Source organism: Kitasatospora sp. NPDC004614, assembly GCF_042873675.1.
In the GTDB taxonomy this organism is placed as follows: domain Bacteria; phylum Actinomycetota; class Actinomycetes; order Streptomycetales; family Streptomycetaceae; genus Kitasatospora.
In genome coordinates, this window is record NZ_JBIALR010000003.1 from 357,802 (window position 1) to 414,274 (window position 56,473).

General features: G+C 72.2%; 49 protein-coding genes, 4 tRNA genes and 1 pseudogene (2 of these 54 running past the window's edge). 29 read left to right on the forward strand and 25 right to left on the reverse strand.

All coding sequences use genetic code 11. The features are described from left to right. A protein-coding gene (locus ACFYST_RS11080; protein ID WP_387861424.1) for a response regulator crosses the window boundary here: on the forward strand, positions 1–509 show its 3' portion. The gene continues 142 nt to the left of window position 1, outside the view; 509 of the gene's 651 nt are visible here — the last part of the coding sequence; its start codon lies beyond the left edge, outside the window; it ends in the stop codon at positions 507–509. A gap of 138 nt (positions 510–647) precedes the next feature. Here ACFYST_RS11080 and ACFYST_RS11085 read toward each other — a convergent pair. Continuing rightward, a tRNA-Val gene (locus ACFYST_RS11085) sits at positions 648–719 on the reverse strand. 178 nt (positions 720–897) lie between these two features. Here ACFYST_RS11085 and ACFYST_RS11090 point away from each other — a divergent pair. Both ACFYST_RS11090 and ACFYST_RS11095 read left to right on the forward strand, forming a co-directional pair. Continuing rightward, on the forward strand, positions 898–2,157 hold the full coding sequence (locus ACFYST_RS11090) for a hypothetical protein (protein ID WP_387861425.1): 1,260 nt from the start codon (positions 898–900) through the stop codon (positions 2,155–2,157). A 96-nt stretch (positions 2,158–2,253) separates the two neighbouring features. After that, the gene (locus tag ACFYST_RS11095) at positions 2,254–2,472 is read left to right on the forward strand and encodes a zinc ribbon domain-containing protein (protein ID WP_387643234.1); all 219 of its coding nucleotides are present in this window, start codon (positions 2,254–2,256) and stop codon (positions 2,470–2,472) included. Between the two features lie 70 nt (positions 2,473–2,542). On the opposite strand, the gene ACFYST_RS11100 is transcribed toward ACFYST_RS11095, so the two are convergent. The 3 genes and pseudogenes from ACFYST_RS11100 to ACFYST_RS11110 all read right to left on the reverse strand — a co-directional run bounded on the left by ACFYST_RS11100 (position 2,543) and on the right by ACFYST_RS11110 (position 7,417). Further along, positions 2,543–3,385 (reverse strand): HAD family hydrolase, encoded by an 843-nt coding sequence (locus ACFYST_RS11100; RefSeq protein WP_387861427.1) that lies wholly within the window; start codon positions 3,383–3,385, stop codon positions 2,543–2,545. A gap of 30 nt (positions 3,386–3,415) precedes the next feature. Further along, positions 3,416–5,950, reverse strand: a pseudogene (locus ACFYST_RS11105) (phosphoribosyltransferase). Positions 5,951–6,244: 294 nt separating this feature from the next. Continuing rightward, on the reverse strand, positions 6,245–7,417 hold the full coding sequence (locus ACFYST_RS11110; RefSeq protein ID WP_387861429.1) for an HpcH/HpaI aldolase/citrate lyase family protein: 1,173 nt from the start codon (positions 7,415–7,417) through the stop codon (positions 6,245–6,247). 277 nt (positions 7,418–7,694) lie between these two features. On the opposite strand from ACFYST_RS11110, the gene ACFYST_RS11115 reads away from it, so the two are divergent. Further along, on the forward strand, positions 7,695–8,816 hold the full coding sequence (locus ACFYST_RS11115; protein ID WP_387861430.1) for a TerD family protein: 1,122 nt from the start codon (positions 7,695–7,697) through the stop codon (positions 8,814–8,816). Between the two features lie 139 nt (positions 8,817–8,955). Here the strand turns inward: ACFYST_RS11115 and ACFYST_RS11120 are convergent, their stop codons facing one another. Continuing rightward, on the reverse strand, positions 8,956–9,696 hold the full coding sequence (locus tag ACFYST_RS11120; RefSeq protein WP_387861432.1) for a Tellurium resistance: 741 nt from the start codon (positions 9,694–9,696) through the stop codon (positions 8,956–8,958). A 233-nt stretch (positions 9,697–9,929) separates the two neighbouring features. On the opposite strand from ACFYST_RS11120, the gene ACFYST_RS11125 reads away from it, so the two are divergent. After that, the gene (locus tag ACFYST_RS11125; protein WP_387861433.1) at positions 9,930–11,036 is read left to right on the forward strand and encodes a DUF2637 domain-containing protein; all 1,107 of its coding nucleotides are present in this window, start codon (positions 9,930–9,932) and stop codon (positions 11,034–11,036) included. Positions 11,037–11,145: 109 nt separating this feature from the next. On the opposite strand, the gene ACFYST_RS11130 is transcribed toward ACFYST_RS11125, so the two are convergent. Next, a complete protein-coding gene (locus ACFYST_RS11130; RefSeq protein ID WP_387643224.1) occupies positions 11,146–12,234 on the reverse strand; it encodes a DUF475 domain-containing protein in 1,089 nt (362 codons plus the stop codon). A gap of 48 nt (positions 12,235–12,282) precedes the next feature. Then, positions 12,283–12,858, reverse strand: coding sequence for a TerD family protein (locus ACFYST_RS11135; protein ID WP_387643222.1), 576 nt, complete (start codon positions 12,856–12,858; stop codon positions 12,283–12,285). 606 nt (positions 12,859–13,464) lie between these two features. Between ACFYST_RS11135 and ACFYST_RS11140 the strand changes: the two genes are divergently transcribed. Further along, the gene (locus ACFYST_RS11140; RefSeq protein ID WP_387861577.1) at positions 13,465–13,785 is read left to right on the forward strand and encodes a PQQ-binding-like beta-propeller repeat protein; all 321 of its coding nucleotides are present in this window, start codon (positions 13,465–13,467) and stop codon (positions 13,783–13,785) included. A 58-nt stretch (positions 13,786–13,843) separates the two neighbouring features. On the opposite strand, the gene ACFYST_RS11145 is transcribed toward ACFYST_RS11140, so the two are convergent. The 3 genes from ACFYST_RS11145 to ACFYST_RS11155 all read right to left on the reverse strand — a co-directional run bounded on the left by ACFYST_RS11145 (position 13,844) and on the right by ACFYST_RS11155 (position 15,649). Beyond that, positions 13,844–14,419 (reverse strand): TerD family protein, encoded by a 576-nt coding sequence (locus tag ACFYST_RS11145; protein WP_387643847.1) that lies wholly within the window; start codon positions 14,417–14,419, stop codon positions 13,844–13,846. Between the two features lie 129 nt (positions 14,420–14,548). Next, positions 14,549–15,007, reverse strand: a complete 459-nt coding sequence (locus ACFYST_RS11150) for a peroxiredoxin (RefSeq protein WP_387643218.1) — start codon at positions 15,005–15,007, stop codon at positions 14,549–14,551. 204 nt (positions 15,008–15,211) lie between these two features. Then, positions 15,212–15,649 carry a DUF3052 domain-containing protein gene (locus tag ACFYST_RS11155; RefSeq protein ID WP_387643217.1) on the reverse strand — a complete coding sequence of 146 codons (438 nt, stop codon included), beginning with the start codon at positions 15,647–15,649 and terminating at the stop codon, positions 15,212–15,214. Between the two features lie 458 nt (positions 15,650–16,107). Here ACFYST_RS11155 and aceE point away from each other — a divergent pair, with 458 nt between their 5' ends. Beyond that, positions 16,108–18,858, forward strand: coding sequence for a pyruvate dehydrogenase (acetyl-transferring), homodimeric type (gene aceE / locus ACFYST_RS11160; protein ID WP_387643215.1), 2,751 nt, complete (start codon positions 16,108–16,110; stop codon positions 18,856–18,858). Between the two features lie 118 nt (positions 18,859–18,976). Here aceE and ACFYST_RS11165 read toward each other — a convergent pair whose 3' ends face one another. Together ACFYST_RS11165 and ACFYST_RS11170 are read right to left on the reverse strand one after the other, a co-directional pair. Further along, positions 18,977–20,497: a hypothetical protein gene (locus tag ACFYST_RS11165; protein ID WP_387861435.1), complete on the reverse strand. Its 1,521-nt coding sequence runs from the start codon at positions 20,495–20,497 to the stop codon at positions 18,977–18,979. Positions 20,498–20,647: 150 nt separating this feature from the next. Next, the gene (locus tag ACFYST_RS11170; protein ID WP_387861437.1) at positions 20,648–22,237 is read right to left on the reverse strand and encodes an MFS transporter; all 1,590 of its coding nucleotides are present in this window, start codon (positions 22,235–22,237) and stop codon (positions 20,648–20,650) included. Between the two features lie 127 nt (positions 22,238–22,364). Between ACFYST_RS11170 and ACFYST_RS11175 the strand changes: the two genes are divergently transcribed. The 7 genes from ACFYST_RS11175 (at position 22,365) to ACFYST_RS11205 (ending at position 29,253) form a co-directional block, all read left to right on the forward strand. Then, positions 22,365–23,030 (forward strand): TetR/AcrR family transcriptional regulator, encoded by a 666-nt coding sequence (locus ACFYST_RS11175; RefSeq protein ID WP_387861439.1) that lies wholly within the window; start codon positions 22,365–22,367, stop codon positions 23,028–23,030. An 85-nt stretch (positions 23,031–23,115) separates the two neighbouring features. Beyond that, complete coding sequence (locus ACFYST_RS11180; protein WP_387861441.1) at positions 23,116–24,402, forward strand: histidine kinase; 1,287 nt, start codon at positions 23,116–23,118, stop codon at positions 24,400–24,402. Beyond that, positions 24,399–25,073, forward strand: coding sequence for a response regulator (locus ACFYST_RS11185; RefSeq protein WP_387643209.1), 675 nt, complete (start codon positions 24,399–24,401; stop codon positions 25,071–25,073). Before ACFYST_RS11180 ends, ACFYST_RS11185 begins: the two co-directional genes overlap by 4 nt. Before the next feature lie 132 nt (positions 25,074–25,205). After that, positions 25,206–26,300, forward strand: a complete 1,095-nt coding sequence (locus tag ACFYST_RS11190; protein ID WP_387861443.1) for an alpha/beta hydrolase — start codon at positions 25,206–25,208, stop codon at positions 26,298–26,300. Positions 26,301–26,322: 22 nt separating this feature from the next. Then, positions 26,323–27,531: an acyltransferase gene (locus ACFYST_RS11195; protein WP_387861444.1), complete on the forward strand. Its 1,209-nt coding sequence runs from the start codon at positions 26,323–26,325 to the stop codon at positions 27,529–27,531. Between the two features lie 51 nt (positions 27,532–27,582). Further along, positions 27,583–27,918 (forward strand): MmcQ/YjbR family DNA-binding protein, encoded by a 336-nt coding sequence (locus ACFYST_RS11200; RefSeq protein ID WP_387643206.1) that lies wholly within the window; start codon positions 27,583–27,585, stop codon positions 27,916–27,918. A gap of 144 nt (positions 27,919–28,062) precedes the next feature. Then, positions 28,063–29,253 (forward strand): alpha/beta hydrolase, encoded by a 1,191-nt coding sequence (locus ACFYST_RS11205; protein ID WP_387643205.1) that lies wholly within the window; start codon positions 28,063–28,065, stop codon positions 29,251–29,253. 7 nt (positions 29,254–29,260) lie between these two features. Here the strand turns inward: ACFYST_RS11205 and ACFYST_RS11210 are convergent, their stop codons facing one another. Further along, the gene (locus ACFYST_RS11210) at positions 29,261–30,271 is read right to left on the reverse strand and encodes an aldo/keto reductase (protein ID WP_387643204.1); all 1,011 of its coding nucleotides are present in this window, start codon (positions 30,269–30,271) and stop codon (positions 29,261–29,263) included. After that, positions 30,268–30,777 carry a MerR family transcriptional regulator gene (locus ACFYST_RS11215; protein WP_387861446.1) on the reverse strand — a complete coding sequence of 170 codons (510 nt, stop codon included), beginning with the start codon at positions 30,775–30,777 and terminating at the stop codon, positions 30,268–30,270. Before ACFYST_RS11215 ends, ACFYST_RS11210 begins: the two co-directional genes overlap by 4 nt. Before the next feature lie 109 nt (positions 30,778–30,886). On the opposite strand from ACFYST_RS11215, the gene ACFYST_RS11220 reads away from it, so the two are divergent. Continuing rightward, entirely contained in the window at positions 30,887–31,717 is an 831-nt protein-coding gene (locus ACFYST_RS11220) for a serine hydrolase domain-containing protein (RefSeq protein ID WP_387861448.1), read from the forward strand. Between the two features lie 140 nt (positions 31,718–31,857). On the opposite strand, the gene ACFYST_RS11225 is transcribed toward ACFYST_RS11220, so the two are convergent. Then, positions 31,858–32,682 carry a pirin family protein gene (locus ACFYST_RS11225; protein WP_387861450.1) on the reverse strand — a complete coding sequence of 275 codons (825 nt, stop codon included), beginning with the start codon at positions 32,680–32,682 and terminating at the stop codon, positions 31,858–31,860. Between the two features lie 247 nt (positions 32,683–32,929). On the opposite strand from ACFYST_RS11225, the gene ACFYST_RS11230 reads away from it, so the two are divergent. The 5 genes from ACFYST_RS11230 to fabF all read left to right on the forward strand — a co-directional run bounded on the left by ACFYST_RS11230 (position 32,930) and on the right by fabF (position 37,876). Further along, entirely contained in the window at positions 32,930–34,126 is a 1,197-nt protein-coding gene (locus ACFYST_RS11230; protein WP_387643200.1) for a PucR family transcriptional regulator, read from the forward strand. 90 nt (positions 34,127–34,216) lie between these two features. Then, on the forward strand, positions 34,217–35,155 hold the full coding sequence (locus tag ACFYST_RS11235; RefSeq protein ID WP_387643199.1) for an ACP S-malonyltransferase: 939 nt from the start codon (positions 34,217–34,219) through the stop codon (positions 35,153–35,155). Then, on the forward strand, positions 35,152–36,180 hold the full coding sequence (locus tag ACFYST_RS11240) for a beta-ketoacyl-ACP synthase III (protein WP_387643198.1): 1,029 nt from the start codon (positions 35,152–35,154) through the stop codon (positions 36,178–36,180). The genes ACFYST_RS11235 and ACFYST_RS11240 overlap by 4 nt, the downstream gene beginning before the upstream one ends. Positions 36,181–36,259: 79 nt before the next feature. Next, positions 36,260–36,502, forward strand: a complete 243-nt coding sequence (locus tag ACFYST_RS11245; protein ID WP_073812203.1) for an acyl carrier protein — start codon at positions 36,260–36,262, stop codon at positions 36,500–36,502. A gap of 105 nt (positions 36,503–36,607) precedes the next feature. Further along, complete coding sequence (gene fabF, locus ACFYST_RS11250) at positions 36,608–37,876, forward strand: beta-ketoacyl-ACP synthase II (protein ID WP_387643197.1); 1,269 nt, start codon at positions 36,608–36,610, stop codon at positions 37,874–37,876. A 96-nt stretch (positions 37,877–37,972) separates the two neighbouring features. Here the strand turns inward: fabF and ACFYST_RS11255 are convergent, their stop codons facing one another. After that, entirely contained in the window at positions 37,973–38,467 is a 495-nt protein-coding gene (locus ACFYST_RS11255; RefSeq protein WP_387643196.1) for a DUF3145 domain-containing protein, read from the reverse strand. Positions 38,468–38,758: 291 nt separating this feature from the next. Then, the gene (locus tag ACFYST_RS11260) at positions 38,759–39,778 is read right to left on the reverse strand and encodes an NADP-dependent oxidoreductase (RefSeq protein WP_387643195.1); all 1,020 of its coding nucleotides are present in this window, start codon (positions 39,776–39,778) and stop codon (positions 38,759–38,761) included. A gap of 94 nt (positions 39,779–39,872) precedes the next feature. Here ACFYST_RS11260 and ACFYST_RS11265 point away from each other — a divergent pair, with 94 nt between their 5' ends. Then, positions 39,873–40,337 carry a MarR family winged helix-turn-helix transcriptional regulator gene (locus ACFYST_RS11265; protein WP_387643194.1) on the forward strand — a complete coding sequence of 155 codons (465 nt, stop codon included), beginning with the start codon at positions 39,873–39,875 and terminating at the stop codon, positions 40,335–40,337. Between the two features lie 221 nt (positions 40,338–40,558). Next, positions 40,559–42,112 (forward strand): LCP family protein, encoded by a 1,554-nt coding sequence (locus ACFYST_RS11270; RefSeq protein ID WP_387861452.1) that lies wholly within the window; start codon positions 40,559–40,561, stop codon positions 42,110–42,112. Between the two features lie 34 nt (positions 42,113–42,146). Here the strand turns inward: ACFYST_RS11270 and ACFYST_RS11275 are convergent, their stop codons facing one another. Together ACFYST_RS11275 and ACFYST_RS11280 are read right to left on the reverse strand one after the other, a co-directional pair. Continuing rightward, positions 42,147–43,058 (reverse strand): 1-aminocyclopropane-1-carboxylate deaminase/D-cysteine desulfhydrase, encoded by a 912-nt coding sequence (locus ACFYST_RS11275; protein ID WP_387861453.1) that lies wholly within the window; start codon positions 43,056–43,058, stop codon positions 42,147–42,149. An 87-nt stretch (positions 43,059–43,145) separates the two neighbouring features. Next, a complete protein-coding gene (locus ACFYST_RS11280; protein ID WP_387861455.1) occupies positions 43,146–43,598 on the reverse strand; it encodes a carboxymuconolactone decarboxylase family protein in 453 nt (150 codons plus the stop codon). Between the two features lie 46 nt (positions 43,599–43,644). Between ACFYST_RS11280 and ACFYST_RS11285 the strand changes: the two genes are divergently transcribed. Beyond that, positions 43,645–45,114, forward strand: a complete 1,470-nt coding sequence (locus tag ACFYST_RS11285; RefSeq protein WP_387861456.1) for a PLP-dependent aminotransferase family protein — start codon at positions 43,645–43,647, stop codon at positions 45,112–45,114. Positions 45,115–45,155: 41 nt separating this feature from the next. On the opposite strand, the gene ACFYST_RS11290 is transcribed toward ACFYST_RS11285, so the two are convergent. Next, positions 45,156–45,782: an ankyrin repeat domain-containing protein gene (locus ACFYST_RS11290; protein WP_387861458.1), complete on the reverse strand. Its 627-nt coding sequence runs from the start codon at positions 45,780–45,782 to the stop codon at positions 45,156–45,158. Between the two features lie 467 nt (positions 45,783–46,249). Between ACFYST_RS11290 and ACFYST_RS11295 the strand changes: the two genes are divergently transcribed. Further along, complete coding sequence (locus tag ACFYST_RS11295; protein ID WP_387643188.1) at positions 46,250–48,526, forward strand: collagenase; 2,277 nt, start codon at positions 46,250–46,252, stop codon at positions 48,524–48,526. Positions 48,527–48,986: 460 nt separating this feature from the next. Here the strand turns inward: ACFYST_RS11295 and ACFYST_RS11300 are convergent. Beyond that, positions 48,987–49,060, reverse strand: a tRNA-Ile gene (locus ACFYST_RS11300). Between the two features lie 242 nt (positions 49,061–49,302). Here ACFYST_RS11300 and ACFYST_RS11305 point away from each other — a divergent pair. Both ACFYST_RS11305 and ACFYST_RS11310 read left to right on the forward strand, forming a co-directional pair. Further along, a complete protein-coding gene (locus ACFYST_RS11305; RefSeq protein ID WP_387861459.1) occupies positions 49,303–50,217 on the forward strand; it encodes a trypsin-like serine peptidase in 915 nt (304 codons plus the stop codon). 120 nt (positions 50,218–50,337) lie between these two features. Continuing rightward, complete coding sequence (locus ACFYST_RS11310; protein WP_387643186.1) at positions 50,338–51,096, forward strand: trypsin-like serine peptidase; 759 nt, start codon at positions 50,338–50,340, stop codon at positions 51,094–51,096. 124 nt (positions 51,097–51,220) lie between these two features. Here ACFYST_RS11310 and ACFYST_RS11315 read toward each other — a convergent pair. Then, positions 51,221–51,293 (reverse strand) — tRNA-Asn (locus ACFYST_RS11315). 5 nt (positions 51,294–51,298) lie between these two features. After that, positions 51,299–51,371: transfer RNA gene (locus ACFYST_RS11320), tRNA-Asn, on the reverse strand. Positions 51,372–51,670: 299 nt separating this feature from the next. Here ACFYST_RS11320 and ACFYST_RS11325 point away from each other — a divergent pair. The 3 genes from ACFYST_RS11325 (at position 51,671) to ACFYST_RS11335 (ending at position 55,055) form a co-directional block, all read left to right on the forward strand. Next, positions 51,671–51,964 carry a hypothetical protein gene (locus tag ACFYST_RS11325; RefSeq protein WP_387643185.1) on the forward strand — a complete coding sequence of 98 codons (294 nt, stop codon included), beginning with the start codon at positions 51,671–51,673 and terminating at the stop codon, positions 51,962–51,964. A 141-nt stretch (positions 51,965–52,105) separates the two neighbouring features. Further along, the gene (locus tag ACFYST_RS11330; RefSeq protein ID WP_387861461.1) at positions 52,106–53,545 is read left to right on the forward strand and encodes an FGGY family carbohydrate kinase; all 1,440 of its coding nucleotides are present in this window, start codon (positions 52,106–52,108) and stop codon (positions 53,543–53,545) included. A 100-nt stretch (positions 53,546–53,645) separates the two neighbouring features. After that, the gene (locus ACFYST_RS11335) at positions 53,646–55,055 is read left to right on the forward strand and encodes a glutamate decarboxylase (protein WP_387861463.1); all 1,410 of its coding nucleotides are present in this window, start codon (positions 53,646–53,648) and stop codon (positions 55,053–55,055) included. Between the two features lie 19 nt (positions 55,056–55,074). Here ACFYST_RS11335 and ACFYST_RS11340 read toward each other — a convergent pair whose 3' ends face one another. Next, positions 55,075–56,232 (reverse strand): sigma-70 family RNA polymerase sigma factor, encoded by a 1,158-nt coding sequence (locus ACFYST_RS11340; protein ID WP_387861464.1) that lies wholly within the window; start codon positions 56,230–56,232, stop codon positions 55,075–55,077. Positions 56,233–56,410: 178 nt separating this feature from the next. Next, a protein-coding gene (gene dnaG / locus ACFYST_RS11345; protein WP_387643181.1) for a DNA primase crosses the window boundary here: on the reverse strand, positions 56,411–56,473 show its 3' end. It continues 1,848 nt past the right edge of the window; only the last 63 of its 1,911 coding nucleotides appear in the window; the start codon falls outside the window, past its right edge; it ends in the stop codon at positions 56,411–56,413.

Genomic DNA, 56,473 nt, shown 5'->3' on the forward strand with positions numbered 1-56,473 from the left:
TCGCCCTGATCGACGTCCGGATGCCGCCGGACTTCACCGACGAGGGGGTGCGAGCGGCGATGGAGATCCGCCGGCGCTGGCCGGGGACGGCGGTGGTGCTGCTTTCGCAGTACGTGGAGGAGCGGTACGCGGCTGACCTGCTGTCTGCGAACACCAGCGGTGTGGGCTACCTGCTCAAGCAGCGGGTAGCCGATGTCGCCGACTTCGTGGCGGCGGTCCGGCGAGTGGCGGACGGGGGCACGGCCCTGGACCCGCAGGTCGTCGCCCAGTTGCTGCTGCGGCGCGACAGCAACCCGCTCGCACGGCTGACCCCCCGCGAACGGGAGGTGCTCGGTCTGATGGCCGAGGGGCGCTCCAATGCCGGCATCGCGCAGGCGCTGGTGGTCAGCGAGAGCGCCGTGGCGAAGCACATCAACAACATCCTCGCCAAGCTCGACCTGCCCGTGGTCGACGCGGACCACCGCCGCGTCCTGGCCGTGCTGCGGTTCCTCGGAGCGTCCCGGGCCTGACCTTCCCGTCCGTGATCACGATCTACGGCTGGAGCACTGGGGGATCTTCGGGTCAACGATGTGTGCCGAATGTGTGCGGCAACGTCGGAGGCCCTCCCGCCGGGTGGGCGGAAGGGCCTCTGACCTGCAACTTCTGAGTGGGCGCAGACGGTTTCGAACCGCCGACATCCGCCTTGTAAGGGCGGCGCTCTACCGCTGAGCTATGCGCCCGCGCCGAAGTGGACCGGTGGGCCGGTCGCACGACGAATGGACAGACTACCTGGTCCCGGGAGTGGTCCGCCGCCCCCCCCTGGGGAGAGGGGGTGTCGTCGGGGGGTGCCGTGCGGGGTGGGTGATCGGGAAGAATGGCGAGTGGAGTGGTGGGACGGGACGGAGCAGGGAGCACGTGGTGAGGGTGGCCGGCGGCGGTGGCGGGGGGCGGGGCGGCTGGTGGGGCGGCGGCCGGCGGGACGGCGCGCGCGCGGATGCCAGGGCGGCCCGGGAGGCGGCGCAGGAGTCGTTCTACGAGCTGGATTCGGCGCAGCGGGACGCGCTGCTCGCGGTGGAGACGGTGAAGTCGGCGGGTGAGCCGTCGACCGCGCGCCGGGTGGAGCGGGAGTACGCGGAGCTGGTGGCCCGGATCGACCAGGTGACGGTGGCGTATCTGGGGGCGCTGGACGCGGTCGATCTGGAGGCGGCCGAGCTGGACCCGTCGGCGGCGTTCCGGGCCAAGCAGCAGTTGGAGCAGGCCAAGCGCGAGCTGGACTCCAAGCGTGCGGAACTGGGTACTTTCGTCAGCCGGTTGCAGCCGCTGGTGGAGCATGCCGAGGCGCAGCTGATCCGGGTGACGCCGGCGGTGGAGCGGGCCAGGCAGGCGTTGCTGGCGGCGAGTGTCGCGTTGGATCAGGCGCGGGGCGCGGGGTTGCGGGCGGACGACCTGGCGGCGCGGCTGGCCGAGCTCGCGCCGGAGCTGACCAGGCTGAACCAGGGCGTCTCGCAGCACGGTGTGCCGGCCACGCTGCAGCGCGCGGAGGACGTGGTGCGGCGGGCGGAGGAGGTCCGGGCGGAGGCGGCGAAGCTGCCTGAGCGGGCCGTCGAGATCGACCGCCGGGTGGGCACCCTGCGGACCAGGATCGACGCGCTGGAGAACCGGGCCGGCACGGTGGAACCCGCGCTGAGCGAGTTGCGGCGGCGGTTCTCGGCGGCCTGCTGGCAGGACCTGCAGCACGTGTCGGCGCAGACCGCGGACGCGGTGCGGACGGCCAGGTCGCGGCTGACGGACGCGGTGCGGGCCCGGGGCGAGCAGCGGTGGGCGGACGCCACGACGGCGATCGGCACCGTGCGGGCGCTGCTGGACACCGCCGAGGGGTCGGTGACGGCCGTCAACGAGCGGCTGCGGCAGCTGAACGAGGTGCAGCACGATCCGCAGCGCGAGATCGAGCGGGCCCGGTTCGCGCTGCGCGACGCCCAGCGGTTGGCGATGGCCGGCCGGCAGGCGCCGGACCCGCGGCACGCCGGCCCGCTGGACGCGGCGGTGGGCCGCCTGGACCGTGCGGTCGCCTCGCTGGAGCAGGCCGGCCGGCACCCCGACTACTGGCAGTTCCTGACCGAACTGGCGGCGGTGCGGGAGACGGCGGCCGAGGTGGTCTCGATGATCCGCGGCCACTGAACGGCCGACACCGGCTGGGCGCCCCGCCGTCCCCGACCGGCCACTGAGCGGACCGACCGGGCACCGGCCCGATCACCCCTCGGTACCCTGCTGACCATGCCTCGCTACGACTTCCGCTGCCGCTCCTGCGGCGCCACGTTCGAACTCAGCCGCCCGATGGCCCAGGCCAACGACCCGGCAGTCTGCCCGGAGGGCCACCCCGACACCGTGAAGCTGCTGTCGACCGTCGCCGTGACCGGCGGCGCGTCCGGCGCTGCCGCCCCGGCCCCAAGCGGCGGGGGCGGCGGCTGCTGCGGGGGCGGCTGCTGCGGCTGACCGGCGCCCACCGGCCACGGGTCACGGGCCACGGGCCACGGGTCACGCGTCACAGCCCACCGGCCACGGGTCAGCTCACGACCGCAACCTCCCCCGCGCGGACCCGGGCCAGCATCTGCCGGATGATCTCCTCGCCCGCCGCGACGCCGATCTCGGTGAGCGCGGTGACGCCCTCGGCGTTCCACCCGGTCTCGGCGAGTTCGCCGTGGCCGGGTCGCCAGCCGTGGTCGGCGGTGAGCAGCAGGTCCGCGTCGAGCAGTGAGTCTCCGGCGGCGAGGACGGTCCGCGCGCCGGTGCGGCGGCGGACCTCGGCCAGTGCGGCGCTCTTGGAGAGCGGTGCGGGCACCGCGTAGACCTTGCGGCCCTGGAGGGAGACCGTCCAGCCGCGGTCGGCACACCAGGCGGTGAGTTCGTCGATCCAGCCGGCGGGGAGTTCGGCGCGTTCGACCACCAGGTAGGCGAACAGGTCGTCGGCGACCCGCCGCTTGTGCGTCCACTCGGGGTCGGCGGCGATGGCGAGGTGTTCGACGACCTCGGGCAGCGGGGCGCTGGCGGCGTCCAGCCGGGTGCGGATCTCGTGCTGCCAGTCGGGGTCGGGCACGCCGTCGACCAGTAGGTGGCCGCCGTTGGCACAGACCGCGTACGGGGGTATCCAGCCGGGGGTGGGGCCGGGGAGGTTGATCCGCTCGTACTGGGTGCGGGTGCGGGTGGTGATCGGGACGACGGGGGTCTGCTCGGCGAGTTCGGCGAGCAGTTCGGCGGCCGTCTCGGTCATGAAGGAGAGCGCCTTGCCGTCGTGCACCTCCACCGAGAGCAGTCGCGGGGCGAGCCGGTCGGGCACGTCCAGAGCGAGCGCGCGGTTGGAGTAGACGAGGGTGCGGTCGAGGTCGCTGGCGACCAGGAACTGCGGCACGGGCGGGGTCTCCTTCGGTCGGGGGCAGGGTCAGGTGTGGACGGCGGTGCCGTCCGCGCCGGTGGCGCCACGGGTGTAGCGCGGGTGGATGAGACCGACGCAGCTGTACGGCAGGTGGTCGATCTCCTCGACGGGGACGCCGCGTTGGGCGGCGAGCAGCCGGACGTGGTCGAGGTCGGCGCCGGTGCCGCGGCGGGCGAGGATCCGCCAGGGGACGCGGCGCAGCAGCACCCGGGTGGTCTCGCCGACGCCGGGCTTGACCAGATTGACGCTGTCGATGCCGTACTCGGCGCTTATTCGTTCGACGGCGGCCCAGCCCTCCCAGGTGGGGGTGCGGTCGGCGGTGGCGAGCAGGGCGGTTTCGGCGGCGACGGCGGCGGCGACGGCCGGGAACTCGGCGGCGACGGTGTCGACGAACCGGGCGGAGACGTCGGCCTCGGCCAGGTGCCGGTAGTACTTGGCGCCGTGGAACTCGCCGGGACCGGTCAGGTCGGCGCGCAGCACGGTGCGGGAGACCAGGCCGGAGACGGTGGAGTTGAGGCAGGCGGAGGGGATCAGGAAGTCGTCGCGGGTGCCGTAGGTACGCACGCAGCTGCCGGGGTCGGCGAGGACGGCGAGGCCGGGGTCGAAGCCGGTGCCGGCCAGTGCCTGCTCGAGTTCGCGGGTGATGGCGCCCTTGCCCGTCCAGCCGTCGACGAAGACCACGTCGGCGGCGCGGTGGTGGGCGGCGAGGTGCTTCAGCGCGACCTGGTCGATGCCGCGGCCGCGGACGATGGAGACGGTGTAGTGCGGCACGTCGAGGCCGTGGGCGTGGGCGAGCCAGCGGCGGATCAGGATGCCGACGGGGGTGCCGGCCCGGGCCAGCGAGGCGAGCACCAGGTGCGGTCCGCGTTCGCGCAGCAGGGTTTCGGCGACGGCGCCGACGGCGGTGGCCAGCCGGGTCGCGGAGGCGGCCAGCGCGGTGTGGAACAGCTGCTGGTACTCGGGGCTGGGCTGGTACTCGACCGGCAGCGACTCGGCGTAGTGGGCGCCGCCGGACTGCACGGCCTCCTCGCGTTCCTCGACGGGTGCTTCGAGGTGGACGTCGGAGAGGTCCTTGAGCAGCCAGGTGACGTCGGTGGCCGGGTAGCTGGAGAAGGCCGGTCCGTGCAGTGGGCGGGCGGCGGGCGGGGAGGGGGCGGTGTGTGCGGTCATGCCGGGCCTTCGGTGGGGTGCGCAGGGGTGATGCTCTGGCAGCGGGTGGTCGGCGGGGCGTCAGGCGGGTGGCGCTGGGCGGTACGACGGGAGAACGGCGAGCACCACGTGGTCGGTGGCGGTGCGCAGGCGGGGCAGCAGGGCGTCGGGGCCGTGGTGCAGGGCGGGGGTGTCGGCGGGGTCGTCGACGACCAGGACGACGGTGTCGAAGCGACGGGCCGGGTCGCTGCCCGGGGCGACGTTGTAGGCGTAGCGCTCGGTGGCGTCGTCGCCGGCCGGGTCGTCGTGGGCGGTGAAGGCGAGCCGGGTGCGGATCGCGTAGCCGGGGTGGTCGTGGGCGAACACCGGGGAGCGGGTGGTGGTGGAGAACCGCACCTCGGCGTCCGGGAGTTGGCGTTGCAGGGCGTCGGCGAGCCGCAGCGGGGCGTACATCAGCTCTTCGCAGCCGAGCACCAGGATGCGGCGGGGCCGGGGGCCGACGGCGGCGGCGAGGGCGGCGCCGAGCGCGGGGAGCGCATCTTCCAGCCGGCGGCGGTGGGCGGGGGTGAAGCCGTGCCGGCCGCCGTCCGGCAGGCCGTCCGGCCATGGCAGCCAGAGATGCGCCAACTCGCCTGCGGGCTCGACGGGTTGTGGCTGCTCGGGGGTGGCGTCGATGAGTTCCCGGGCGCGGTCCAGGACGCCCTCCGGCAGCTGGACGCCGCCGCCGGCGGTGGCCACCAGGTCGAGCCGGGCGCCGAGTTCGGCGGCGGCGACCTCCAGGCGGGCGCGGTCGGCGGGGGTGCGCAGGTCGACCAGGGCGACCACCACGTACCGCTCGCGGGGGTGCGCGGCGTGCAGGGCGCGGATGGTGTTGAGCACCGTGGTGCCGGTGGAGAACTCGTCGTCGACCAGCACCAGCGGCCCGTCCCCGGCGAGCAGCCCCGGATCCTCGGGCAGCAGCAGGTGGCTGGTGGCGTGCGAGTGCTCCTCCTCGAAGCCGCCGAGCGGGACGAGGCCGGGCACCGGGCGGCGGGTGGAGTGCAGGTAGGGCGCGTCGAGGCCGTCGGCAACGCTGTGGCCGAGGGCGGTGGCGGTCTCCGCGTAGCCGAGCACCACGGCCCGCGCCGCCTCCGCGGGGCCGAGCAACGCGGCCACCCGGCGGCCGAGTTCGAGCCCGGCGCCGTGCACCACCTCGGGCCGCTGCGGGACGTGCTTGCCCAGCACCTGGGAGACCAGCAGGTGCGCGCGCTTGGGGTTGCGGCGCAGCGCGAGGCCGATCAGCGCGGTGAGTTCCGGCCCGCCGGTCAGGCGCAGGCCCAGCCGGTCGGTGACCCACTGGCCGGTCCAGGGGTCGGCCCCGACCGGCCCGGGGGCGGTGGTGTCTACGGTCATCGGGGGCTCCTCTCATCACGACGACGGGTGGTGCTGCTGGTGCCAGGAAGGACGCACGGCTGCACGTCCGGGTTCGAGCGTACGGGGAGCGCAACCGCCCGCGGATCGGCCGACCGGCCAACCTCCGCGCACCGATCGGCGCGAATCGGATGACCGTCCGGTGGACACCGGCATCGTCCGATCGGCTGACACCGGATCAGAAACCGGTCCAGAAACGGGCGCAGGAAGCAGGACGAAGGAGGCAGGGCGCAGGAAGCAGGGCCCGGGACGCGCAGGACTCAGGACACACAGGACTCAGGACACACAGGCCGAGAGCAGTTCGGCGAACGACACGTCGGCCCGCGCGACGCCGAACACCCCGGCGCGCAGCAGCACCCGCTCGGCCCAGGCCCGGTGCGGCTTGGCCTCGTTCATCTTGTTGGTGTACGCGGAGCGGCTCACCCCGCCGCCGCCCCGGTGCTGCTGCAGGATGTCGCTGGCGTCGCACAGTTCCTCGTGGGTGACCACGGACAGCGCGTGCACGGCGGCGACATGGCTGGGGTGGATGCAGGTCTTGCCCAACAGGCCGTTGGCCCGGTCGAGTTCGATCTCCCGGATCAGCCCGTCCAGGTCGTGCTCGATCAGCCGCTGCCGGACCTGGTCGGCGGGCGGGGTGACCTCGGCGAACGGGGTGCGGCGCAGCTGCGGCTTGAACATCCGTTCCTGGAGCGGGAAGTACTCCCAGACCGGACCGGTGACGGTGAACCCGGTGCCGTCGGCGCGGCCGAGCACGTTGACCACGTCGCCGATCACCTGGGCGACCAGCGCCACGTCGTAGGCGGTCAGGTCGGGCGAGCGGCGCAGCCCGTACGCGGAGCACAGGTCGGTGACGCCGAGCCGGACCGCGAGGACCCGGTCGCGGTGCTTGTCGAGCAGCCGGGCGATGCCGAACAGCTGCTCGCGGCGGCTCTCCAGGTGGGCGAGTTCGGGCGACTCCAGCACCGGCATCACGAACAGCCGCTGTCCGCCGGTCTCTTCGGCGCGGGCCAGCGCCTCCAGGAAGGGCCGCCCGCTGTCCTCGGTGAACTTGGGCACCACGAAGCCGCTGAGCAGCCGCAGCGCGGGCCCGAGCCGCCGGGCCAGGTCGGTGATCTGCTCGGGAGCGCGGACCCGGACGAACAGCAGCGGCAGCTGCGAGGCGGCGTCATCAAGGGCGAGCTCGGTGAGTTGGGCGACCAGGTTGTGCTCGGCATCGTCCACCTCGTGGTCGGCTATCGCGTCCTCCAGGCACAGCACCATGGAGATCACGCCGCGGGCGGCCTGCCGCCGGATGTCGCGGGCCAGGGTGGGACGGGTGGCGGGGCTGTAGAGCGTGGCGCCGAGCGCGGTGGCCAGGACGTCCGCCCCGCTGTCCCGGTCGAAGGCGACGGGCTGCTCGTGAAAGAGCCGGTTGCGGACGTCGTCCGCGAGATGCCCGAAGTGGCGCAAAGTGCTCTCCCGCTCTGATCTGTGGGGCCCGCTCGGGGCCGCGTACGGCTGACGCCTCGACACATGGACGGTTGGCGTGGCCGGATAGTTCACCGCGGCGGCGGTCGCCGCGGTGGGGTCGGGAGCACCGGGCCGCCGGCCGCCCATCGTACGACCGGGCAACACCGGGGAAGCAGTTCGGAACCCCGAGTCCCACCGGCCGGCCGCCACCGCCCGGACTCGCCGATGCCGCGGCCGCGTTGTCCCGGGCCCCGGGCAGGCGGCAGGATGGTGCGTTATGACGCACGTGATGGCGAAGGGCGCCAACATCCCGCTGACGGCCAACGCCGTCCGTGCCGTCCTGCGTTGGACGGACACCCCGGGCATCCCGGACGTGGACGCCTCGGCCCTGCTGCTGGCCGAGGACGGCAGGGTCCGCGACGACCTGGACTTCGTGTTCTACAACCAGCCCCGGCACCCGTCCGGTCTGGTCCGCCACCTGCCCAAGCAGGCCGCGGACGGCTGGATCTGGGACGCGGTGGAGATCGACCTCGCGAAGCTGCCCGCCGGGGTGGACCGGGTGGTGCTGGCCGGTTCCGCCGAGGGCGGGGCGTTCCCCGCCGTGCCGGGCCTGCGGGTGCTGCTGTTCGACGCCGGCCTGCCCGAAGGGACGCCCGCGCTGGCCGAGTTCGCCGTCGACGAGTACGAGCAGGTGACGGCGCTGGTCGCCGCCGAGCTGTACCGCCGCTCCGGCAGCTGGAAGTTCCGCGCCGTCGGCCAGGGGTACGTGAACGGGCTGATCGCGCTGGCCACCGACTTCGGCATCACCGTCGAGGACTCCACGGGCGACGGCGGCACCCCGCTGTCCGCCGACCCCCGCCTGCCCGACCCGGCCACCGCACCCGCGGCCGCCACCGAGCCGCCGGTGTCCGCGCCCGCCCCGCTCCCGGTGGACGAGGACGACTGGACGATCGCCCCGGCCCTGCCCACCCAGGCCCAGGCCCCCGCCCCGGCGCCGGTCGCCGCGCAGCCCGCCCCGATCGTCGCCCCGCCGCCGCCGGCGCTGCCGCCGACCGTCCACCACGCCGCGCAGCCCCCCGTCCCGCAGGCCGCCGGGTACGGCTACCCACAGCCGCAGCAGCAGGGCTACGGCTACCCGCCGGCTCAGCCCCAGCCCCAGCCGCAGGCGGGCGGCTACGGCTACCCCCACCCGGCCGCCCCCGGCTACGGCCACCCGCAACCGCAGGCGGGCGGCTACGGCTACCCGCAGCAGCCGCCCGCGCCGCCCACCCACCAGCAGCCGGTGCAGCAGCAGCCCGCACCCGTACCGCAGCAGCCCGCCCAGCAGCCCCCGGCACCCCCGCAGCCGGGCGCGCCGTTCGCACTGCCGCCGCAGGGCCCGCAGTTCCAGCCGCGCTGACCGCACCGGCGCACCAAAGCGCCAGAGCACCGCGACGCCAAGCACCAAGGCGCCAAAGCACCGCAACGCCAAGCGCCAAAGCGCCAAAGCGCCAAAGCGCCAAAGCACCGCAACGCCGCAACGTCACGGCGCCGAAGCGTCAACTCCCGGGCCGGTCGGGGGTCTTGTACCCCCGCTCCCACTGCATGCCGAAGCCGTACAGCCGGTCCAGGTCCGACTGGAAGCCGTGCACGTACTTCACCTCGCGGCGGATCGTCAGCTTGCCATCGCCGTCGTTCTCGATCAGCACCACCGCGCACGAGCGGGCCGCCGCGGCCCGCTCGTCCAGCTTGATCTCGATCCGCGGGCCGCTCTGCGGAACGATGGTGACCACCGCCTGGGTGCGGTCGAACGCGGGGGTGTCGTCGTAGATGTAGACGAACACCAGCAGCCGCTTGAACTGGTCCTTCTTCTCCAGGTTGATGTGCATGGTCTCGCCGGACGAGGCGCCTGACACGTCGTCACCGGAGAGTTTGATGTACGGCGGCCGGTTCAGGTCGCCGAAGAGCCGGCCGAGCGGCTGCACCACGCCCCGGGTGCCGTCGGCGAGTTCGTACAGGCAGGCCAGGTCGAGGTCGACGTTCAGCGGGGCGGTCCCGCCGGCGGTGGGCGCCAGCGGGCGCAGGATCCGCGGGTCGAAGAACCGGCGCAACGCGTTGCCCGCGGTGGGCCGGTCAGCGCTGCGGGTCGACCAGTGCAGGTTGATGTACAGGTAACCGGTGGTGGCCGCCGAGCCCGTGATCGCGTGTTGTGGCTGCGACTTGGTCAGTGTGACCTTGAACTGCCCTCCGGTGTCGAAGCTGTTGCGGTCCCCTTTCAGGAACTCCCACACCGAGACCATCGTGTCCTCCCCCAGCGCCGGTTCTGTCCTAGCTCTCCAATACCCACCCACGGGGTCCTGAGTCAACGTCAACCCGCTGGTACGGACCGCTGGCAGAGGGTTCGTCACTCCCGTACGATGCCCGCCCCCAGGACGCGATATCGTCTGTCCGCACAGGTGTCCCGTGCGTTGTCCCGTGCGCCACGTCACCTCCAACTTCCCCTGCCCTGCGGAAAGCCGAGGCCCTCCCCGCGATGAACCTCTCCTCCATACAGCTGGTCTGGGCCGTGGTCGGCGGCGCAGCTCTGCTGTTCACCGCCATCCTGGTGGCCTTCCTGCGTTTCAAGAACAACAAGGCCGAGGAGTCCGGCGACTCCTGGGAGCGCAGCGAGGAGCGCCGCCGCCGCAAGGAGGCCATCTACGGCGGTGCGTCGTACGTCCTGCTGTTCTGCTGCGCTGGCGTCGCGGCCGCGCTGTCGTTCCACGGCCTGGTCGGTTTCGGCCAGCAGAACCTGAACCTGTCCGGCGGCTGGGAGTACCTGGTCCCGTTCGGCCTGGACGGCGCGGCCATGTTCTGCTCGGTGCTCGCGGTGCGCGAGGCCAGCCACGGTGACGCGGCGCTCGGCTCCCGCATGCTGGTGTGGCTGTTCGCCATCGCCTCGGCCTGGTTCAACTGGGTGCACGCCCCGCGCGGCGGTTCGCACGACGGCGCCCCGCAGTTCTTCGCCGGCATGTCGATCTCGGCGGCCGTGCTGTTCGACCGGGCGCTGAAGCAGACCCGCGTGGCGGCGCTGCGCGAGCAGGGCCTGGTCCCGCGTCCGCTGCCGCAGATCCGCGTGGTCCGCTGGCTGCGCGCCCCGCGCGAGACCTACGCCGCCTGGTCGCTGATGCTGCTAGAGAACGTCCGCAGCCTGGACGAGGCCGTCGAGGAGGTCCGCGAGGAGCGCCAGGCCAAGATGGACGCGAAGATCCGCGCCCGCAGCGCCGACCGCCGCGAGCGGGCCGAGCTGAAGGCGATCTCCCGCCAGAACGGCGTGCTGGGCCGGAGCCGGGGCGGCCGTCAGGTGCCCGCCCTGGCCGCCGCGGGCGACTCCCCGTCGTCCGCTACGGAGCCTGCCCTAGCCGCCGAGGAATCCGCTCTCGACCGGGTCGGCGCCTCCGCCCTGGAGCCCGCCGCCCTGAACGCCGGCCGTCGCCCCCGCGCCGCCGTCGAGTCGCCCACCACCGGCAGCGGCTCGTACTCGTCCAGCAGCTCGTACTCGTCGAGCATCGACCTGACGATGGACGAGGACACCCTGTCGATGCCGAAGCTGGACTCGCTGGAGCGCAAGCTCCGGGCGATCGAGCAGCAGCTCGGCTGAGGCCCGGCAGCTCGGTCTGAACCCCGCAGCGCGACCGGAACCCGCCACAAACGAGAGCCGCCCACCGGGAAGTTTCCCGGTGGGCGGCTCTCTGCGTGCGGTGCGCCGGCTAGCTCTCGGCCGGCGAGGCGCCCTCCAGCGCCTGTTCCCGCTTGTTGCGGACCATCGAGCTGGCCAGTGCCGCGCCGATGAAGGCGACGCCGACCAGGCCGGTGACGAGCTCCGGGATGTGGTACTTGATCGAGGCGAGCAGGATCAGCGCCAGCGCGCCGATCGCGTAGTGCGCGCCGTGCTCCAGGTACACGTAGTCGTCCAGGGTGCCCTTGCGGACCAGGTAGACGGTCAGCGAACGGATGTACATCGCGCCGATGCCGAGGCCCAGGGTGATCTGGAAGATGTCCTGCGAGATGGCGAACGCGCCGACCACGCCGTCGAAGGAGAAGGACGCGTCCAGCACCTCCAGGTAGAGGAAGAGGAAGAACGCGGCCTTGCCGCCGACCTGGACGATCGACTTGCCCTTGCGCTCGGCCTCGTGCTCGGCCTCCTCCTGCTCCTCCAGGCCGGCCTCGAAGACCCCGGAGAGGCCGTTGACGGCGAGGTAGGTGGCCAGACCGCAGACACCGGCCAGCAGGACCGTTTCGGCGCGGTCACCGGCGAACAGCCGGGCCGACACGGCGAGCAGCACCAGCGCGATGACCGAGGAGAGGGCTTCCAGCTTGCCGATCTTCTCCAGCGGCTTCTCGATCCAGCGCAGCCAGTTGAACTCCTTCTCCTCCAGGATGAAGTCGAGGAAGATCATCAGCAGGAAGATGCCACCGAACGCGGCGATCGCCGGGTTGGCCATCTCCAGGTACTGCGCGTAGGTGTGCCCGTCGTGGGTCTTGCTGGAGTCGAGCGCCAGCTGCACCACGGTCGCCGGGTTGAGGTGCGCGGTCAGGGCCACCACCAGCAGCGGGAAGACCAGCCGCATGCCGAAGACCGCGATCAGCACACCGACCGTCAGGAAGATCTTCTGCCAGAAGGCGTTCATCCGCTTGAGAACGGTGGCGTTGACGACGGCGTTGTCGAAGGACAGGGAGATCTCGAGGATCGAGAGGATCAGGACGACGCCGAATCCTTCGGCCCCCCAGATCAGGCCGGCGGCAATCAGGCCGGCGATCGTGATGGCGAAGGACCATCCGAACGTACGGAGGAACACGGGGTCAGTTACCTTTCTGGCTACCGGAATTGACCGATTCCGGGCTGCTTACTGAACGTTGACGCCAAAATCGAGCGCGATGCCGCGCAGGCCGGAGGCGTAGCCCTGGCCGACGGCACGGAACTTCCACTCGCCCTGGTAGCGGTACAGCTCGCCGAAGATCATCGCGGTCTCGCCGGACGCGTCCTCGGTGAGGTCGTAGCGGGCGATCTCGTTGCCGTCGCTCACGTTGGCCACACGGATGTAGGCGTTGGAGACCTGGCCGAAGCTCTGCAGCCGGGCGTCGGCGTCGTAGATGGACACCGCGAAGACGACCTTGTCGATCTGCACCGGCACCAGGTCGAGGTGGACGTCGACCACCTCGTCGTCGCCGTCACCGTCGCCGGTGAGGTTGTCGCCCTGGTGCTCGACCGAGCCCTCGGGGCTGCGCAGGTTGTTGTAGAAGACGAAGTACTCGTCGCCGAGGACCCGGCCGCCGGAGCACAGCAGTGCACTGGCGTCCAGGTCGAACGGCGCGCCGGTGGTGGACCGGGCGTCCCAGCCGAGGCCGATCCGAACCTGCGTCAGGTTCGGCGCGGCCTTGGTCAGCGAGACGTTTCCGCCCTTGGCAAGGGTGACGGTCATCGGACTTTCCTCCCAGCTCCCGTCTCCGGGGCTCCCGGGGTGTACAGCGGCGGTCTGCCGTCGAAGCCGCCCGGGAGGGCCGGTCCGACGGGGCGCGCCCGAAGGACGCACCCCAAGAGATCTACGCCCCTCGACGGCCGTACAGTGCTGCACACCCGACTGAACTTCCTGAACTCCGCTCTCTCCGCCCGGCCCGGCCGCCGCGCCCCGCGGGCCCGAAATCGCCCCGCGCGCACCCCGGCCGGGGGCGGATCGCGGCCGAATCTATCAAGCCCCCGCCCCGGTTCCGCTCCGACCGGGACCGGCCGGAACCCGCCCAGTACGCTGCCGGGACCGCCGGACGAACCGTCGCGCGGGCACGGACGCACCAGGACGGACAGCGGGAGCATCGCAACGATGCCGTTCGAACCGCTCGACCGCACCGACCCCGAATCCGTAGGCCCCTACCGGCTGTTGGCGCGCCTCGGCGTCGGCGATGGGTCCCTCCTGCCCGGCGGCGGGCAAGGAGGGAGGGGCGGGTCTACCCGGCCCGTCCGGCCGGCAAGCACGTCGTCTACTCGATACTCGGCGGCCTGACCATGACCTGCCAGGGCACCACCGACACCCCTGCCGCCCCGAGCCGGGTGGTGGGCCTTCAACGCGGCAGACGGCACCGAACTGTGGCACCTGGAGCTGCCGTCCGAGGTGCTGATGGACAAGGTGCTGACGGACAAGGTGCTGACGGACAGCAGCCCGGTGCTGGTCCGGAACACCCTGTTCGTGCCCACCGCGGACCGCGGCATCTACGCGGTGGACGTGGTCAACCACAAGCTCCGCTGGACCTTCCAGACCTGCGCCTCGATCGACCTGCCCTGGCACCTGGCCGGCAACGACGACCTGCTGATCGCCGTCCAGGGCGACCGCGTGATGGCGCTCCCCGCGGAGTAGCGACGGCGACGGGCCGGGCCCGCGAACGGACCCGGCCCGCACTGCGCCCGGCGCAGCCTCAGACGTTGACGCCGAAGTCCTGCGCGATGCCGCGCAGGCCGGAGGCGTAGCCCTGGCCGATGGCGCGGAACTTCCACTCGGCGCCGTTGCGGTACAGCTCGCCGAAGACCATCGCGGTCTCGGTCGAGGCGTCCTCCGACAGGTCGTAGCGGGCGATCTCGGCGCCGCCGGCCTGGTTCAGCACCCGGATGAAGGCATTGCGGACCTGGCCGAAGCTCTGCTGCCGGTTCTCCGCGTCGTAGATCGACACCGGAAAGACGATCTTGGCCACGTCGGCCGGGACGCCGGCCAGGTCGACCTTGATCTGCTCGTCGTCGCCCTCGCCCTCGCCGGTGAGGTTGTCGCCGGTGTGCTCGACCGAGCCGTCGGCGCTCTTCAGGTTGTTGAAGAAGATGAAGTCGGCGTCGGAGCGGACCCGGCCCTGCTCGGTGCAGAGCAGCGCGCTGGCGTCCAGGTCGAAGTCCGTGCCGGTGGTGGTGCGTACGTCCCACCCGAGGCCGACAACCACGGCGGTCAGGCCGGGCGCCTCCTTGGTGAGCGAGACATTGCCGCCCTTGCTCAGGCTGACACCCACGTGGTCCTCCAAGAAGTCGGGTTCCCGATCCGTCAACGGCCCGATCGTAGTGCGGGGTTCCCGGCCGGGGGTGGCGACTCGGCCCGGCGCCGCGCCGAAAATCGGCCCGGCGCCCGGCCGAGGGTGGTGTCAGAGCGCGCCGAGGGCGGCCAGGTACTCCTGGGTGTCACGGGCGTCCGGGAGGCCGTTGACGACGCTCCAGCGGACCACGCCCTCCTTGTCGATGACGAAGGTGCCGCGGACGGCGCAGCCCTTCTCCTCGTTGAAGACGCCGTAGGCGCGGGAGGCCTCGCCGTGCGGCCAGAAGTCCGACAGCAGCGGGTACTCAAGGCCCTGCTGGTCGGCGAAGACCCGCAGCGAGAACGGCGAGTCGACGGAGACGGCGAGCACCTGCACCTCGTCGTTCTGCAGGCGCGGCAGCTCCTTCTGGATCTCGCAGACCTCGCCGGTGCAGACACCGGTGAAGGCGAACGGGTAGAAGACCAGGACGACGTTCTGCTCGCCGCGGAAGTCGGACAGCTTCACCGACTCGCCGTGCTGGTTCTTCAGCTCGAAGTCGGGGGCCTGGGCGCCGATCTCGATGGCCATGAGGGGACCTTCCTGCCGGATCTTGGTGGTGCGGGCAGGGAAATCTTCCCACTCGCACATCCCCAGTTCGGCCGTTCGGGTGAGGCGGTGGGGCCGCTCGAGGCGTCGTTCAGCCCTGAGCGAACAAGGTGGCGGTGGCAACGGACCGCGGGCCCCGGCGGAGTCTTCTCCGCCGGGGCCCGCGTTTCGGTCGCGGTCCGAAGCTCAGCGCTTGCCGGTCTTCGAGGCCTTCGGGGTGGCCAGGCGGGTACCCGCCCAGTCCTTGGCGATCGCCACCGAGCTGGTCTGCGACAGGCCGGCAGTCTTGGCGGCATCGGCGATCTCGTGCGCCTCGACGTGCCCGTCACGGCCGGTCTTCGGCGTCAGCAGCCAGATCAGGCCGCCCTCCGCCAGGTACTCCAGGGCGTCGACCAGGGCGTCGGTGAGATCCCCGTCCTCGTCGCGGTGCCACAGCAGGACGCCGTCTGCGACGTCGTCGTAGTCCTCGTCGACGAGTTCGGAGCCAGTGATGTCCTCGATCCCCTCGCGGAGGTCCTGGTCACTGTCTTCGTCGTACCCGATCTCCTGAATGATCTGGCCCTGTTCGAAGCCGAGACGAAGAGCCGGGTTGGACTTGTCCGCGGGGTCCGCGGTCGCGCTCACGGGAATAACCTCCAGTATTCGGCTCGGCATCCATGCCGAGGCTGTGGCCGTAGTCCACACGGGAGCGGCGGTTCGCGCAAGTACCCGACCCCCGATCCCACCCAAAGGTTGACGCGTCGGGGGCCGACACGCCGCCCTCCGTGTGGCCAATTGCTCCGAAATGTCCGTATCCGTACCGGACCGGGACGCTTCGTCGCCCACCCACACGCAGACCGTACGCCTGCCCGAGATACGAACGGCATTCGGGCCAGCCGTGTGTGCGGGCGTAAAGTCTTCTGTTGGCCCTCATCCCGGCCGGCCGCCATCGTCCGGCCGGGGTCCCAGGTCGGACCACCTCCTGACCGTACCGCCCAACCGGCGGAACGGTTACCGATCGGTAGAGATGACGGATCTCCGAACGCGGTAGCACGATGGAGGCGGCGCGACAACTCAGTTTCGACCGACAGTGAAGGAACAGCGTGGCTTCCGGATCCGATCGCAACCCGATCATCATTGGCGGCCTCCCGAGCCAGGTCCCGGACTTCGATCCCGAGGAGACCGCGGAATGGCTGGAGTCGCTTGACGCTGCCATCGACGAGCGCGGGCGCGAGCGTGCCCGCTACCTGATGCTGCGGCTGATCGAGCGCGCCCGTGAAAAGCGTGTCGCCGTGCCCGAGATGCGCAGCACGGACTACGTCAACACCATCGCCACCAAGGACGAGCCGTTCTTCCCCGGCAACGAGGAGATCGAGCGCAAGATCCTCAACGCGACGCGGTGGAACGCGGCCGTCATGGTCTCCCGCGCCCAGCGTCCCGGCATCGGCGTCGGCGGCCACATCGCCACCTTCGCCTCGTCCGCGTCGCTGTACGACGTGGGCTTCAACTACTTCTTCCGCGGCAAGGACGCCGACGGCGAGTCCGGCGACCAGGTGTTCTTCCAGGGCCACGCGTCGCCGGGCATCTACGCCCGCGCCTTCCTGCTGGACCGCCTGACCGAGCAGCAGCTCGACGCGTTCCGCCAGGAGAAGTCCAAGGCGCCGTACGGCCTGTCCAGCTACCCGCACCCGCGGCTGATGCCGGACTTCTGGGAGTTCCCGACCGTCTCGATGGGCCTCGGCCCGCTCGGCGCGATCTACCAGGCCCGGATGAACCGCTACCTGGAGCACCGCGGCATCAAGGACACCTCCGACTCGCAGGTGTACGCCTTCCTCGGCGACGGCGAGATGGACGAGCCCGAGTCGCTCGGCCAGCTGTCCCTGGCCGCCCGCGAGGGCCTGGACAACCTGACCTTCGTGGTCAACTGCAACCTGCAGCGCCTGGACGGCCCGGTCCGCGGCAACGGCAAGATCATCCAGGAGCTGGAGTCGCAGTTCCGCGGCGCCGGCTGGAACGTCATCAAGCTGGTCTGGGACCGCACCTGGGACCCGCTGCTGGCCCAGGACCGCGACGGCGTCCTGGTCAACAAGCTGAACACCACCCCGGACGGCCAGTTCCAGACCTACGCCACCGAGACCGGCTCGTACATCCGCGAGCACTTCTTCGGCGGCGACCTGCGCCTGCGCGCCATGGTCGAGAACATGACCGACCAGCAGATCCAGCACCTGGGCCGCGGCGGTCACGACCACCGCAAGGTGTACGCCGCGTTCAAGGCCGCCCGCGAGCACAAGGGCCAGCCGACCGTCATCCTGGCGCAGACCGTCAAGGGCTGGACGCTGGGCCCCAACTTCGAGGGCCGCAACGCCACCCACCAGATGAAGAAGCTGACGGTCGAGGACCTTAAGCGCTTCCGCGACCGGCTGCGCCTGCCGATCACCGACAAGCAGCTCGACGAGGGCTACCCGCCCTACTACCACCCGGGCCGCAACTCGGAAGAGATCCAGTACATGCACGACCGCCGCAAGGAGCTCGGCGGCTACGTGCCCACCCGCAAGGTCCGCCCGCGCAAGCTCGAACTCCCGGGCGACGACGCGTACAAGGCGGTCAAGAAGGGCTCCGGCAACCAGACCATCGCCACCACCATGGCGTTCGTCCGGGTGCTCAAGGACCTGATGCGGGACAAGGGCATCGGCAACCGCTTCGTGCCGATCGCGCCCGACGAGTACCGCACCTTCGGCATGGACTCGCTCTTCCCGTCCGCCAAGATCTACAACCCGCTCGGCCAGACCTACGAGTCGGTCGACCGCGAGCTGCTGCTGGCGTACAAGGAGTCCCCGTCCGGCCAGATGCTGCACGACGGCATCTCCGAGGCCGGCTGCACCGCCTCGCTGATCGCCGCCGGCTCGTCCTACGCGACGCACGGCGAGCCGCTGATCCCGGTCTACGTCTTCTACTCGATGTTCGGGTTCCAGCGCACCGGCGACCAGTTCTGGCAGATGGCCGACCAGCTGGCCCGCGGCTTCGTGATCGGCGCCACCGCCGGCCGCACCACGCTGACCGGCGAGGGCCTGCAGCACGCCGACGGCCACTCCCAGCTGCTGGCCTCCACCAACCCCGGTGTGGTCGCCTACGACCCGGCCTACGGGTACGAGATCGCCCACATCGTCCAGGACGGCCTGCGCCGCATGTACGGCTCCTCCGCCGAGCACCCGCACGGCGAGGACGTCTTCTACTACATGACCGTCTACAACGAGCCCATCAAGATGCCGGCCGAGCCGGAGGGCGTGGACGTCGACGGCATCCTCAAGGGCCTCTACAAGCTCGCCGAGGGCGGCGCCGGCCAGATCCCCGCGCAGCTGCTCGCCTCCGGCGTGGCGGTGCCGTGGGCCCTCGAGGCGCAGCGCATCCTCGCCGAGGAGTGGAACGTCAAGGCGGACGTCTGGTCGGCCACCTCCTGGAACGAGCTCCGCCGCGACGCCGTCGAGGCCGAGGAGTTCAACCTGCTGCACCCGGAGGAGCCGCAGCGCGTCCCGTACGTGACGTCGAAGCTCTCCGGGGCCGAGGGTCCGTTCGTGGCCGTCTCCGACTGGATGCGGGCCGTCCCGGACCAGATCTCCCGCTGGGTGCCCGGCCAGTACCAGTCCCTGGGCGCCGACGGCTTCGGCTTCGCCGACACCCGCGGCGCGGCCCGGCGCTTCTTCCACATCGACGCCCAGTCGATCGTCCTGGCCACCCTCACGGAGCTGGCCAAGCAGGGCAAGATTGACCGCTCGGCGCTGAAGTCCGCGATCGACCGCTACCAGCTGCTCGACGTGGCCGCGGCCGAGCCGGGTGCCGCGGGCGGCGACGCCTGATCGCTCTGGCATAGAGATCCGCCCGAGGAGGGAACTTCCCTTCTCGGGCGGATCTCTGCGTTGCGGCCTTCCGCTTCGCGCGGTTCCCCGCGCCCCGGCGGGCGCGGTGGACGTCGCGTCAGACGTGGGCCAGCGGCCTGCTCTCGCTCGCGTCGCGCTCCGCGGGCTTCGTCGCCGGGGCGGCGAGCAGCGCTGCCGGGGCCAGGACGAAGGCCAGGCCGGTGGCGAAGATGCCGTAGATCAGGTGCTTGGTGTTCTCGATCGCCTCGCCGTACATCGCGGTGACGAACTGCGTCAGGGTCACCCCGCCGAGGCAGATCATCAGCGCCAGGAACGCCCGGCGTCGCGGGTTGCCCGCGCTGCGGCGCAGCCACCACGCACCGGCCGCGGCGAGGGCGAGCTGGAGGCCGAGGACGAAGCCGCCGCCGAAGGTCCGCAGGAAGCCGGTGTAGAGGGAGAGGCGGTGTTCCTGCGCGCCGGCCGGCTTTCCGGCGCCGACCGGGTAGGTGCCGAGGTTCTCGGGGCGGGAGGTGGCGAAGTCGTCCAGTCCGCCGTCGGCGATCCGGAGTGCGACGCCGGGGTGGCGCAGCAGGTAGCCGCCGATGTTGCCGTAGGTGATCCTGTCCTTGACCTCCGGCCAGCGCGGGTCCTTCTGCGGGGCCTTCTCGCCCCACCAGTTGAGTCCGGCGTACTGGCCGAAGTCGGCCGGGAGGCCGAGTGCGACGGCGTCCTTCTCGGGGTGGGGGCTCTTGCCCATGATCCCGACGAAGATCATCTCGGTCCGGTTGATCTCCTTGAACGAGTCCATCTGGAACATCAGCGTGTGCAGCCCGGCCGCGCCGACGACCGCCGCCGCGGCCAGCGGCAGGGCCCGGGAGCCGAGGCGGCCGGTCCACCGGCCGATCGGGACGCGGGACGTCAGCAGCAGTATCAGGAACGGGACGGCCATCGTCAGCGCCTGCATCTTGGACGCGCACACCGTCACCGAGCCGACGGTGAACACCGCGAGGCCCAGTACCCGGGCCCGGCGCGAGCCGCCGAGGTGCATCGCTCCGGCGGTGGCGAACAGCAGGCCGGTCAGCCCGGCCAGCTCGCTGAACGGCGAGGCGGCGTAGTCCGCGACCACCGAGTCGCCGACGACCACGAACAGCGCCGCGCAGACCAGCAGGCGCAGCGTCAGGCGGCCGCGCAGGGCGACCGCGAAGACCGCGAACGCCAGGCCCACCAGGGCGCACCAGAGCAGTGCCTGTGCCCGCAGGTCCAGGTAGCCGTGGTAGCCGAGCAGTCGGCTGATCGGCCGGGCCAGTTCCGGCATCCACTGGCCGCTGCCGGGGTAGCGGTTGCCGGGGGGGCATTCGCCGGGCAGCGCGTGGTCGTAACGGAAGTTGGCCCATTTGAACCACCACCAGGAGCCCTCGTCGAGGTGCACCTTGGCGTCGAGGGCGCACATCCGGCTCGGGCCGTCGCCGTTGTCGGCGAGGCCGATCGGGCCGTTGTGGAAGATCCGGACGACCATCGCCGCGGCGGCCGCCAGCCCCACCAGCGGGCCGAACACCCACCAGCGCCCGAGGAACGCCGCCACCCGTTCCGTTCGGCGACGCGGCACTGCCTGGCGCCCCTGCGTTCTCTGCTCACTCACGGACCGCACCTTAGTGCAGTAATCGAATATCGAATCGAGTGCCAGGAGGGGGGCAAAAAGATCGCAAAACCCGCGCGGGCAACCCCCGGAAAACGGAGCGGCCCGTCCGCGGGAAGAACCTCCTTCCCCCGGACGGGCCTTGGCGGTGCGTCAGATGTGCACGGCCGGACCGGCGTCGTTCGCGCCGCGCTTGGTGAGCAGGCCGAGGGCCGCCGCGACGGCGGCGACGATCGCGGCGACGGTGAAGGCCAGGCCCATGCCGCTGACGAAGGACGAGTGGACGGCGTCGGCGATGCCCTGGGTGACCTCGGCGGGGACGCCGGGCTGGGCCGGCGGGGCGATGCCCAGCTGGGCGAGCTGCTTGAGACCCTCGCCCTGCTCACCGCCGGGCAGCGGCTGGCCGGTGGCGGCGGTCCACTTGCCGGGGAGCACGCTGGTGACCTTGGAGGCCATCACCGCGCCGAGCACGGCGGTGCCGAGGCTGCCGCCGACCTGCATCGCGGCCTGCTGGAGGCCGCCGGCCACACCGGACAGCTCCAGCGGGGCGTTGCCGACGATGACCTCGGTGGCGCCGACCATGACGGGGCTGAGGCCGAGGCCCATCAGCAGGAACCAGAGCGACATCACGCCGTTGCCGGAGTGGATGTCCAGGGTGGACATGCCGAGCATCGCGCCGGTGGTGAGCAGCATGCCCACCATGATCGGGATGCGCGGGCCGATCCTGCCGATCAGGAAACCGGCCACCGGAGCGCCGACGATCATCATGCCGGTCATCGGCAGCAGGTGGACGCCCGCGTCGACCGGCGCCATGCCGTGCACGTTCTGCAGGTAGAAGGTGACGAAGAAGATGCCGCCGAAGAACGCGAAGGCCATCAGCACCATCAGCAGGGTGCCGGCCGACAGCGGCACCGAGCGGAACAGCGACAGCGGGATCAGCGGCTCCTTGGCGAAGTTCTGCCAGACCGCGAACACCACCAGCGCGAGCACCGCGCCGCCGAGGAAGAGCAGCGTGGCGGGGTCGCCCCAGCCCCAGGTCGGGGCCTTGATGATGCCCCAGACCAGCATGAACATCGCACCGGAGAGCAGCACGATGCCGGGGATGTCGAAGGACTTGGCGGCGTTCTCGGCGCGGACGTCCTTGAGGATCAGCAGGCCCAGGACCAGGGCGACGATGCCGACCGGGATGTTGATGAAGAACACCGACTCCCAGTTGACGTGCTCGACCAGCAGACCGCCGACGATCGGACCGGCCGCGGTGGAGGCACCGATGACGCCGCCCCAGATGCCGATCGCCATGTTGAGCTTCTCGGCGGGGAACGCCCCGCGCAGCAGGCCGAGCGCGGCGGGCTGGAGCAGCGCGCCGAACAGGCCCTGCAGCACCCGGAAGAAGATCACCTGCTGGATCGAGCCGGCGAAGCCGATCGCGGCGGAGGTGGCGGCGAAGCCGACCGCGCCGACCAGGAAGGTCGACTTGTGGCCGAACCGGTCGCCGATCTTGCCGGCGGTGATCAGGAAGACCGCCAGGGCCAGCAGGTACCCGGAGGTGACCCACTGGATGTCGGCGGGGCTGGCCTTCAGGTCGGTCTGGATCGCCGGGTTGGCGATGGCGACGACGGTGCCGTCGAGGGCCACCATCATGACGCCGACGGCGACGGTGAGGAGGGTCAGCCAGGGGTGCCCCCGCAGCTTCCCTCCGGCGGCCGGGGCCGCCTCCTTGTCGAGTACGACGGACTGGCTCATGGCTCGGGACTTCCCCGTTCGTGTGGTGTGGCGAGAGAGCGGCTCCGCCATTATGTCAGTCGCTGACAATCGACATGCCGTGACTTGTGCCACTTGATGACAAATGGCAGGACGCTATCGTAGAAGCATGGCCACCCCGCTCCCCGCCGCCGTCCAGCCCCCCGCTGGCCTGCGCGAACGCAAGAAGCAGCGCACCCGCGACGCGTTGATCGGCGCCGCGCACCGACTGTTTCTCGGCCAGGGGTTCGCACGGACCACGGTGGACGAGATCGCGGCCGAGGTGGAGGTCTCCCAGCGCACCTTCTTCCGGTACTTCGCCAACAAGGAGGAGGTCGCCCTCGCGGTGCTCGCCGACGTCGAGGAAGAGTTCCTCGAGCGGCTGCGCACCCGGCCCGCCGAGGAGAACCCGCTCCAGGCGATGCGCGGCGCGGTGCACGAGGTCTGGCAGGCCATCGACCAGGACCGCGGGGCCCGCTACGGCACCGTCACCGCCGTCCTGGAGCTGTTCGAACTGATCGAGTCCACCCCCACCCTGCTCGCCGCCCACCTGCGGCACTCCTTCCAGCAGGAGGGCGAAGTGGCCCGGATCCTCGCCGAACGCGAGGCACTCGACCCGGACACCGACCTGCGCCCCCGGCTGCTCGCCGCCGTATTCGGCACCGTGGTGCGGATCTCGCACCTGTCGTACGCCGCCAGTGCCGACCAGCACAGCCACTGCACGGACGGCATGCTGGCCCTGCTGGAGCGCCACTTCGACGAACTCGGACCGGCGCTGGCCGGCTCCTGGCGCTGAGGGCCCGAGTAGTACTCCGGTATCACCCGCGTCGCCCGACCGGAGTATGAGGACACCGGCCCCGCCCCGTTCTACCCTCGGCCCGGTGACCACCTGGAAGACCTTCCTCAGCGCCCTCGTCGAACCCGTCCCGAACCACCGGCCGCCGCTGGCCAACGCCCGCAAAGCATGGATGCGGGCGCTGCCCTTCGTGGTGGTGCTGGCCATGATCGGTGCGCTGCTGCCCACCGGCATCGTCGCGCTGACGCAGTTCTACGGGGTGAACGGGGGCCTCGCCGCCGCACTGGCCACGGTCCAGGCCGGGGCGCTGGCACTGGCCCTGGTCCGGCCGCTGACCGCCTGGCAGCTGGTGGCACCGTCGGTGCTGGTCGGCGCGGTCGTCACCCACGGCGAGGCCGCCACCCAGGCCTGGCCGTGGCCGGTCCCCACCCTGCTGAGTTACCTGTTCCTGATGGTGTTCCTGGCGATCCGGGAAAGCGGACGCACCCTGCTCGCCGTCTGGGCGGTCACCTTCGTCGGCAACAGCCTCAGCTGGTCCGTCTTCAACGAGCACTTCGACGGCACCTCGGTGGTGGTCACCGTGCTCTCCGGGGTGATCCTGCTGCTCGGCTGGAGCCTGCGCAGCCGCGACGAGGCGCAGCGGCTGCTCGCCGCCCAGGAACAGATCTCCGAGACCGAACGCGCCCGGCGCACCTTGCTGGAGGAACGCGCCCGGATCGCCCGCGAGTTGCACGACGTGGTCGCCCACCACATGTCGGTGATCGCCGTCCAGGCCGACAGCGCCCCGTACCGGATCGAGGGCCTGCCCGAGCCCGCCGTCGCCGAATTCGGGCAGATCGCCTCCGCTGCCCGCGGCTCGCTCGCCGAGATGCGGCGCCTGCTCGGCGTGCTGCGGGCCGCCGACACCGAGGCCGACAAGGCCCCGCAACCGGGCCTCGACGACCTGCCGGGCCTGCTCGCCACCGTGGCCCAGGCCGGCGTCCGGGCCGAACTCGACCTCGCCGACGACGTCCGGGCCCTCGGCCCCGTCCCCGAGGCGGTCGGCCTGTCCGCGTACCGGATCGTCCAGGAAGCCCTGGCCAACGTCGTCCGGCACGCCCCCGGCGCCACCGCCCGGGTCCGGGTCGCGGCGGCCGACGGCGCCCTCACCGTGGACGTCCACAACGACCCGGCCCCCGGCAAGGCCACCGCCGTCGAAGTCTCCGCCTCCACCGGACACGGCCTGACCGGAATGCGGGAACGCGTACGTCTGCTGGATGGCACCCTGGACACCGGCCCGACCGCCGACGGCGGCTACCGGGTCGCCGCCGTCCTGCCGATCGACCGCCCCGCAACGGCGGTCGGCACCGCCCCAGGGGAGAACACCGCATGACCATCCGCGTCCTCATCGTCGACGACCAGGCGATGGTCCGCGCCGGCTTCGCCGCCCTGCTCGGCGCCCAGAGCGACATCGACGTGGTCGGCGACGCCGCGAACGGCCTCCAGGCCCTGGAAGTCAGCCGGCACACCCACCCCGACGTGGTCCTGATGGACGTCCGCATGCCCGAGATGGATGGCCTCGAAGCCGCCCGCCACCTCCTCGACCCCCCGCCCGGCGTGATCCACCGCCCCCGCGTCCTGATGCTCACCACCTTCGACGTCGACGACTACGTGTACGAGGCCCTCCGCGCCGGCGCCTCCGGCTTCCTCCTCAAGGACGCCCCACCCGCCGACCTGATCAACGCCGTCCGCGTGGTCGCCGCCGGCGACGCCCTGCTCGCCCCCTCCGTCACCCGCCGCCTGATCGCCGACTTCGCCCAGAACCGCCCCACCCCCCGCCGCGACCCCCGCCTCCGCCTCAACGGGCTCACCCCCCGCGAGACCGAAGTCCTCGAACTCATCGCCCGCGGCCTCTCCAACCAGGAAATCGCCGCCCACCTGATCCTCGCCGAACAGACCGTCAAGACCCACATAGGCCGCATCCTCGCCAAGCTCAACCTGCGCGACCGCGCGCAGGCCGTCGTCCTCGCCTACGAGAGCGGCTTGGTGCAGCCCGGCAGTTGAGCAACCTCCCCGCGCCCCTGGCTGCCCGCACTCCCACCCAGGTATGACGTGCGTCTTGGCTCCGCAGGGTGACGCCCCGCCACGCACCTCGTTCCTACCTTCCTCCTCGTCACCGAACGGGAGGAGGAAGCGATGCTGGGGCGTCTGCGTCGAGGGACGGCCGTCGCGGGGTTGGTGCTGGCGGCGGTGCTGGGGGTGGGGTCGTGGACGTCGGCGGATGCGCAGACGCCGCTGACGGGGCCGCCGCCGGGGTCCGCGGAGTGGGTGGCGGACACCGCGCTGGGGGTGCGGCTGCCCGATCCGACGAACGCCTCCCCGGCCGAAGTTGCGGCGTTCTTCGACGCGTTGGCCCCGGACCAGCAGCGGCAGCTCGCGTTCCGGCACCCGCAGGTCCTCGGCAATCTGGACGGCGCGCCGGTCCCCCTCCGCTACTTGGCGAACTCCCTGGCCCTCGCCCAGGAACGCGCCCGTGAGCAGGCCCGCGCCACCGACGCCTCGCTCCTGCCGGAAGAGCGCGAGCAGGCCGCCCGGAAGGCCGCCCGCTACGCCGAACTGACCGGCCGCCAACTTCTCGTCTTCGATCCTCGCGGCCGCGGCCAACTCGCCGAGGTGTTCGGCGATCTGGCCCACGCCGCCCGCACCGCCGTCCTCGTGCCCGGTTCGGACGTCGATCTGGCCTCGTCCGACCGCCTCGCCGCCATGGCGAAGGAACTGCGCGCCGCTGCCAAGGACCAGGTCGCCGTGGTGGCGTGGGTCGGCTACACCACGCCCGTCGGCGTGGGGCTGGACGCCGCCCGGGAGGAGCTCGCCCGGGCGGGGGCCCCGCGGCTGGAGCGTCTGGTCGCCGGCCTGGCCCCGCTGACCGGGCCCGTCACTCTCTTCTGCCACAGCTACGGCTCGGTGGTGTGCGGGCAGTCCGCGCCGGATCCGGCGCGGGTCTCGGGGCTGGTGGTGTTCGCCTCGCCGGGGCTGGGCCTGGAGCGGGCGGACGAGTTGAAGGTGCCGGTGTGGGCGGTGGCCCGCAATCCGGAGGACTGGATCTCGAACGTGCCGCACGTCTCGGTGTTCGGGCTCGGGCACGGCGCCGACCCGACGTCCCCGGGGTTCCACGCCCGCCTGCTGCCATCGACGGGTTCGCACGGCCACAGCGACTACTTCGCCCCCGGTTCGGCCTCGCTCGCGGCCTTCGCCGCGCTCGCCGCGACCGGCTCCCCCACCACCGCCTGACGACCTGTCGAGGAGACGTCCGATGCTGCCTGTTTCCGTTCGCCGCGCCGCGGCGACCGTCGATGCCAAGACCCCCACCACCCGTGACCGAGCGCTGGACGGCCTGCGCGCCGTCGCACTGCTCTCGGTGCCGCTCGGGCACTGGCTGCTCGGCGGGTTCACCCTCTCCGACGGCGTGCTGCACAACGCGAGTCCGCTGACGGCGCTGTCGTTCATGGCGCCGCTGAGCTGGGTGCTGCAGATGCTGGGGGTGTTCTTCCTGGTCGGCGGCCGGGCGTCGGCGCTGTCGCTGCGCCGGGCGGCCGACCGCGGGGTGGGTACCGGGGAGTGGTTGCGCGGCCGGGTGCTGCGGCTGGCCCGGCCGGTGCTGGGGGTGGCCGCGGTGTGGGCGGCGCTGATCCCGGTGCTGCGCGGGCTGGGGGTGCCGGCCGACACGGTGCGCACGGGGGCGGTGCTGATGGTGCAGCCGCTCTGGTACATCGCGATGTACCTGGTGCTGACGGCGCTCACCCCGCTGTGCGTCAAGTTCGGTGCGCGGATGAAGGGTTGGGCCTCGGCGGCGCTGCTGGCGGCCGTCGCGGTGGTGGACCTGCTGCGGTACGGGCCGTGGGGCGCGTCGATGCCGGGGTGGCTGAGCCTGCTGAACCTGCTGCCGGGCTGGCTGTTCGCCTACCAGCTGGGTGTGGACTGGGCGCACGGCCGGATCTCCCGGGCCGGGGCGCGGCTGACGGCCTTCGGCGGGGCGGCGCTGTTCACGGTGCTGCTGCTGGTGTTCCACTACCCGGCGAGCATGGTCGGCGTACCGGGCGCGGCCCGCACCAACTCGCACCCGCCGTCCCTGCTGGTGCTGGCGCTGGCCTCGGTGCAGGGCGGTGCGGCGATGCTGCTGAAAGACCGGCTGGGCCGGGCGCTGCGCCGGCCGCTGCTGTGGCTGCCGGTGGTGGTGGTCAACCTGGGCGCGATGACGATCTTCTGCTGGCACCAGACCGCGATGTTCCTGACCGCGCTGGCCGGTTCGCGACTGGGCACGCTGCCGGGCCTGACCGCCGCCCCCGACTCCGGCCTGTGGGCGCTGGCCCGACTGGCCTGGCTGCCGTTGTTCGCGGTGGTGCTGGCGCTGATCGGCCGCTGGGCGCGGCGTTTCGACGCCCCGTGGCCGTCCCGCGCCTGGCGGGCGGTGGCGACGGCGGGCGCGGCACTGTTCGCGGTGTACGCGCTCGGCGCGGTCTGACGTTGCGTCAATTCCCTTCGGTTGTCGGAGCCTGGCCGTACCCTGGCGGCCATGGCGACCTTCGACGAACTGATCGCGCTGGCACTGGAGCTGCCGCAGGCGCACCAGGAAACCACCTGGGAGCAGGAGACGTTCCGGGTCGGCCGGAAGATCTTCGCGATGGGGCACCCGGAGTCGGGGGCGGTTTCGGTGAAGGCCACGGTGTCCGATCAGGCCGAACTGATCGCCGCCGCGCCCGAGGTGTACTCGATGGCGCCGTACACCGGCCGGTTCGGCTGGGTGCGGGTGCAACTGGCCCTGGTCGAGCCGGAGGAGCTGCGTGAACTGCTCACCGAGGCCTGGCGTTCGATCGCTCCGAAGCGCGTCCGGGACGGATACGACAGGTAGCGTCCGGGCGAATGTGACACGGAACACTGTTTGCTCCCTGCCCGGCGCGTCTGCCGCCCTCTAGTCTGGCTGACTAGTAGTTGGCAGTCGTAGCACCATCGGGCCCGGCCCGCTGCGATGTACCGGCCCGAGGGAGTGGACGCCATGCAGCGCAGGCGGGTCAAGCGGATCCTGATCGGCGTGTTCGCGGGCTGTGCCGCCCTGGTGGACGCTGGGGCGGCGGTCGCCCAGGCCACCGCGTCCAGCGAGCAGCTGGCCATCACCACGCCGCCGGCCGGCAGCGCCGCCTGGGTCGCCGACAACACCTTCGGCCGCGCCCTGCCGGACCCGGCCACCGCCGACCCGGCCGCCGTCGCCGCCTTCTTCGCCTCGCTGACGAACGCCGAACTCGACCGGCTGATCCTCGAATACCCGCTGGTGGTCGGCAACTTGGACGGTGCGCCGCCGGCCGTCCGGTACCGGGCCAACCGGGAGGCGATCGCCGCCGAACGCGACCGGGCCCGGCAGCGTTCCGAGGACCGCGCCCTGGACCCGACCGCCCGCGCGCTGGCCGCCTCCCGCGCCAACGACTCCGAGGCGCTGCTGGCCGGCGGCCGGCAGATCCTCGCCTTCGACCCGCGCGGCCGCGGCCTGGTCACCGAGGTGTACGGCGACCTGGCCGCCGCCCAGCGGGTCGCCGTCCTGGTGCCCGGCTCGGACGCCGACCTCGCCCACTTCGACCAGGCCGTCGAGCCGTTGCGCTCCCCCGCCGGCATGGCCCGCGCCCTGTTCACCGAGGAGCACGCCCAGTCCCCGAACACCCGCACCGCGGTGATCGCCTGGACCGGCTACGTCACCCCGCAGGGCCTCGGCCCGGACGCGGCCACCTCCCGGCTCGCCGAGGCCGCCGCGCCCCGCCTGGAACGGCTGCTCGCCGGGCTGAAGCAGACCAGCCACCCGGAGGCGCCGCCGACGCTGCTGTGCCACTCGTACGGCTCGGTGGTGTGCGGCACCGCCGCGCCGACCGTGCACGGCACGCAGCCCACCGACCTGGTGGCGTTCGGCAGCCCCGGGATGGGCGTCGACTCGGCCGCCGAGCTCGGCACCGGCGTCCAGGTGTGGGCGGCCCGCAACCCCGCCGACTGGATCGGCAACGTCCCCTACCTGGAGGTCGGCGGCCTCGGGCACGGCGCCGACCCGACCACCCAGGCGTTCGGCGCGATGACCGTCTCCTCGGCCGGCGCCAGCGGCCACAACGGCTACCTGGCCGAGGGCACCGCCAGCCGGCACAACTTCGCCGCGATCGCCCTCGGCCACTACGGCGACGTCAGCCACCCGAACAACTCCGGCAATTGACCGGACGTCACACCTCGCGGGCGTCCGAGGTGGCGCTCATGTCCGCGTAGCGGGGGCCCTGCACCCGGCCGCCGATCGGCTCCAGCTCGGCCAGCTCCGCCGCCGTCAGCTTCAGCGCGGTCGCGGCGGCGTTCTCCTCCAGCCGGCTGCGCTTGCGGGTGCCCGGGATCGGCACCACCGTCAGGCCGTGCACCTCGGCCCGCTGCTGCAGCCAGGCCAGCGCGACCTGGGCGGCCGTCACACCGCGCTCCGCGGCGACCTTCCGGATCGGCTCGACCAGCTCCGCGTTGTCCACCGCGTTCGCGCCGGTGAACTGCGGCAGGTGACGGCGGAAGTCGTCCGCGCCCAGCTGCTCGGCGTTGGCGAACGCCCCGGTCAGGAAGCCCCGGCCGAGCGGCGAGTACGGCACCAGCGCGACGCCCAGCTCGGCCGCCACGGGCACCGCGGTGCGCTCCGGGCCGCGGGCGAACAGCGACCACTCGGACTGCAGCGCCGCGATCGGGTGCACCGCGTACGCCTCCCGCAGCTCCGGACCGGTCACCTCGGACAGACCCAGATGCTTCACCTTGCCGGCCGCGACCAGCTCCGCCATCGCCCCGACCGACTCGGCCAGCGGCACCTCCGGGTTGCGGCGGTGCATGTAGTACAGGTCGATCTCGTCCACCCCGAGCCGCCGCAGCGAGGCGTCCACCGCCTGCCGGATGTACGCCGGCTCGTTGTTGACGCCCCGGTAGCTCGGGTCGTCGGCGCGCCGCTCGATCCCGAACTTGGTGGCCAGCACCACCTGTTCGCGGTGCGCCCGGACGAACGGACCGATCAGCTCCTCGTTGGCGCCCGAACCGTAGATGTCGGCAGTGTCGAACAGGGTCACCCCGAGCTCCAGCGCCCGGCCGAGGGTGGCCAGCGCCTCCTCGGTGTCGGTCGGCCCGTAGAACTCGCTCATCCCCATGCAGCCCAGGCCCTGCACACCCACGACGGGGCCGTTGCTGCCGAGCCGGGTGGTCTCGATGCTGCTCATGCGCTCTTCCTGTCCTCGATCGAATAATCGGCCGTCGTCTCAGTCGCGTCGTCGCCCGGAACGGGTGCGGCCGGCTCGCCGTAGAGATCGATCTTCCGGTCGATCACGGCGAGCGTGGCGTGCAGGTCCGCGAGCCGCTGCCGGACCTCCGCCCGGTGGTCCACCAGCAGCTGCCGGCGCTCGGCCCGGGTGGCGTCCCCGTCCCGCACCAGCTCGACGTACCGGACCATGTCGGCCACCGGCATCCCGGTCAGCCGGAGCTTCGTCAGGAACGCCAGCCGCGCCAGGTCCGCGTCGCTGTACCGGCGCTGGCCGGCGTGCGAACGGTCCACCCGGTCCAGCAGGCCGATCCGCTCGTACCAGCGCAGCGTGTGCGCAGTGAGCCCGCTGATCGCGGACACCTCGCTGATCGGATGCCGCGGCGTCCGGTCCGGCACCGCACTCGGCGCACCGAACGCCCGCTCGCACCCCGCCAGTTGAGCACTCCGCTGGACGAACTCCGCCATCCTGCCCGACCCCCGCTCTCGACGACGGCTCCGACGCTACTCAGTTGGAGCGCACTCCAAGCAAGCCTGGCACACCGGACCCCCCGGACCGTCGTTTAGAGTTCGGCCCATGCAGAGCTTGCGGATGATCGAGGACTGGCCCGTACCGAACGCCGCTGCGGCGGTCGTACGCGGAAGCGACGGCGCCCTGCTCGGCGCACACGGCCCGCAGGACCACCTGTTCCCGCTCGCCTCCGTCACCAAGCTGCTCAGCGCGTACGCCGCACTGATCGCCGTCGAGGAAGGCGTCTTCGAACTCGACGACCCGGCCGGCCCCGACGGCTCCACCGTCCGCCACCTGCTGGCCCACACCTCCGGCCTGGCCTTCGACGAACACCGCGTGATGGCCGCCCCCGGCAACCGCCGCCTCTACTCCAACGCCGGCTTCGACGTCCTCGCCGCCACCCTGGAGCACGCCTCCGGCATCCCGTTCGCCCAGTACGCGGCCGAAGCCGTCTTCCAGCCGCTCGGCATGCACGCCACCCTGATCAACACCGCCCACCGCGCGCCCGCCGGCGCGGGCGGCCTCTCCACCGCCGCCGACCTCGCCCGCTTCGCGGCCGAACTCCAGTCCCCCAAGCTGCTCGACCCCGCCACCCTGCACACCGCCACCCGCGAGGTCGCCTTCCCCGGCACCAGCGGCGTCCTGCCCGGCTTCGGCCACCGCCGCCCCAACGACTGGGGCCTCGGCTTCGAAATCCGCGACCACAAGACCCCGCACTGGACCGGCACCACCAACTCCCCCGCCACCTTCGGCCACTTCGGCCAGTCCGGCACCTTCCTCTGGGTCGACCCCACCGCCGACCTCGCCTGCCTCGCCCTCACCGACCGCGACTTCGGCCCATGGGCAGCGGAGGTCTGGCCCCAGCTCAGCGACGCGGTTCTCTCCGAACAGGAGTGAGCGTCCGGGGGCGCGGGGAACTGCGCGAAGCGGAAGGCACCTCACCGCAAGATCGCGACGCAGGACAATGACTTGCACTTGATCGCGACCTTACGGACGTGGTGTGCGCTTGTCGCGCAGTTCCCCGCGCCCCCGGTTGTTCACCCGAATTGCAGCGGGCTGTGCATCTCCCAGAGCAGCAGCTCCACGCCGTTCTCCCCCGCCGTCGGATCCGCGAACGCGTCCCCCGTGATCCGGATCGCGTCCCCGGCGCTCGCCGACCGCCCGCCACCCTGCGGGCCGGGGACGGTCCGGTAGCCGACCGAGCCGGCCACCACGTGCACGTATCGGAAAGGGGCGGCGGGGAGTTCCGGCAGTGCCGCCCACGCCCCGGCCCGGACCAGCCAGAGCGCTGCGTCCGCCCGCCGCAGGCGCAGCACCTCACCCGAGGCCCGACCGGAAGCGAGCAACGTCAGCCCGTCCCCGTTCGCGACCGACCGCAGCCCGAACCCCGGCTCCGAACCGAACTGATCGGGCTGGAGCCACATCTGAAGAAACGTCACGGACGACTCCGCCCCGCCGAGGTTCCGCTCAGTGTGGTTGATGCCCGCCCCCGCGGACTGCACCTGGAGCATGCCGGGCCGGACCACGCTCGCGTGGCCCGCGTCGTCGCGGTGGGCGAGCGCGCCGTCGATCACCCAGGTGACGATCTCGGTGTCGGTGTGCCGGTGCGTGTCGTAGCCGGCGCCGGGGGCGAGCGTCTCCTCATTGCAGGCGAGCAGCGCCCCGAAAGATGTGTTCTTCGGGTCGTAGTGCCCGGCGAAGGAGAACGCGTGAAGGGTGGTGATGCCTTCGGCGGGTTCCGACAGGTAACGCTCGCCGGCCCGGCGCAGGTCGGCGCGGCCGCGTTCCTTCCGTCCGGCCCCGGACGCGGGTGCGGCGGTTTCGAGGGGGTGCCCGTCCTGGGGCGAGGAATCCACGCTCACGGGCACCACGGTAGCCGGTGTGACGGGTGCCACCGGTCTTCTCGGCGCGGGGTGTGCACGAGCACCCGCCCGCGTGAGGCAGGCTAGTGCCGTGCCATCCGCTTCAGCGAAACCCGACAAAGCATCCGACCGGACGTCCGGCGAGCCGCCCGCCCAGGAGCGGCCCGCCGACCGGGGCCCGGAGAAGAAGTCCGCGAAACGTCCGGCGCGGCCGAACGGTACCGCGGCGGTCCCCGGCCGTGGCCGGATGACCGCCGAGGAGCGCCGACTCGCGTCGGAGCGCGCCGAGTTGCGGGCGGCGACGCTGAAGCGGCTGGAGAAGTCGGCGGGCAAGCTGGCGTCCGCGGCGATTGCCCGGATGGATGATCAGCTGGCCTGGTACCGGCGGATGCCGCCGGAGCACCGTTCGTGGATCGGTCTGGTCGCGCAGGCGGGTATCGCGGCGTTCACCGAGTGGTACCGGCACCCGGAGGCGCCGCAGGCGATCTCCACCGACGTGTTCGGCACCGCCCCGCGGGAGTTGACCCGGGCGATCACGCTGCGGCAGACGGTGGAGCTGATCCGCACCACGATCGAGGTGATGGAGGAGGCCATCGAGGAGGTGGCCGCGCCCGGCGACGAGGCGGGCATGCGCGAGTCGGTGCTGGTCTACGCCCGGGAGATCGCCTTCGCCACCGCCCAGGTGTACGCGCAGGCCGCGGAGGCGCGCGGCGCGTGGGACGCCCGGCTGGAGGCGCTGGTCGTCAACTCGCTGCTGTCCGGGGACGCCGACGAGGGCGTGCTGTCCCGGGCGGCGGCACTGGGCTGGGGTCAGCCGAGCCAGGTGCGGGTCGTGATGGGCAGTGCCCCGGACGGCGACAGCGAGCTGGTGGTGGAGGCCATCCGGCGGGCCGCCCGGTACGCCAAGCTGCACGTGCTGACGGGGGTGCTGGGCCGCCGCCTGGTGGTGGTGGTCGGCGGCGACAAGGAGCCGGTGCACGCCGCGCGGGCGCTGATCGGCCAGTTCGCCCCGGGCCCGGTGGTGGTCGGTCCGACGGTCGGTGACCTGCTGTCGGCGACCCGCTCGGCGCACGCCGCCGCGCAGGGCCTGAAGGCGTGTTCGGCGTGGCCGGACGCGCCACGCCCGGTGCTGGCCGACGATCTGCTGCCCGAACGCTCGCTGGCGGGCGACGAGGTGGCTCGCCGTCAGCTGGTGGAGGAGATCTACACACCATTGGAGGAGGCTGGTTCGGCACTCCTGGAGACGCTGAGTGTCTATCTGGAGCAGGCGTCCTCGCTGGAGGGCGCCGCCCGGATGCTCTTCGTCCACCCGAACACCGTGCGCTACCGGCTGCGTCGTGTGACAGATGTCACCGGCTATGCTCCATCGGACGTGCGTTCGGCGTTCACCCTGCGCATCGCCCTTGCCCTGGGGCGTCTCGGCTCCGGGCCTGACCAGGGCTGATCGCACTGTAGGGAATCCACAATCCGACGTGCTTTTCTTCGTCATCGTCGCCTACCCGCCCCACGGCGTCCGGCGAGAGAGGGTTGAACCGTGCTCGTTATCGTCGCCCCTGGACAGGGTGCCCAGACTCCCGGCTTCCTCAACCCCTGGCTCGAACTGGACGGCGTCGCCGACCGGCTGCGCCAGTGGTCGGAGGTGGCCGGCCTCGACCTGGTGCACGCCGGAACCGAGGCCTCCGAGGAGGAGATCAAGGACACCGCCGTCGCCCAGCCGCTGCTGGTGGCCGCCGGCCTGGTGACCGCTCAGGCGCTGCTGCCGCAGGGCGTTTCCGCGTCGGTCGGCGCGCTGGCCGGCCACAGCGTCGGTGAGATCACCGCCGCGGCGCTGGCCGGCGTGCTGTCCGAGCAGGACGCGCTGGCCTTCGTCCGCGAGCGCAGCCTCGGCATGGCGGAGGCCGCCGCGGCCACCGCGACCGGTATGGCGGCGGTGCTCGGCGGCGACCCGGAGGCGGTCGCCGAGAAGCTCGCCGCGCACGGGGTCACCGCGGCGAACAACAACGGCGGCGGCCAGATCGTCGCGGCCGGCACGCTGGAGCAGCTGGCCGCGCTGAAGGCGGACCCGCCGGCCGGCGCGCGGCTGATCGCGCTGAAGGTCGCGGGCGCGTTCCACACCGCGCACATGGCCCCGGGCGTGGCCCGGCTGGAGAAGCTGGCGCCGACGCTGACGGCGGCCGACCCGGCGGTGGCGTACGTGTCCAACAAGGACGGCGAGGTGGTCGGCGACGGTGCCGAGGTGCTGTCCCGTCTGGTCTCGCAGGTGTCCAACCCGGTCCGCTGGGACCTGTGCATGGAGACCCTGCAGCAGTTGGGCGCGACCGCCGTGATCGAGCTGTCCCCGGCCGGAACCCTCACCAACCTGGTCAAGCGCAACGTCAAGGGTGTCGCCACGCTGGCCCTGAAGTCCCCCGCCGATCTCGACCGGGCCCGTGAGCTCGTGGCCGAGCACGGCAAGCAGGAGAAGTCCGCATGACTGCCACCATCAAGCCGGCCACCGGCGCCCAGTTCTCGCGCATCCTCGGGGTCGGCGGCTACCGCCCGACCCGGGTGATCCCGAACTCCGAGGTGCTGAACTGGATCGACTCCTCGGACGAGTGGATCCGCTCGCGTTCCGGTATCGCGGAGCGCCGCTGGGCCGGCCCGGAGGAGACCGTCGCCGAGATGTCGGTGCAGGCGGCCGAGCGGGCCATCGCGATGTCCGGGATCGCTCCGGAGCAGATCGGCGGCGTCATCGTCGCCACCGTCTCGCACCTGAAGCAGACCCCGGCGATCGCCACCGAGATCGCCCAGCGGCTCGGCTGCGGCACCGCCCCCGCGTTCGACATCTCCGCCGCCTGCGCGGGCTTCGGCTACGGCCTGAGCCTGGCCGACGGCATGGTGCGCGGCGGCAGCGCCGAGTACGTGCTGGTGATCGGCGTGGAGCGGCTGTCCGACCTGACCGACAAGTCGGACCGCTCGACCGCGTTCATCTTCGGCGACGGCGCGGGCGCCGCGATCGTCGGCCCGTCCGACACGCCCGGCATCGGCAAGGTGGTCTGGGGTTCGGACGGCTCGCAGTCCGAGGTGATTTCGCAGACCAAGGCCTGGGACACCGCCTTCGCCAAGCCCGACGCCGTCAACGGCGCGGGCGAGGAGATCAAGTGGCCCGCGCTCCGGATGGAGGGCCAGACGGTCTTCCGCTGGGCCGTGTACGACATGGCGAAGGTCGCGCAGCAGGCGCTGGACGCCGCCGGGATCACCGCCGACCAGCTCGGCGCGTTCATCCCGCACCAGGCCAACATGCGCATCATCGACGCCATGATCAAGACGCTGAAGCTGCCCGCCGAGATCCCGGTGGCCCGCGACATCGTCGAGACCGGCAACACCTCCGCCGCCTCCATTCCGCTCGCCATGGAGCGGATGCTGGAGCGCGGCGAGGCCAAGAGCGGCGACCTGGCGCTGATCATCGGCTTCGGGGCCGGCCTGGTCTACGCCGCAGCAGTCGTTACTCTCCCCTAGGCGTTTTTCTCCGCACCACATGAAACCCGCGGCGGTCCGTCGGACCGTCCGCCGTCACCACCGAAGAGGAGCAGCCGATATGGCTACCCAGACCGAGGTTCTCGAAGGTCTCGCCGAGATCGTGAACGAGATCGCCGGCATTCCGGTCGAGGACGTCGAGCTCGACAAGTCCTTCACCGACGACCTGGACGTCGACTCGCTGTCCATGGTCGAGGTCGTCGTCGCCGCCGAGGAGCGCTTCGGCGCGAAGATCCCGGACGACGAGGTCAAGAACCTGAAGACCGTCGGCGACGCGGTGAACTTCATCGTCGCCAACGTCTGACCAGTCGTCAGGCTGCCGGTCGGGGCGCGCCAGCCGCGCCCCGACCGTCCCCCTTTCCGTCCGGCTCGTCCGGCCCCCCGCTCTACGTGAGAGAAGAAGAAACCAGTGACTGCTGAAAACCGCACCGTGGTCGTCACGGGTATCGGCGCCTTCACGCCGCTGGGCGGCGACGCCGCCACATTCTGGGAGGGCCTGCTGGCCGGCCGGTCCGGGGTCCGCGCGCTCACCGAGGAGTGGGCCGCCGACCTGCCGGTCCGGATCGCCGCCCGGGTCGCCGTCGAGCCGTCCGAAATCCTGCCCCGCCCGGTGGCCCGCAAGCTGGACCGCTCGGCCCAGTTCGCGCTGATCGCCGCCCGCGAGGCCTGGAAGGACGCCGGCTTCGAGGGCCCGGCCACCGCCGACTCCAACGAGCTGACCCCCGAGCGTCTGGGCGCGGTCATCGCCTCCGGCATCGGTGGCGTCACCACCCTGCTCGACCAGTACGACGTGCTCAAGGAGCAGGGCGTCCGCAAGGTCTCCCCGCACACCGTCCCGATGCTGATGCCCAACTCCCCGGCCGCCAACGTCGGCCTGGAGGTCGGCGCCCGGGCCGGCGTGCACACCCCCGTCTCCGCCTGCGCCTCCGGTGCCGAGGCGATCGGCTACGCGATCGAGATGATCCGCAGTGGCCGCGCCGACATCGTGGTGGCCGGCGGCACCGAGGCGGCGATCCACCCGCTGCCCATCGTCGCCTTCTCCAACATGATGGCGATGTCCAAGAACAACGACGACCCCGAGCACGCCTCCCGGCCGTACGACAAGGCCCGTGACGGCTTCGTCCTCGGCGAGGGCGCCGGCGTCGTGGTGCTGGAGTCCGCCGAGCACGCCGCCGCCCGCGGTGCCCGCGTGTACTGCGAGGCGATCGGCCAGGGCCTGTCCTCGGACGCCCACCACATCGCCCAGCCGGAGCCGACCGGCGCCGGCGTGGCCCGCGCCATCGCCGACCTGTTCGACCGCAACGAGCTGGACAAGGCCGAGGTCGTGCACGTCAACGCGCACGCCACCTCCACCCCGCAGGGTGACACCGCGGAGGTCAAGGCGCTCAGCCGCGAACTCGGCGAGCACCTCGGGCACGTGGCGATCTCCGCCACCAAGTCGATGACCGGCCACCTGCTCGGCGGCGCCGGCGGCATCGAGACGGTCGCCACCGTCCTCGCCCTGCACCACCGGATCGCCCCGCCGACCATCAACGTGGTCGACCTGGACGACGACATCGAGGCCGACATCGTCCGCGACGAGCCCCGCAAGCTCCCGGTCGAGGGCCGCATCGCCGCCCTCAACAACTCCTTCGGCTTCGGCGGCCACAACGTGGTCCTGGCCTTCCGCAGCGTCTGAGACACCACCGTCTGAGACACCCGCGCGAACAACTGCGCGACCGGCCCGGCACTCCGATCGAGTGCCGGGCCGGTCCCGTCTCCGCGCCGCTACGGGTCACACCACCTGGTGCAGCCACCTCACCGGCGCACCCTCACCCGCGTACCGGAACGGCTCCAGCTCGTCGTCCCACGGCTTTCCGAGCAGCCGGCCGATCTCCGTCTCCAGGTCGCTGCCCTCGCTGCGGGAGCGCAGCAGCACGGCCCGCAGCCGGTCCTCGGGGATCAGGATGTCGCCGTGGATGCCGGTGACGGCGTGGAAGATGCCGAGGCTGGGCGTGGAGGAGTACCGCTCGCCCTCGGCCGTGGCGCAGGGCTCGCCGGTCACCTCGTAGCGCATCATCTGCCAGCCGCGCAGCGCGGAGGCGAGCCTGGAGGCGGTGCCGGGCTCTCCCTGCCAGGAGAGTTCGGACCGCCAGTGGCCGGGCGCGGCGGGCTGCCGGATCCAGTCGAGGTTGACCCGCACCCCGAGGGCGCCCGCCACCGCCCACTCGACGTGCGGGCACAGCGCGCGTGGCGCGGAGTGGATGTAGAGCACACCACGTGTCGTCACCGGGACCTCCTGGCTGTGGACGAGGGTCGCCTTCCCCAGCTGCCTCGCGCCGTCGCCGGTCGGTACGGACCAGTGGCTACCCCGTGACGCTCAACTTATTCGACATTAGGTCATCAAATCGAGCAAAACGGACAAGCTTTCCCTCCATGCTAGTCGGTTCCCCCGGGAGGTCTACCCCCACAGCGCCCACCTCCCCCGAACGGACCTAAACGCGCGCCCCCACCGGATCGCGCATCCGGCGGGGGCGGGTTGACGCAGCAAAAGCTGTCACATCATCAGCTATTGCGCCGTTCAGACCTGTACGACCATCTTCCCGATGTTGGCGCCGTGCAGCATGCCGAGGAAGGCCTCCACGGCGTTCTCCACGCCCTCGACCACGGTCTCGTCGTAGCGCAGCGAGCCGTCCCGCAGCCAGCCGCCGACCTCCTCGAGGAACTGGCCGCGCAGCGCACTGTGGTCGCTGACCAGCATGCCCTGCAGGCGAAGGCGCTTTCCGACGGCCAGCGCCAGGTTGCGCGGCCCCGCCGGGGCGGAGGTGTCGTTGTACTGGGCGATCGCCCCGCACAGGGTGGCCCGGCCGTGCACCCGCAGGGCGCCGATCGCGGCCTCCAGGTGCTCGCCGCCGACGTTGTCGAAGTAGACGTCGATGCCGTCGGGGGCAGCCCGGCCGAGCAGCTCGGCGACCGGGCCGTCCTTGTAGTTGAAGGCGGCGTCGAAGCCGTAGTCGTCGACCAGGGTGGCGACCTTCTCGGCGGAGCCGGCCGAGCCGATGACCCGCTTCGCGCCCTTGAGCCGGGCGATCTGGCCGACCAGCGAACCGACCGCGCCGGCCGCGCCGGAGACGAACACGGTGTCGCCGGAGCGGAACGAGGCGACCTCCAGCAGCCCCGCGTACGCGGTGAGGCCGGGCATCCCGAGCACGCCCAGATAGGCGGAGAGCGGGGCGAGTTCGGGGTCGACCTTGACGGTGCGCGCCGCGTCCACGGTGGCGTACTCGCGCCAGCCGAGCCCGTGCAGCACGGCGTCGCCGACCTGGAAGCCCTCGGCGTTGCTGGCGACCACGTGGCCCACCGCACCGCCGTCCATCGGCGCGCCCAGCGCGTACGGCGGGACGTAGGACTTCACGTCGTTCATCCGCCCGCGCATGTACGGGTCGACGGACAGGTAGGCGTTGCGCACGGTGATCTCGCCCGGGCCGGGCTGCCGGACGGGGGCCTCGACCAGGGCGAAGTCGCCGGGAACCGGCCAGCCCTGCGGGCGGGCGGCCAGGTGCCATTCGCGGCCGGTGGCGGGAAGGTCCTGCTGTGCCATCACACGCTCCTTATCAACCTGAAACATTCAGCGGCTCAAGTAATCCTGTGGATGAAAGGTTCATGTTGTCAACTGTTCAGCTAGACTCGGCGCCATGGAGAAGGAGCAGGTCATGGAGCAGGCACCGATTCCGACCGCCGACCCGATCACCGTGGAGGTCGTCGACCTCATGGCGCGCCTGGTCGGACTCTTCCACCGCGAGTACGAGGAGGCCGCCGCCGCCCGCTCGCTGACCGGCGCGCAGGCCAAAGTGCTGGCGCTGCTGCGGCGCGGGCCGATGCCGATGCGGCACATCGCACAGACCCTCTCCTGCGAGCCGTCCAACGTCACCGGCATCGTCGACCGGCTGGAGGGCCGCGGCTTCGTCACCCGCGAGTCCGACCCGCAGGACCGCCGGGTCAAGCTGGTCGTCGCCACCGACTCGGGGCTCACCGCCTCCTCCGAACTGCGCGAATCGCTGAACTTCGCCCGCGAGCCGCTGGCCGCGCTGGACGCCCCCGAGCGGGCCCAACTGCGGGACCTGCTGCGGCGGATGCTCGACTCCTCGGCCCGCGACTGACCCTCCGCCGGACCGCCCCCCGGACTCCGCGTCGGACGGTTCGGGGGTACCCCGGTTCGAGGGTCGAAAAATCTCTCCGAAATGATGGTTCGCGTGTAACCATTCCCGTCACCGCGCCGTCTAAGTGGTGACGAACGCCCCGCCGTCCGCAGTGTCGCGGAGGCGGCAAGTGCCTGCCCTCGGGCACCAGTTCCCGTTGCGCGCAGAGAGATCCCGGATCGATGACCGACGCCACCCAGAGCACTGCCGCGGCCTCGCCACGACGCCGCAGAGGCCGCCGAATAGCCCAGGGTCTCGGGGCGACCGCCGCCGTCATGGTGGTCGTCGCCGCGGGACTCGGCGCCTGGTACTACCAGCGGCTCGACCACAACATCACGACCTTCGCCCCGGAAGGCATCGCCTCCACCCGCCCGCCGGCCGGGCCTCCCGCGCCCACCGGTGGACACCCCGTCAACATCCTGCTGCTCGGCTCCGACACCCGGAGCGACGGCAACGGCGACCTCGGCGGCGGTGACGTGGGAGTCGGGCACTCCGACACCGCGATCCTGCTGCACGTCTACGCCGATCACAAACACGCCGTCGGCGTGTCGATCCCCCGGGACACCCTGGTCACTATCCCGCCGTGCCGGCTCGCGGACGGCCGGTGGACCACCGCCCGGGCCAGCCAGATGTTCAACTCGGCTTTCACCATCGGCGAGTTCAAGGACGGCAACCCCGCCTGCACGCAGAACACCGTGGAGGAGCTGACCGGCCTGCGGGTGGACCACACCCTGGTCGTCGACTTCAAGGGCTTCGCCTCCATCACCGAGGCCGTCGGCGGCGTGGACGTGTGCGTGCCCAACGACGTCAACTCCTACGGCATCCAGCTGGCCAAGGGCCGGCAGACCGTCGCCGGGCAGCAGGCCGTCGACTACGTCCGCGCCCGGCACGGCCTCGGCGACAGCTCCGACATCGGCCGGATGCGCCGTCAGCAGGCGTTCATGTCCTCGCTGATCAAGAAGGTGCAGGGCGAGGGCTTCGACCTGACCACCCTGCTGCCGCTGGCCGACGCCGCCACCAAGTCGCTCACCGTCGACCCCGACCTCGGATCGCCGTACAAGCTCGCCGAGTTCGCCCAGTCGCTGCAGAACATCAAGCTCGCCGACATCCAGTTCGTCACCCTGCCCTGGCGCTTCCAGGGTGCCCGGGTCGCCATCGTGCAGCCGGACGCCAGCATCCTGTGGGACCTGCTCCGCCAGGACCGCACCCTGGACGGCCGCCTCACCGGCGACACCGCGAGCCCGTCCGCCGGCGCCTCGGCAGGCGCCTCCGCAGGCGCCTCCGCGTCGGCCGACCCCTCGGCCTCGGCCAGCCCGTCCGCCACCGGCAGCCCCGACAGCGCGAACCTGGACGTGCCGATCACGGTCCACAACGCCGCCAAGTCGCCCGGCCTGGCCGGACGCACCGCGACCGCGCTGCGCGGCAACGGGTACCGCAGCGTCACCATCGCCGAGAACACGCCCGCCCGGAACACCACGCTGATCGAGTACGCGCCCGACCAGCGCCCCGCCGCCGAACGCCTGGCCCGGCTCTACCCCGGTGCGGAACTCCGCGCCGCCTCCGGCAGCGATGGCATCACCCTGACCGTCGGCCAGGACCGGGCCGGCGCCGACGCCCCCGGCATCCCCGACGCCGGGGCCTCCGCCGGCACCATCCCGTCCACCATCCCGAACGGCATCACGGACAACACCCGGCCCGCCGACAGCGACCTCTGCGCCGACCTCAGCTTCGGCTGATCCCCGGCCGCCGGGCCCCCGGGCCCGGCGGCGCCTACGCCTCCTGGGGCGCGGCCGGGTCCGGGTCCGGAAGGCCGGTCACCACGAGGGTGACCCGCCGGCCCGCCAACTCGCCCGCCCGGGCCAGGCCGTAGACCGCGGACAGCGCCTTCGCCACGTACCGGCGCTCCACGGGCACCCCGTGCCGGTGCTCGAACCCGGCGGCGAAGCGTTCCAATTCCTGCGGCACCCGCCCGTACCCGCCGCCGTGCCAGCCGTGCTCCAGCCGCCAGTTGTCGAACTCCCGGCCGTACGCGGCCAGTTGCAGCGCCGCAACCTCGCGCTCCAGGTAGCCCTCGCCGCGCAGCACCGCCACGCCGAGCGCCTGCGCGTCCGGCGGCAGACCGGCGGCGATCCCGGCCAGCGTTCCACCCGTACCGACCGCGCAGCAGACCACGTCCCGCGCGCCCAAGTCCGGCAGTTGGTCGGCCAGTTCCGCGGCGACCACCGCGGCCCCGCGCACAGCCGCCGCGTTCGACCCGCCCTCGGGCAGGACGAAGTGCCCCGCCCGCCGCTCCTGCCGCCCGGAGGCGATCTCGCGGTAGACGGAACGCTCGACGAACTCCAGCACCATGCCGTCCCGTTCGGCCCGGGCCAGCGACCAGTTCCGCGGCATTCCCGCCAGCTCGGCCCCGCGGATCACCCCGACGCTCTCCAGCCCGAGCGCCCGCGCCGCCGCGGCCACCGCCCGCACATGCGTGGAGTACGCTCCGCCGTAGGTGAGCAGCGCCCCGCAGCCGTCCGCGACAGCCCGCTCCAGGTTCGGCGCGAGCTTGCGCCACTTGTTGCCGGGCACCGTCGGATGCGCCAGGTCGTCCCGCTTCAGCCGCAGCTCGACCCCCGCGGCGGCGAGCTCCGGGTCGTCGACCACCGTCAACGGCGTGGGCAGGTCAGCGGGCACGAGCATCCACTCACCCTAACCGGGGGCCGCGGGCCGGGCCTCGGGAGCTGGCGACCGTCCGTCGGCCCCCGCCCCGCCCTCTTGGGCGTCCCGTCAGAGCGTGCCGGGCGTCTTGCGGGTGGAGACGTTCATCCGGTTCCACGCGTTGGCCGTGAACACCAGGGCGATCAGCTGCGCCAGTTCGCGCTCCTCGAAGTGCTTCGCCGCCTCCTCGTACACCTCGTCCGACACACCGGAGGGCAGCAGCGTGACCGCCTCCGCGAGGGCCAGCGCCGCGCGCTCCTTCTCGGTGAACAGGCTGGACTCCTCCCACGCCGTCAGCTGGTAGATCCGTTCCTCGCTCTCCCCGGCCTTCCGGGCGTCCACAGCGTGGTAACCGATGCAGTACGCGCACTTGTTGACCTGCGCGACCCGGATCTGCACCAGCTCCAGCAGCTCGGGGTCCAGCCCCTCGCGGGCGGCCGCGTCGAGCGCCAGGACGGCCTTGAAGACCTTGGGGGCGACGGCGGAGAAGTTCATGCGCTGCGGCACCTGAAACGTTGTCATGACTCAACCGTAGGGCGCCGATCGACCCTGGATAGGGTGCATTTCCGTGGCAGAAACATGGGTCAATTCCCCGGCCGCCTCCTCGGCCGGCGCGCCTTTCGATCCCCCGTCCGCCGTGCCGGCCGGACCGCTCGGCACCGACCTGTTCCTGGAGCTCTCCGGCCGCGGCAGCCGACGCGCCCAGCTGATGCAGGCGCTGCGCGAGGCCGTCGACTCCGGACGGCTCGCCCCCGGCACCCGGCTGCCCCCGTACCGCAGCCTCGCCCACGATCTGGGCATCGCTCGCAACACGGTGGCGGACGCGTACGCCGAACTCGTCGCTGAGGGGCGACTGTCGGCCCGCCAGGGCTCCGGCACCCGGGTCGCCCACCGGGCCGCACCGCTGCCCACCGGCCGGGACGCCCCCGCCCGCCGGACGGCTCCCCGCCCGGTGGTCCACGACCTGATGCCGTCCTCGCCCGACGCCTCCGCGTTTCCGCGCGCCGACTGGCTGGCCTCCGCCCGGCGGGCCGTCTCCGCCGCGCCCAACGACGCCTTCGGCGTCGGCGACCCGGGCGGTCGCCCCGAGTTGCGGACCGCGCTGGCCGAGTACCTGGCCCGCTCCCGGGGCGTCCGCACCGAGCCGGACCGGATCGTGGTCTGCGCCGGCTTCGCCCACGCCCTGCGCCTGCTGGGCGGAATCCTGGACGGGCCCGTCGCGGTCGAGGCGTACGGTCTGGCCTTCCACCGCGGGCTGCTGGCGGAGGCGGGCCGCCGGACCGTCCCGATCGGCGTCGATGGGGCCGGGGCCCGCACCGCCGAACTGGCCACCACCGGCGCGCGGGCCGCCCTGCTCACGCCCGCCCACCAGTTCCCCACCGGCGGCCCACTGCACGCCGAACGCCGGGCCCTGGCGGTCGACTGGGCCCGCGCGCACGGCGGACTGCTCCTGGAGGACGACTACGACGGCGAGTTCCGCTACGACCGCCAGCCGATCGGCGCCGTCCAGGGGCTCGACCCCGACCGCGTGGTCTACCTCGGCTCCACCAGCAAGAGCCTCTCCCCCGCGCTGCGGCTCGGCTGGATGGTGCTGCCCGGCGACCTGGTCGAGCCGGTGCTCGCCGCCAAGGGCACCCGCGAACTGACCACCGGGGTGATCGACCAGCTCACCCTGGCCGACTTCCTCGCCCGCGGCGCCTACGACCGCCACCTGCGCCGGATGCGCCGCCGCTACCGCCGCCGACGCGACCTGCTGGTCCGCACCCTGGCCGACCGCGCCCCGGACATCCGGGTCAGCGGCATCGCCGCCGGGCTGCACGCCGTGCTCGAACTCCCCGAGCACACCGAGCCGTTGGCCCTCGGCACCGCCCGCCGACTGGGCCTGGCCCTGGAGGGGCTGCGCCCCTACCGCCACCCCGACAGCACCATGCCACCCCGCGACGGCCTGGTGATCGGCTACGGCACCCCGCCCGACCACGCCTTCCCCGCTGCCCTGGATGCCCTCTGCCAGGCCTTCGCCGCTCTCCCCCGCGGGTGACCGGCGGACCAAAAACGGCGCGGTGTGCCATCGACGGACGGTCATGAGGTGTCTCCCTTCGACGAATCGGATGCGGCTGCGCGCAGCAGGGCGGCCATGCCGTTGAAACCGCGGCGCTCGGCGTGCTGGAGCGCCGTTGTGCCGTCGGCGTCGGCGAGCTGTGGGTCAGCGCCGGCGGCGAGCAGCAGGCGGACGATCTCGGTGTGCGGGCCACCCCCGTCGCCGAGGATCACGGCCTCCAGCAGGGCCGTCCAGCCCAGTCGGTTGACGTGGTCGACATCGAGGTCGGTCTCCTCCAACACCGCCTGTACGTACGCGACATGGCCACGCTCGGCCGCGGGTATCAGGCTCACCCCGCCGAACCGGTTGGTCAGCCCGAAATCCGGCCCGGCGACCAGCAGCGCCCGCATCATGGCGACGCTGCCGGTGACGCCGGTGACCAGCCATGGACTGTCCTCCCGGTGGTCCTGCGCATCCGGATCCGCTCCCGCCGCGACCAGGAACTCGGCGACGGCCACCTGGTCGGCGAGCGCGGCCGCCAGCAGCGCCGTCCGCCCCTGCGGATCGCGCGCCTCCAAGTTCGCGCCTGCGGCCAGCGCGGCCCTGACAGCGGCGAGGTCGCCGGTGTGCGCGGCACCGAGCAGACGCTGGTCGATTGCGGTCGTCATCACGGTCCTCCTCCTGAAGGGACGACAGGTACGGCACGGGCGAGGTCGGGCCGGGCCGGGCCGAACGGTGGGCCCGTCGGCTGCCTCCGACGAACCTCTCACCTCCATATTTGCCCCACCCCCGGGCTCGATTCGTCGTCGAACCGGCCAGTCCCCGCGAGCCTTCCGGCTGATACCGACGTCATCCGATCAGTCGATGCACGACGTCCGCAGGGGCCGGCTCCGGCACCCGATGCAGAGTCGGCGATGCTGACGATCCGCTACAAGAGGCTGGCACGGGCCGGGCGTTGAGAAGTCGACACAGGCGGGGCGGCCGAGGAAACCTGGCAGGGCCGCGAACGTGGAGATTCGATCACCATGGCGATCTCCCTCTTCCGCCCGTCGGAATTCTGTGCCATTTTACATGTCACACGTCAGATGGTTGGTGCCCCCCTCGGCCCGGCCACTACCGCTCGGAGTCCCCCACCGTGCGTCATATCCGGATATCTGCCGCCCAGTTGGGCCGGCTGTTCGCACTCGCTTTCGCGCTGGTCCTCACCGTCGGGCTGTTCGCCCCACAGGGCCGCGCCTTCGCCGCCCCCACCCAGCCCGCCACCGGCGCCACCCCCGCCGACACGGCCACCACCCCCGCCTCACACCCCGTCCCGAAGTCGGCCGACGAGCCGAAGGACGCCCGCCCCACCCCGGGTCAGGTCGGGACCGGCGCCAAGTCCGCACCGCGACAGGCCACCCGGGCCCCCGCCGTCGAGTCGGTCAAGAAGCTCGGCGCGCTCGCCGCCGACGCCACCGGCTGCGACACCTCGTTGTTCGGCTCCACCGGCGGCACCACCCTGGTCAACACGGTCAAGTCGGCCGGCCTGGACTGCCTGGGCAAGCTCTATTCGATCACCGGCACCGACGCGAAGAACACCTTCCGCGAGCCGCAGATGGTCGCCGTCGCCGACGCCCTGCGCACCGCCTCGGCGAGCTACGACGGCACCGACTCGGCGTCCGCCGCCCAGCTGATCGCCTTCCTGCGGGCCGGCTACTACGTCCAGTGGAACCACGCCGACGCGGTCGGCCCGTACGGCACCGCACTGCAGACCTCGATCCGCGGCGCGCTGGACGCGTTCTACGCCGCCCCGCACGCCAAGGACGTCACCGAGGCCAACGGCCAGATCCTCTCCGAGGCGGTCATCCTGATCGACTCCGCTCAGGAGAACGCCCGCTACACCGGCGTGGTCAAGGACCTGCTGGACCGCTACACCAGCTCCTGGACCGGCGGCATGTGGACCGCCGTCTCCAACACCAAGCTGGTGCTGGAGAACGGCCTCGGCACCGACTCCTTCAACGCCGCGCTGGCCGCCGACCCGTCCGTAGCCGCCTCGATCTCCGCCTTCGTCAAGCGCAACAGCTCGATGCTCAACGGCAGCGACCTGGCCACCGGCCTGGGCATCGACCTCGGCTCCTTTCTGGAGCAGCCGGTGCTGCAGGCCCAGGCCCGCCCGCTGGTCAAGGATCTGGTCAACGCCTTCCCGCTGATCGGCGCCACCGGCCCGCTCACGATGAACCTCGCCTGGTTCACCGAAAAGAAGGACGAAGGCCACTGCTCCTACTACGGGCTGTGCGACCTGCCGACCCGGCTCGCCCCGCTGGTCCTGACCGTCGACCGAATCTGCAGCCCGACCCTGCACATCCGCGCCCAGGCGCTGACCGCCGCCGAACTGGACAGCACCTGCTCCAGCCTGGCCAACGAGGACGCCCTGTTCCACAGCGTGGTCAAGGACAACGGCCCCGTCCCCGGTGACCTCAACACCCAGCTGGAGGTCGTGGTCTACGACTCCTCCTACGACTACCGCCTGTACGCCTGGTCGATGTTCGACATCGACGTGGACAACGGCGGCATGTACCTGGAGGGCAAGCCCAACGAGCCCGGTAACCAGGCCCGCTTCATCGCCCACGAGGCGGAGTGGCTGCGCCCGGCGTTCTCGATCTGGAACCTCAACCACGAGTACGCGCACTACCTCGACGGCCGCTTCGACTTCTACGGCGACTACGACGCCGGACAGACCGTCCCCAACATCTGGTGGATCGAGGGCTTCGCCGAGTACATGTCCTACACCTACCGGGACGTGCGCTACGACGACGCGATCGCGCAGGCCGCCAAGGGCACCTACAAGCTGAGCACGCTGTTCGACACCACCTACCAGAACACCGACTCCACCCGAACCTACAACTGGGGCTACCTGGCCGTCCGCTACATGCTGCAGTCGCACCCGCAGGACGTCGCCGCCTACCTGGCCAAGACCCGTAGCGGCGACTTCACCGGCGCCCGCGCCGTCATCACCGGCATCGGCACCTCGTACGACGCCGACTTCGCCACCTACCTGGCCGCCTGCGGCGCCGGCAACTGCGGCACCCGGCCGCCCGCCGCCCCGCTCTGCGCCAGCCAGGACACCCGCTCGTACGGGCAGAACTGCCGCCGCGACAACGTCGCGGCCACCACTGGCAACTACAGCTACAGCTTCCTCAACCTGCCGGCCGGCGTGAAGCAGCTCACCATCACCACCACCGGCGGCACCGGCAACGCGGACCTCTACTGGAACCCCGCCGGCTGGGCCACCACCGGCTCCTACGCCGCCAAGTCCACCAACAGCGGCAACGGTGAGACCCTGACCATCACGAACCCGCCCGCAGGCTGGGTGTACTTCAGCCTCTACGCCCAGAACTCCTTCTCCGGAGTCACCGTCACCACGCAGTACTGACCCGCCCGGTGACACCCGAGGCCCGCGGATCCCAGGACCGCGGGCCTCGCGCCGCATCCGGCTCGGCCGCCGGACTCCCCGGCCCTCCGCGCCCGGCGATCGTGGTCCCTGCCCCCGGAGTACCCGCACCGAATCATGCGTACCCAAACGGTCACCGCGCAGCAATTCCCGATGGGGTGAATCTCCCGGCCGCGGCCAACCACCGGACCGTTTCGACGTCCAGGGGGAACCACGGGCCCCGGCAAGGGCGGACAGCGATGCGGCCCAGGTCGCCGGGGCCACCCGGAAGCACCGCCCGGGGTTCGGATCCTGCCCGAGTTCCCCGGAATTCCTCGGCGCGCGCTCGCGGCGCTGCGCGCAGGAGCTGCCGGGGACGCTAATCTACGCTCAGAGCTCGACAAGTCCGGCATTTCGCCTGGCCAGGGAGCTCCATCGGCTGACGGTCGGTCAGCGGCCGAGGTAGGGCGGGTGGGACTCGAACCCACGACCAAGGGATTATGAGTCCCCTGCTCTAACCGGCTGAGCTACCGCCCCCCGACTCGACCCGCCGGGGCCGACGCGCGGCCCTGGCAGCAGTGGACGGCCCCTCAGGGACGCCCCCGGCAGCATAGCCGGTCGGTCACCCCTGGTGCGCGCCGGGGGCGCATCCGGGTCCGCCCGTTCCCGTCCCGTCCGCGCCGCCCATTCGTGGCCCCGGCCACGGCCGTCCGGCGGACACCCAGACGGGCGAACCGCTCTGGAGCGACGGTGGCACCGCGCCGCACCGCGGGTGACGCTTGATCATCGGATCGGCGGCGAGTGGCGAGCGGGAGCGGGTGGCCGGGATGAAGCGGTCGGCGGGCGCGACGGCCTTGCTGGCAACGGCGGTCCTGGCGGCGGCCTGCGGCCCGTCCGGCCCCACCGGAGGGGAGAGCGCCACACAGCCGCCGGCGTCGCTGCCGTCGGGCGCCCTCGCCTCGCAGATCGGCGAGCACGGCTGGAACCGGGACCGGCTGCGGGCGGCGCTCGGCAGGCGTGCCGGGACGACTCACACCGCCCTGCCGACGCCGTTGAACAGCCGGGTGGGCGCGGTGTTCACGCACGCCGCGGACGGCGACCACTTCTGCACCGCCAGCGTGGTCGGCAGCCCGGCCCGGAACCTGATCGTGACGGCGGCGCACTGCCTGGTCGATCCCGGAATCGGCACCTCCCGCACGGACCTGGTATTCGTACCGGGCTACCGCTCCGGTGACGCGCCGTCGGGTGTCTGGCCGCTCGGCACCGTCACCGTCGACCCGAGCTGGCGCACCCGCGGCAATCAGGACCTGGACGTGGCGTTCGCCACCGTGCAGCCGCAGAACGGGCGGCAGGTGCAGCAGGTGCTGGGCGCCAACCGGCTCGGCACCAACCGCGGCTACACCCTGCCGGTGAAGGTGACCGGCTACCCCAGCAGTTCCGACGAGCCGATCACCTGCAGCAACACCACCGTCCAGCAGAGCCCGACCCAGCTGCGGATCGACTGCCCGGACTACACCGGCGGAACCAGCGGCAGCCCCTGGGTGACCGAGCTGGATCCGAGCACGCACACCGGCACCGTGGTCGGCGTGATCGGCGGTTACCAGCGGGGCGGCGACACCGCCGACATCTCGTACAGCAGTTACTTCGGCGACCGGGTGCAGATGCTCTACATGCAAGCGTCCCAGGCTTCCTGACACCCAGTCGGGCGGGCCCCACGCCGAGGCGTTTGCCGCTGCCGTGCGGGCCCTGGTAGATCTTGCTGCATCCTCCGCCCGGCACCCCCGGGCGGGCCCGTCGAGCGGAAGCGAGTGACGGTGCCGCGCACCTCTCCCCGAATCGGCAGCGGCCCGGCCGCCGCGGCCTGCGCGCTGCTGCTCCTGCTGGGGGCGGCCGCGACCGGTTGCGATTCCGCCGAGCCGACCAACAGCGGCCCCACCGCCCGGCCCGCCCCCGCGGGTCCGCTGGGCAACCGGATCGGGCCGCTGTTCGTGGACGACACCGACGGCATGCGGGCCTGCACGGCCGCCGTGGTGCACAGTCGGGGCCACAACCTGCTGATCACCGCCGCCCACTGCGCGGCCCCGCGCGGCGTCCCGCTGGACGGTCTGGTGTTCGCCCCCGGCTACCGCGACCAGCGCGCCCCGTACGGGAGTTGGCCGGTCAACGCGGTGCTGGTGGATCCGCGCTGGGGGCCGGACGAGAACGAGGGGTACGACGTGGCGTTCCTCACTGTCGGCACGGTGCGCGGCCGGCAGATCGAGGACGCGATGGGCGCCTTCACGCTCGCCACCGGGCTCGGCTTCGGGCTGGACGTCACCGTCACCGGCTATCCCAACAACGCCGTGTCCCCGATCACCTGCGAGGGCCTCACCACCTCGCGCAGCAATACCCAGCAGCGCTTCGACTGCGCCGGATTCACCGACGGCACCAGCGGCAGCCCCTGGGTGACCGAGCAGGGTCAGGTGGTCGGCGTAATAGGGGGTTACCAGCAGGGCGGGAACAGCCCGGAGGTCTCCTACAGCGTCGCTTTCGGCGACCGCCTCGCCGACCTCTACCGGCAGGCCGGCGGCTGAGCACCCCGCCGTAAGCCTCCGGGGCGCGGGCCCCGGGGGTACCGAGCGTGCGGAAAACACGAAGGCCCCTCGGCTTCACCGAAGGGCCTTCGCTCTGCACTGATCACCGTAATTTCCGGTGAAGCTCCCCCAATTGGACTCGAACCAATAACCTGCCGATTAACAGTCGGCTGCTCTGCCAATTGAGCTATGGGGGACCGCGCTCCTCCAATTGGACTCGAACCAATAACCTGCCGATTAACAGTCGGCTGCTCTGCCAATTGAGCTATGGAGGATAGTGCTTCGCTTCGACCACCCCGGTCTCCGGATCTCTCCGGGCCCACGGTGCTCGCTGCGGGACATACATTAGCGCACTCAGGGGGGTGTTCCGCCAATCGCTTTCGGCAGCGGCCTCCCCCACCTCGGCCGCGGGCCGGTCCGGCGTGCCCCGCGCGCGCCGTACGGTGCGGACGGGGATGCTGGTGCACGGTGGCTCCGGCTGGCCCGGACCCGCCACCGGCAGGGCGGTTCACGGCCCGGCCGGACGGGTAGACGCGGCAGACAATCGCGCGGCGACGAAGGGTGGAACCAGGGCATGTGGAAGGTGTCGTTGATCGTGGGCATCGGGATCGGGTACGTCCTCGGTACCCGGGCCGGGCGGGAACGGTACGACCAGCTGGCCGGTGCGGCCCGACAGCTGCGGGAGAACCCGCGGGTGCAGGACGCGGCCGGCAAGGCCAAGCAGCAGGCGGGCGCGGTGGCCGGGAAGGCCGCGGGGGCGGTGGCCGACAAGGTCGGCGAGAAGCTGCCGAACTCGCTGACCGAGCGCGTCCCGTACTTCGCGAAGCACCAGGGCGAGGACGACGGCTGGGGCACCGTCCGCCCCTGATCGCACCGAACGTCCCCGGTCCGCACGGACCGCCTCCGACCAGGCACGGAGGGTCGGAGGCGGGGCTGGTTCCGGTACCGACTGGGCAACACTTGCGGCAGTCGTGCCCGCCCCGGCCGCCGACTGCGGCATGATCTCGGCATGGCCATCGTCGCGGGCATCGACAGCTCCACCACTCGCACCCGGATCGTCGCGTGCGACGCCGACACCGGCGCCGTGCTGCGGCAGGGCCGGGCCCCCCATCCGCTGCCCGAGGGCGACGACGCCCGCTCCACCGAGGTCGACCCGCAGAACTGGCTGCACTCGCTCGGCGACGCCGCCGCCGGGGGCCTGCTGGAGGGCGTCCGGGCGATCGGGGTGTCCGCCCAGCAGCACGGGCTGATCGGCCTGGACGCCGGCGGCGTCCTGGTGCGGCCCGCGCTGCTGTGGAACGACCCCCGCTCGGCGGGCTCGGCGGCCGCGCTGCTGGACGCGCTCGGCGGTGCGCAGCCCTGGGTGGAGGCGATCGGCGCGGTGCCGGGCCCCACGTACACCATCGCCAAGCTGCGCTGGCTGGCCGAGTTCGAGCCGGTGTCGGCGCAGCGGATCGCCGAGGTGCTGCTGCCGCACGACTGGCTGGTCTCCCAACTGCTGGGCGGCGCCCGGCGGCGCACCACGGACCGCGGCGACGCCTCCGGCACCGGCTACTGGTCACCGATCACCGGCGAGTACCGGCAGGACCTGATCAAGCTGGCGTTCGGCCACGAGCTGAAGGTCCCGGACGTGCTCGGCCCGGCCGAGCCCGCCGGGCACACCCCCGAGGGGCTGCTGATCTCGGCCGGCACCGGCGAGAACATGGCGGCCTCGCTGGGCCTGGGGCTGGTCCCGGGCGACGCGGTGGTGTCGCTGGGCGGCAACGGCACGATCTTCGCGGTGCACGAGCGGGCGGTGGTCGACCCGTCCGGCCTGGTGTCCTCGTTCGCGGACGCCACCGGCCGACACCTGCCGATGGTGGCGACGCTGAACGCCGCCCAGGTGCTGCGCTCCACCGCCGCGATGCTCGGCACCGACCTGGAGGGCCTGTCGGAGCTGGCCCTGCAGTCCTCGCCGGGCGCGTACGGGATGGTCTTCCTGCCCTACCTGGACGGCGAGCGCACCCCGAAGCTGCCGCAGGCGGCGGGCACCCTGACCGGGCTGCGGGCCGAGTCGATGGCGCCGCAGCACGTGGCGCGGGCCGCCGTCGAGGGCATGCTGTGCAACCTGGCGGAGGCGCTGGACGTGCTGCGCGGGCACGGCGTCGCGGTGAACCGGGTGTTCCTGCTGGGGACGGCGGGCCGGCTGCCCGCCGTCCAGCAGATAGCCCCCCTGGTGTTCGGGCTGCCCGTGGTGGTGCCGCCGCGCGGCGACCACGCGGCTCGCGGCGCGGCCCGCCAGGCCGCCTGGGCGCTCGCCGGAACGGCCGAGCCCCCGCACTGGGAACTGCCGGACGTCACCCTGCTCAACCCGGACCAGGAGCACGACCTGGCGGTCGGCAACGCGGTGCGCCAGCAGTACGCGGCGGTGCGCGAGCAGTTCCACCCGGAGACCGCCGCGACCTCCTGACGGGCCGTCCGCAACCTGTCCAGCGAGACGACGCTGAAGATGCGTCAGGCGGTCCGGGGTGGCAACGTTGGAGGCTCCACGACTGGAGGGACGGTTCGTCATGGCGTTGCACAAGGGGCAGGCCCACGGGGACAACCGCCGGCTGCCGTTCAGCCCGATGCACGTACTGACCGACCCGCTGGGCGCGATGCAGGTGGCCCCGCCGCTGCACCAGCTGCCCAAGATGGCGATCCCGCCCTCGGTCGCGTACGAGCTGATCCACAACGAGCTGATGCTGGACGGCAACGCCAAGCTCAACCTGGCGACCTTCGTCACCACGCAGATGGACGAGTACGCGGACCGGCTGATGAGCGAGTGCCGCGACAAGAACATGATCGACAAGGACGAGTACCCGCAGACCGCGGAACTCGAGCGGCGCTGCGTGGCGATCCTCGCCGACCTGTGGCACGCGCCCGATCCCGGGGCGGCGGTGGGCTGTTCCACCACCGGCTCCAGCGAGGCCTGCATGCTCGCCGGGATGGCGCTCAAGCGGCGCTGGATGCGGCGCAACGCCGACCGGTACGCGGCCGGGGCGCGGCCCAACCTGGTGATGGGCATCAACGTGCAGGTCTGCTGGGAGAAGTTCTGCAACTTCTGGGAGGTCGAGGCGCGGCTGGTCCCGATGGAGGGCGACCGCTTCCACCTGACCGCCGATCAGGCCGTCGCGCACTGCGACGAGAACACCATCGGCGTGGTCGGCATCCTCGGCTCCACCTTCGACGGCTCGTACGAACCGATCGCCGAGATCTGCGCCGCACTGGACGGCCTCCAGCAACGCTCCGGGCTCGACATTCCGGTGCACGTGGACGCCGCGTCCGGCGGCATGGTCGCGCCGTTCCTCGACCCGGACCTGAAGTGGGACTTCCGGCTGCCCCGGGTGGCCTCGATCAACACCTCGGGCCACAAGTACGGGCTGGTGTACCCCGGGGTCGGCTGGGCGCTGTGGCGGGACGAGGAGGCGTTGCCCGAGGAGCTGGTGTTCAAGGTCAACTACCTGGGCGGCGACATGCCGACCTTCGCGCTGAACTTCTCCCGGCCGGGCTCGGAGGTGGTCGCCCAGTACTACACGTTCCTGCGGCTCGGGCGGGCCGGGTTCCACGCGGTGCAGCAGGCCTGCCGGGACGTCGCCGAGTACCTGGCCGGGCAGATCGAGAAGCTCGGTCCGTTCCGGCTGATCACCCGGGGCGACCAGCTGCCGGTGTTCGCCTTCACCACGGCCGAGGGTGCCTCCTTCGACGTGTTCGACGTGTCCCGGCGGCTGCGCGAACGCGGCTGGCAGGTACCCGCGTACACCTTCCCGGAGGGGCGGACCGACCTGGCGGTGCTGCGCGTGGTGTGCCGCAACGGGTTCACCCGGGACTTGGCGGACCTGCTGCTCGGCGACCTGCGGCGGCTGCTGCCCGAGCTCGAGCGCCAGCCCGCGCCGCTCAGCGAGCTGGGCATGCCGCAGCGCAGCGGGTTCCACCACTGACGGGCCGCCGGGGGTGCGGTCAGTCCAGGTAGCCGCGGAGCTGGTCGGCGGAGGCGTGTTCGCGGAGCTTGCGGAGGGTCTTCGCCTCGATCTGCCGGATCCGTTCCCTGGTCACGCCGAACAGCTGGCCGATCTCCTCCAGGGTGCGGGGGCGGCCGTCGTCGAGGCCGTAGCGGAGCTGGACCACCTGGCGTTCGCGTTCGCCGAGGATGGCCAGCACCGCCTCCAGGTGCTCGCGCAGCAGCAGGAACGCGGCGCTCTCCGGCGGGGAGGCGGCGTCGGCGTCCTCGATCAGGTCGCCGAGGGCCACGTCGTCCTCCTCGCCGACCGGGGTGTGCAGCGAGACCGGCTCCTGGGCCAGTTTGAGGATCTCCCGGACCCGCTCCGGCGGCAGTTGGAGCACCAGTCCTACCTCGGCGGCGGTCGGTTCCACGCCGCGCTCCTGCAGCAGGGAGCGCTGCACCCGCAGCACCCGGTTGATCAGCTCGACCACGTGCACCGGCACCCGGATGGTGCGGGCCTGGTCGGCCAGGGCGCGGCTCATCGCCTGGCGTATCCACCAGGTCGCGTAGGTGGAGAACTTGTAGCCGCGCGCGTAGTCGAACTTCTCGACCGCCCGGATCAGCCCGAGGTTGCCCTCCTGGACCAGGTCGAGCAGGGTCAGGCCGCGGCCGACGTAGCGTTTGGCGACCGAGACCACCAGCCGCAGGTTGGCCTCGATCAGGCGGCGCTTGGCGATCCGGCCGAGCACGACCAGCCGGTCGAGGTCGTCGGTGAGCCGCTCGTCCCCGTCCGGGGCGCGGTCGAGCGCCTCCTCGGCGAACAGGCCCGCCTCGATCTGGCAGGCCAGCTCGACCTCCTCGGCGGCGGTCAGCAGCCGGATCCGGCCGATCTCGCGCAGGTACTGCCGCAGCAGGTCGGCGGCCGGGCCGGCGCCCTCGTCCAGGGCGGCTTCCGGGGGCTCGTCGGCGAGGTCCTCGGCGGTGGGCTCGGTCTCGGGCTCCTGGGCCCCCTCGGATCCGGGGACCGTCCCGGCTTCGGCTTCGGGGTCCGTCGGGCCGGACTGCGGCTCGCCGGTGGGGAGTTGCGGGCCGGCCGGGCCGGGCTGGCGTGGGATCGCGGCGTCCCGGGCGGGGGCGGTCCGGTGCGGGCGGGCGACTGAGAGCTCCACGGGCATCCCTCCAGGGGCCGCGCGCGGCCTGGGGGTGCCGCGCCACACCGGAGGGGATACCCAGCCCGGCGGGCCCGGGCACCTGTGGGAGGCCGCGATCCGGACAAACGGCACCCGGCGCACGCCCGGGTGCCGCCGGGCGGGCGGGGGCGGGCGAGGGAGCGGCGGGGCGGGCGGGCGCCGGTCAGAGGGCGGCGACGCCGCGCGAGCGCAGCTGCTGGCCGTACTGCTGCAGGGCCCACAACTC

Excerpts from the sequence above, each read along its gene's own strand:
- ACFYST_RS11205 (WP_387643205.1), top strand. The coding sequence starts at position 28,063 with ATGCAGCGCAGGCGGGTCAAGCGGATCCTGATCGGCGTGTTCGCGGGC.
- ACFYST_RS11280 (WP_387861455.1), bottom strand. The coding sequence starts at position 43,598 with ATGACAACGTTTCAGGTGCCGCAGCGCATGAACTTCTCCGCCGTCGCC.
- ACFYST_RS11120 (WP_387861432.1), bottom strand. The coding sequence starts at position 9,696 with ATGGTCTCGGTGTGGGAGTTCCTGAAAGGGGACCGCAACAGCTTCGAC.
- ACFYST_RS11220 (WP_387861448.1), top strand. The coding sequence starts at position 30,887 with ATGCAGAGCTTGCGGATGATCGAGGACTGGCCCGTACCGAACGCCGCT.
- ACFYST_RS11335 (WP_387861463.1), top strand. The coding sequence starts at position 53,646 with ATGGCGTTGCACAAGGGGCAGGCCCACGGGGACAACCGCCGGCTGCCG.
- ACFYST_RS11200 (WP_387643206.1), top strand. The coding sequence starts at position 27,583 with ATGGCGACCTTCGACGAACTGATCGCGCTGGCACTGGAGCTGCCGCAG.
- ACFYST_RS11125 (WP_387861433.1), top strand. The coding sequence starts at position 9,930 with ATGAACCTCTCCTCCATACAGCTGGTCTGGGCCGTGGTCGGCGGCGCA.
- ACFYST_RS11095 (WP_387643234.1), top strand. The coding sequence starts at position 2,254 with ATGCCTCGCTACGACTTCCGCTGCCGCTCCTGCGGCGCCACGTTCGAA.
- ACFYST_RS11210 (WP_387643204.1), bottom strand. The coding sequence starts at position 30,271 with ATGAGCAGCATCGAGACCACCCGGCTCGGCAGCAACGGCCCCGTCGTG.
- ACFYST_RS11290 (WP_387861458.1), bottom strand. The coding sequence starts at position 45,782 with ATGACGACCGCAATCGACCAGCGTCTGCTCGGTGCCGCGCACACCGGC.
- ACFYST_RS11260 (WP_387643195.1), bottom strand. The coding sequence starts at position 39,778 with ATGGCACAGCAGGACCTTCCCGCCACCGGCCGCGAATGGCACCTGGCC.
- ACFYST_RS11270 (WP_387861452.1), top strand. The coding sequence starts at position 40,559 with ATGACCGACGCCACCCAGAGCACTGCCGCGGCCTCGCCACGACGCCGC.
- ACFYST_RS11240 (WP_387643198.1), top strand. The coding sequence starts at position 35,152 with ATGACTGCCACCATCAAGCCGGCCACCGGCGCCCAGTTCTCGCGCATC.
- ACFYST_RS11340 (WP_387861464.1), bottom strand. The coding sequence starts at position 56,232 with ATGCCCGTGGAGCTCTCAGTCGCCCGCCCGCACCGGACCGCCCCCGCC.
- ACFYST_RS11170 (WP_387861437.1), bottom strand. The coding sequence starts at position 22,237 with ATGAGCCAGTCCGTCGTACTCGACAAGGAGGCGGCCCCGGCCGCCGGA.
- ACFYST_RS11230 (WP_387643200.1), top strand. The coding sequence starts at position 32,930 with ATGACCGCCGAGGAGCGCCGACTCGCGTCGGAGCGCGCCGAGTTGCGG.
- ACFYST_RS11265 (WP_387643194.1), top strand. The coding sequence starts at position 39,873 with ATGGAGAAGGAGCAGGTCATGGAGCAGGCACCGATTCCGACCGCCGAC.
- ACFYST_RS11195 (WP_387861444.1), top strand. The coding sequence starts at position 26,323 with ATGCTGCCTGTTTCCGTTCGCCGCGCCGCGGCGACCGTCGATGCCAAG.
- ACFYST_RS11245 (WP_073812203.1), top strand. The coding sequence starts at position 36,260 with ATGGCTACCCAGACCGAGGTTCTCGAAGGTCTCGCCGAGATCGTGAAC.
- ACFYST_RS11275 (WP_387861453.1), bottom strand. The coding sequence starts at position 43,058 with ATGCTCGTGCCCGCTGACCTGCCCACGCCGTTGACGGTGGTCGACGAC.
- ACFYST_RS11330 (WP_387861461.1), top strand. The coding sequence starts at position 52,106 with ATGGCCATCGTCGCGGGCATCGACAGCTCCACCACTCGCACCCGGATC.
- ACFYST_RS11115 (WP_387861430.1), top strand. The coding sequence starts at position 7,695 with ATGACGCACGTGATGGCGAAGGGCGCCAACATCCCGCTGACGGCCAAC.
- ACFYST_RS11175 (WP_387861439.1), top strand. The coding sequence starts at position 22,365 with ATGGCCACCCCGCTCCCCGCCGCCGTCCAGCCCCCCGCTGGCCTGCGC.
- ACFYST_RS11325 (WP_387643185.1), top strand. The coding sequence starts at position 51,671 with ATGTGGAAGGTGTCGTTGATCGTGGGCATCGGGATCGGGTACGTCCTC.
- ACFYST_RS11185 (WP_387643209.1), top strand. The coding sequence starts at position 24,399 with ATGACCATCCGCGTCCTCATCGTCGACGACCAGGCGATGGTCCGCGCC.
- ACFYST_RS11190 (WP_387861443.1), top strand. The coding sequence starts at position 25,206 with ATGCTGGGGCGTCTGCGTCGAGGGACGGCCGTCGCGGGGTTGGTGCTG.
- ACFYST_RS11150 (WP_387643218.1), bottom strand. The coding sequence starts at position 15,007 with ATGGCCATCGAGATCGGCGCCCAGGCCCCCGACTTCGAGCTGAAGAAC.
- ACFYST_RS11135 (WP_387643222.1), bottom strand. The coding sequence starts at position 12,858 with ATGACCGTCACCCTTGCCAAGGGCGGAAACGTCTCGCTGACCAAGGCC.
- ACFYST_RS11215 (WP_387861446.1), bottom strand. The coding sequence starts at position 30,777 with ATGGCGGAGTTCGTCCAGCGGAGTGCTCAACTGGCGGGGTGCGAGCGG.